At 63.7% G+C, this 57,671-nt stretch carries 48 protein-coding genes (1 of these 48 running past the window's edge); 18 read left to right on the plus strand and 30 right to left on the minus strand.

What is annotated here, in order from left to right:
• The first annotated feature begins 83 nt into the window (after window positions 1-83).
• Together NPX02_RS07800 and NPX02_RS07805 are read left to right on the plus strand one after the other, a co-directional pair.
• Window positions 84-1,061, plus strand: coding sequence for an ACP S-malonyltransferase (locus NPX02_RS07800; protein ID WP_260292936.1), 978 nt, complete (start codon window positions 84-86; stop codon window positions 1,059-1,061).
• Window positions 1,062-1,229: 168 nt separating this feature from the next.
• Window positions 1,230-1,412 (plus strand): type II toxin-antitoxin system VapB family antitoxin, encoded by a 183-nt coding sequence (locus NPX02_RS07805; RefSeq protein ID WP_260292937.1) that lies wholly within the window; start codon window positions 1,230-1,232, stop codon window positions 1,410-1,412.
• A gap of 6 nt (window positions 1,413-1,418) precedes the next feature.
• Here the strand turns inward: NPX02_RS07805 and NPX02_RS07810 are convergent, their stop codons facing one another.
• Window positions 1,419-2,330 carry a diguanylate cyclase gene (locus NPX02_RS07810; protein WP_260292938.1) on the minus strand — a complete coding sequence of 304 codons (912 nt, stop codon included), beginning with the start codon at window positions 2,328-2,330 and terminating at the stop codon, window positions 1,419-1,421.
• A 99-nt stretch (window positions 2,331-2,429) separates the two neighbouring features.
• On the opposite strand from NPX02_RS07810, the gene NPX02_RS07815 reads away from it, so the two are divergent.
• Entirely contained in the window at window positions 2,430-2,831 is a 402-nt protein-coding gene (locus tag NPX02_RS07815; RefSeq protein ID WP_260292939.1) for a helix-turn-helix domain-containing protein, read from the plus strand.
• Between the two features lie 286 nt (window positions 2,832-3,117).
• A complete protein-coding gene (locus NPX02_RS07820; RefSeq protein WP_260292940.1) occupies window positions 3,118-4,869 on the plus strand; it encodes a putative bifunctional diguanylate cyclase/phosphodiesterase in 1,752 nt (583 codons plus the stop codon).
• A gap of 378 nt (window positions 4,870-5,247) precedes the next feature.
• On the opposite strand, the gene NPX02_RS07825 is transcribed toward NPX02_RS07820, so the two are convergent.
• From NPX02_RS07825 to NPX02_RS07885, 13 genes are all read right to left on the minus strand, one after another.
• Window positions 5,248-6,405 (minus strand): HD domain-containing phosphohydrolase, encoded by a 1,158-nt coding sequence (locus NPX02_RS07825; protein ID WP_260292941.1) that lies wholly within the window; start codon window positions 6,403-6,405, stop codon window positions 5,248-5,250.
• Window positions 6,405-7,616, minus strand: coding sequence for a response regulator (locus NPX02_RS07830; protein ID WP_260292942.1), 1,212 nt, complete (start codon window positions 7,614-7,616; stop codon window positions 6,405-6,407). Before NPX02_RS07830 ends, NPX02_RS07825 begins: the two co-directional genes overlap by 1 nt.
• A gap of 10 nt (window positions 7,617-7,626) precedes the next feature.
• Window positions 7,627-7,767 carry a hypothetical protein gene (locus NPX02_RS07835; protein ID WP_260292943.1) on the minus strand — a complete coding sequence of 47 codons (141 nt, stop codon included), beginning with the start codon at window positions 7,765-7,767 and terminating at the stop codon, window positions 7,627-7,629.
• Between the two features lie 70 nt (window positions 7,768-7,837).
• A complete protein-coding gene (locus NPX02_RS07840) occupies window positions 7,838-9,997 on the minus strand; it encodes a PAS domain S-box protein (RefSeq protein WP_260292944.1) in 2,160 nt (719 codons plus the stop codon).
• 453 nt (window positions 9,998-10,450) lie between these two features.
• Window positions 10,451-10,897 (minus strand): thioesterase domain-containing protein, encoded by a 447-nt coding sequence (locus NPX02_RS07845; RefSeq protein ID WP_260292945.1) that lies wholly within the window; start codon window positions 10,895-10,897, stop codon window positions 10,451-10,453.
• Complete coding sequence (can, locus tag NPX02_RS07850) at window positions 10,894-11,535, minus strand: carbonate dehydratase (protein ID WP_260292946.1); 642 nt, start codon at window positions 11,533-11,535, stop codon at window positions 10,894-10,896. Before can ends, NPX02_RS07845 begins: the two co-directional genes overlap by 4 nt.
• Before the next feature lie 107 nt (window positions 11,536-11,642).
• On the minus strand, window positions 11,643-12,041 hold the full coding sequence (gene mce, locus NPX02_RS07855) for a methylmalonyl-CoA epimerase (protein WP_260292947.1): 399 nt from the start codon (window positions 12,039-12,041) through the stop codon (window positions 11,643-11,645).
• A 387-nt stretch (window positions 12,042-12,428) separates the two neighbouring features.
• Window positions 12,429-13,424 carry a methylmalonyl Co-A mutase-associated GTPase MeaB gene (gene meaB / locus NPX02_RS07860; RefSeq protein ID WP_260292948.1) on the minus strand — a complete coding sequence of 332 codons (996 nt, stop codon included), beginning with the start codon at window positions 13,422-13,424 and terminating at the stop codon, window positions 12,429-12,431.
• Window positions 13,425-13,430: 6 nt separating this feature from the next.
• Window positions 13,431-15,413 (minus strand): acetyl-CoA carboxylase biotin carboxylase subunit, encoded by a 1,983-nt coding sequence (locus tag NPX02_RS07865; RefSeq protein WP_260292949.1) that lies wholly within the window; start codon window positions 15,411-15,413, stop codon window positions 13,431-13,433.
• Window positions 15,414-15,469: 56 nt separating this feature from the next.
• The gene (locus NPX02_RS07870) at window positions 15,470-15,856 is read right to left on the minus strand and encodes a GxxExxY protein (RefSeq protein ID WP_260292950.1); all 387 of its coding nucleotides are present in this window, start codon (window positions 15,854-15,856) and stop codon (window positions 15,470-15,472) included.
• A gap of 35 nt (window positions 15,857-15,891) precedes the next feature.
• Window positions 15,892-17,424 carry an acyl-CoA carboxylase subunit beta gene (locus tag NPX02_RS07875; RefSeq protein WP_260292951.1) on the minus strand — a complete coding sequence of 511 codons (1,533 nt, stop codon included), beginning with the start codon at window positions 17,422-17,424 and terminating at the stop codon, window positions 15,892-15,894.
• A 268-nt stretch (window positions 17,425-17,692) separates the two neighbouring features.
• Window positions 17,693-19,849 (minus strand): methylmalonyl-CoA mutase, encoded by a 2,157-nt coding sequence (scpA, locus tag NPX02_RS07880; protein WP_260292952.1) that lies wholly within the window; start codon window positions 19,847-19,849, stop codon window positions 17,693-17,695.
• 97 nt (window positions 19,850-19,946) lie between these two features.
• Window positions 19,947-21,842, minus strand: coding sequence for a propionyl-CoA synthetase (locus tag NPX02_RS07885; RefSeq protein ID WP_260292954.1), 1,896 nt, complete (start codon window positions 21,840-21,842; stop codon window positions 19,947-19,949).
• Window positions 21,843-22,301: 459 nt separating this feature from the next.
• On the opposite strand from NPX02_RS07885, the gene NPX02_RS07890 reads away from it, so the two are divergent.
• On the plus strand, window positions 22,302-22,745 hold the full coding sequence (locus NPX02_RS07890) for an RcnB family protein (protein ID WP_260292957.1): 444 nt from the start codon (window positions 22,302-22,304) through the stop codon (window positions 22,743-22,745).
• A 28-nt stretch (window positions 22,746-22,773) separates the two neighbouring features.
• On the opposite strand, the gene NPX02_RS07895 is transcribed toward NPX02_RS07890, so the two are convergent.
• Entirely contained in the window at window positions 22,774-23,547 is a 774-nt protein-coding gene (locus NPX02_RS07895) for an OmpA/MotB family protein (RefSeq protein ID WP_260292958.1), read from the minus strand.
• The gene (locus tag NPX02_RS07900; protein ID WP_418067325.1) at window positions 23,547-24,395 is read right to left on the minus strand and encodes a motility protein A; all 849 of its coding nucleotides are present in this window, start codon (window positions 24,393-24,395) and stop codon (window positions 23,547-23,549) included. The genes NPX02_RS07895 and NPX02_RS07900 overlap by 1 nt, the downstream gene beginning before the upstream one ends.
• Before the next feature lie 447 nt (window positions 24,396-24,842).
• Between NPX02_RS07900 and NPX02_RS07905 the strand changes: the two genes are divergently transcribed.
• Together NPX02_RS07905 and NPX02_RS07910 are read left to right on the plus strand one after the other, a co-directional pair.
• The gene (locus tag NPX02_RS07905; RefSeq protein WP_260292960.1) at window positions 24,843-25,274 is read left to right on the plus strand and encodes a CBS domain-containing protein; all 432 of its coding nucleotides are present in this window, start codon (window positions 24,843-24,845) and stop codon (window positions 25,272-25,274) included.
• 70 nt (window positions 25,275-25,344) lie between these two features.
• Window positions 25,345-26,019 (plus strand): endonuclease I family protein, encoded by a 675-nt coding sequence (locus NPX02_RS07910; protein ID WP_260292963.1) that lies wholly within the window; start codon window positions 25,345-25,347, stop codon window positions 26,017-26,019.
• 289 nt (window positions 26,020-26,308) lie between these two features.
• Here NPX02_RS07910 and NPX02_RS07915 read toward each other — a convergent pair whose 3' ends face one another.
• From NPX02_RS07915 to NPX02_RS07945, 7 genes are all read right to left on the minus strand, one after another.
• The gene (locus tag NPX02_RS07915; RefSeq protein ID WP_260292964.1) at window positions 26,309-26,935 is read right to left on the minus strand and encodes a DsbA family protein; all 627 of its coding nucleotides are present in this window, start codon (window positions 26,933-26,935) and stop codon (window positions 26,309-26,311) included.
• A gap of 73 nt (window positions 26,936-27,008) precedes the next feature.
• Window positions 27,009-28,310: a hypothetical protein gene (locus tag NPX02_RS07920; RefSeq protein ID WP_260292965.1), complete on the minus strand. Its 1,302-nt coding sequence runs from the start codon at window positions 28,308-28,310 to the stop codon at window positions 27,009-27,011.
• A 157-nt stretch (window positions 28,311-28,467) separates the two neighbouring features.
• Window positions 28,468-29,571, minus strand: coding sequence for a bifunctional chorismate mutase/prephenate dehydrogenase (locus NPX02_RS07925; protein WP_260292966.1), 1,104 nt, complete (start codon window positions 29,569-29,571; stop codon window positions 28,468-28,470).
• A gap of 118 nt (window positions 29,572-29,689) precedes the next feature.
• Window positions 29,690-30,304 (minus strand): flavin reductase family protein, encoded by a 615-nt coding sequence (locus tag NPX02_RS07930; protein WP_260292967.1) that lies wholly within the window; start codon window positions 30,302-30,304, stop codon window positions 29,690-29,692.
• Entirely contained in the window at window positions 30,301-31,470 is a 1,170-nt protein-coding gene (locus tag NPX02_RS07935) for an alkaline phosphatase family protein (protein WP_260292968.1), read from the minus strand. The genes NPX02_RS07930 and NPX02_RS07935 overlap by 4 nt, the downstream gene beginning before the upstream one ends.
• A 3-nt stretch (window positions 31,471-31,473) precedes the next feature.
• Window positions 31,474-31,905, minus strand: coding sequence for an FKBP-type peptidyl-prolyl cis-trans isomerase (locus NPX02_RS07940; RefSeq protein WP_260292969.1), 432 nt, complete (start codon window positions 31,903-31,905; stop codon window positions 31,474-31,476).
• A gap of 460 nt (window positions 31,906-32,365) precedes the next feature.
• Window positions 32,366-33,985 (minus strand): PAS domain-containing protein, encoded by a 1,620-nt coding sequence (locus NPX02_RS07945; protein WP_260292970.1) that lies wholly within the window; start codon window positions 33,983-33,985, stop codon window positions 32,366-32,368.
• 221 nt (window positions 33,986-34,206) lie between these two features.
• Between NPX02_RS07945 and metH the strand changes: the two genes are divergently transcribed.
• The 11 genes from metH (at window position 34,207) to NPX02_RS08000 (ending at window position 46,993) form a co-directional block, all read left to right on the plus strand.
• Entirely contained in the window at window positions 34,207-37,914 is a 3,708-nt protein-coding gene (gene metH, locus NPX02_RS07950) for a methionine synthase (protein WP_260292971.1), read from the plus strand.
• A gap of 393 nt (window positions 37,915-38,307) precedes the next feature.
• Window positions 38,308-38,772 carry a peroxiredoxin gene (locus NPX02_RS07955; RefSeq protein ID WP_260292972.1) on the plus strand — a complete coding sequence of 155 codons (465 nt, stop codon included), beginning with the start codon at window positions 38,308-38,310 and terminating at the stop codon, window positions 38,770-38,772.
• A gap of 108 nt (window positions 38,773-38,880) precedes the next feature.
• Window positions 38,881-41,199 carry an ATP-binding response regulator gene (locus NPX02_RS07960; protein WP_260292973.1) on the plus strand — a complete coding sequence of 773 codons (2,319 nt, stop codon included), beginning with the start codon at window positions 38,881-38,883 and terminating at the stop codon, window positions 41,197-41,199.
• A gap of 226 nt (window positions 41,200-41,425) precedes the next feature.
• Window positions 41,426-42,307, plus strand: a complete 882-nt coding sequence (locus tag NPX02_RS07965; protein ID WP_260292975.1) for a response regulator — start codon at window positions 41,426-41,428, stop codon at window positions 42,305-42,307.
• Window positions 42,308-42,326: 19 nt separating this feature from the next.
• Window positions 42,327-42,680, plus strand: a complete 354-nt coding sequence (locus NPX02_RS07970) for an ArsR/SmtB family transcription factor (protein ID WP_260292976.1) — start codon at window positions 42,327-42,329, stop codon at window positions 42,678-42,680.
• 128 nt (window positions 42,681-42,808) lie between these two features.
• Entirely contained in the window at window positions 42,809-43,912 is a 1,104-nt protein-coding gene (zapE, locus tag NPX02_RS07975; RefSeq protein ID WP_260292977.1) for a cell division protein ZapE, read from the plus strand.
• The gene (locus tag NPX02_RS07980; RefSeq protein ID WP_260292978.1) at window positions 43,909-44,106 is read left to right on the plus strand and encodes a SlyX family protein; all 198 of its coding nucleotides are present in this window, start codon (window positions 43,909-43,911) and stop codon (window positions 44,104-44,106) included. Before zapE ends, NPX02_RS07980 begins: the two co-directional genes overlap by 4 nt.
• A 93-nt stretch (window positions 44,107-44,199) precedes the next feature.
• Window positions 44,200-44,418, plus strand: coding sequence for a hypothetical protein (locus NPX02_RS07985; protein WP_260292979.1), 219 nt, complete (start codon window positions 44,200-44,202; stop codon window positions 44,416-44,418).
• The gene (locus tag NPX02_RS07990) at window positions 44,406-45,596 is read left to right on the plus strand and encodes a DUF2325 domain-containing protein (protein ID WP_260292980.1); all 1,191 of its coding nucleotides are present in this window, start codon (window positions 44,406-44,408) and stop codon (window positions 45,594-45,596) included. Before NPX02_RS07985 ends, NPX02_RS07990 begins: the two co-directional genes overlap by 13 nt.
• Window positions 45,597-45,625: 29 nt before the next feature.
• Window positions 45,626-45,754 (plus strand): hypothetical protein, encoded by a 129-nt coding sequence (locus NPX02_RS07995; protein ID WP_260292981.1) that lies wholly within the window; start codon window positions 45,626-45,628, stop codon window positions 45,752-45,754.
• Between the two features lie 147 nt (window positions 45,755-45,901).
• Entirely contained in the window at window positions 45,902-46,993 is a 1,092-nt protein-coding gene (locus NPX02_RS08000; protein ID WP_260292983.1) for an Opr family porin, read from the plus strand.
• Window positions 46,994-47,131: 138 nt separating this feature from the next.
• Here NPX02_RS08000 and hemE read toward each other — a convergent pair whose 3' ends face one another.
• From hemE to gltB, 7 genes are all read right to left on the minus strand, one after another.
• Window positions 47,132-48,229, minus strand: coding sequence for a uroporphyrinogen decarboxylase (hemE, locus tag NPX02_RS08005; protein WP_260292984.1), 1,098 nt, complete (start codon window positions 48,227-48,229; stop codon window positions 47,132-47,134).
• Between the two features lie 336 nt (window positions 48,230-48,565).
• The gene (locus NPX02_RS08010; RefSeq protein ID WP_275098171.1) at window positions 48,566-49,090 is read right to left on the minus strand and encodes an iron transporter; all 525 of its coding nucleotides are present in this window, start codon (window positions 49,088-49,090) and stop codon (window positions 48,566-48,568) included.
• A gap of 87 nt (window positions 49,091-49,177) precedes the next feature.
• A complete protein-coding gene (locus tag NPX02_RS08015) occupies window positions 49,178-50,641 on the minus strand; it encodes a 4Fe-4S binding protein (protein ID WP_260292985.1) in 1,464 nt (487 codons plus the stop codon).
• Complete coding sequence (locus NPX02_RS08020; RefSeq protein ID WP_260292987.1) at window positions 50,638-51,834, minus strand: FTR1 family iron permease; 1,197 nt, start codon at window positions 51,832-51,834, stop codon at window positions 50,638-50,640. The genes NPX02_RS08015 and NPX02_RS08020 overlap by 4 nt, the downstream gene beginning before the upstream one ends.
• The gene (locus NPX02_RS08025) at window positions 51,831-52,238 is read right to left on the minus strand and encodes a hypothetical protein (RefSeq protein ID WP_260292988.1); all 408 of its coding nucleotides are present in this window, start codon (window positions 52,236-52,238) and stop codon (window positions 51,831-51,833) included. Before NPX02_RS08025 ends, NPX02_RS08020 begins: the two co-directional genes overlap by 4 nt.
• Window positions 52,239-52,547: 309 nt before the next feature.
• Window positions 52,548-53,999, minus strand: coding sequence for a glutamate synthase subunit beta (locus tag NPX02_RS08030; protein ID WP_260292989.1), 1,452 nt, complete (start codon window positions 53,997-53,999; stop codon window positions 52,548-52,550).
• A 2-nt stretch (window positions 54,000-54,001) separates the two neighbouring features.
• On the minus strand, window positions 54,002-57,671 hold the 3' portion of the coding sequence (gltB, locus tag NPX02_RS08035) for a glutamate synthase large subunit (RefSeq protein WP_260292990.1). 971 nt of this gene lie beyond the right edge of the window; the window shows 3,670 of its 4,641 coding nt (coding positions 972-4,641); its start codon lies off the right edge, out of view — the gene reads right to left on this strand; it ends in the stop codon at window positions 54,002-54,004.

Below are 57,671 nucleotides of genomic sequence, written 5' to 3' on the forward strand. Positions count from 1 at the left end.
GGGCGAACAAGGCCAATGCTTGTCCTGTTTTACAGAAATGTCTATCCTTGCCGCTCGCATTTCTTAGCCACACGAGAAGCACCATGTCCGATACCGCACCGCGCACCCTCTTCGTCTTCCCCGGCCAGGGCTCACAGTACGCCGGCATCGGCAGCGACCTGTGCGCCGAGTACGCCTCCGCCCGCCAGGTCTATGAGCAGGCCAGCGAGGTGTTGGGGTATGACATGGCCAAACTCTCGCTGGAAAACCCGGATGACCAGATCAACCTGACCCGCTACACCCAGCCGGTGCTGCTGACCCATCACATCGCCTGCCTGACGGTCTACCGCGAGCTGGCGGAAACCCCGCTGCAGCCGCTGGCCGCCGCCGGCCACAGCCTCGGCGAGTACAGCGCCCTGGTGGCGGCGGAGGCGCTGAGCTTCGAGGACGCCCTGAAACTGGTGGCCCGGCGCGGCCAACTGATGGGCGAGTTCGGCGAGGGCGAGATGGCGGCCCTGACGGTGGACCTGGAGACCGCCCGCCCCCTGGCCGACAAGCACTTCTGCGGCATTGCCGGACTCAACCTGCCGGATCAGACCGTGGTGGGCGGCGCCGCGGCCGACCTGGACGCCCTGGCGGCGGAGCTGATGGAGCAGCTGCCGAAAAAGCGGGCGGTACGACTGAAGACCGAAGGGGCGTTCCACACCTACTACATGGTGGAGGCGGCACGCCGCTTCCGCGAGGCACTGGCCGAGGCGACGTTTTCTCCCGCCAAACTGAAGGTGCTCTCCAACTACACCGGCGGCTTTCACGAGGCGGATGCCGACACCATCAAGTCCCGCCTGTTCTTCCAGCTGTTCCACCTGGTCAACTGGGTCGGCTGCCTGCAGAGCGCCCTGGACGACGGCATCAACCTGTTCGTCGAGTTTGGCGGCGGCATCGGCGACGGCGAGGGCCCGGCGGAGAAACGCCCCAACCTGGAGGGCATCATCAAGAAGTTCACCCGCCGCGCCTCACCGCGCCCGGACTACCTCCCGGCCATCAACCTGGCCACGATCAAATCGGCAGCGGGTGTCGCATAACACGGGAATTATGGGGTGAGCGCCACCAAGGCGCCACAACACCCCGGCACACCCATCCCTGAGTGGACGTGCTCCGCTGGACAGTTCACCCCCGGGGCTTGCCGACACGACAAATGTCATCATATGGCGTACTATTTGACGCACCATCAACCGCTGCGAGGCAGCGCTATGCGTACCACCCTGAATATTGATGACCAGTTACTGGCGGAGGCCCAGCATATCAGTGGCGTGACCGAAAAAGCGGCACTGGTGCGCGAAGGACTGCGGGCCCTGATTGAGCGTGAGAGTGCCCGCCGCCTGGCAAGATTGGGCGGCCGTGAACCGCAACTGGAGCTCATCCCCCGGCGCTAACGTGGCTCAGCCGCCCCAGATGCAATAACGGTCACGCCCCTCGGCCTTGGCGCACAACAGCGCGTGGTCGGCCTCCAGCAGGGTATCCTCCATCTCTTTCCCCTTCGCCAGCGTGGCGATACCAAAAGAGACGGTGATATGGGTGCTGCGTCCGTCGCCGATATCGAATGCCCTCCCTCTGATCGACTCCTGCAGGCGCCCCACCAGACCGGCGGCCTCGGTGGTTGTGGAGCCGGGGAGGCAAAGCAGGAACTCCTCACCCCCGTAGCGAAACACGGCATCGTAGGTACGCAATCGCTCGACACAATGCTGGATCAGCTGTTGCAGCACCCGGTCGCCGGCGTCATGCCCGAAGTCATCGTTAACCCGCTTGAAATAGTCTATATCCATCATCACCAGCGTACAGGAACCGCCCTTACGCCGGGTGCGTTCCGCCTCTTGCGCCAACCGGTGGTACATCTCATGGCGATTCCAGGCGCCGGTAAGCTGGTCGACCGTGCAGACCCGCTTGATGAAGTCATTCTGCAGCGCACGTACTTGGTCCTTGAAGCTGATGGCCAGGTCAATGAAACGGGCATACCCTTCACCGCACAGGGCGGCCTCATCGCGCTTCCCCCGCAACAGATCCCGCGCCGCGTCGTGCATCTCCTTGTGTACTCTTTCGATGCTCCCGGTGGCCTCGAATGCATCCAGTGCCGCTCGTCCCTCATGGTAGAACCACTTCCCGAACGCACAACACTCATGCGCATTCACCGCCACATCGCTCGTACCGTCCGGCGCCTTACCGCAGACCAGATTGAGGTGAAATACCTTCAGCCAGCCGATATGCAGGCTGAGCGCCAGATCGAGCTGCTCGATCAACAGCAACAGGTTCTGGTTGTTACCGATAAACGAGGGGGGATTGGGACCATTCTGCATATTGCTACCCTGGACTATTTCTGCCTTCCACGCCCATGATAACCATTATTTTCCAAACCGGTAACTGTTAGTTATTTTCCTGCTGGGTACTCTTCCTGGGTGATAACGACTAACGACAAAGAGCGGGCCAGGGGAGCCTTCGCCCGGCGCTTCCGCCTCGCGCTTCAGGATCTGGGGATAGGCCATACAGAGCAGAAGCGGTTACAGCGCCTGTTCGGCGTGTCCGGCCAGGCGGTTCGTAAGTGGACCGAAGGCACGGCCATGCCCACGCCGGCCCGCCTGCCGCAGGTGGCGGGGGTACTCGGCGTGCGCCGTGCCTGGCTGCAGGATGGCGAGGAACCGATGCGCCCGGTCTCGGGGGTCGCCGAGCAACCGGATCCGTGGGAGGCCGGCCTGCGCCTTAGTGCCGAAGAGGTCAGGCTACTTGTCCAATACCGGCTCATCGATGAGGAACAGCGCCGCGCCATCCAGACTATTGTCGCCGCATTGGCGGGTAAATGATCCCGAAACCCTGACAGATGTGGGTCACTGGAGGCCTCCGCCGCCACGCACCGACCATCGGACAATCGGCGCCGATCAGGCCATGGCCTGGGGCGCCGCAACGATTCCCACCTATAATTCCACACCATCGGCCAGACCAATGGCCAGACCATCGACAAGCGTCGATCCCGGGTGAACAAAGACTGTTTTCGCCCAATACCGGTAATCGGTTAAATCATTCCTCCGAGCTGCCGCTAGTACTCTCTGATGGCGCAACCAATGAGACCCACCCAGGGGACCGAACCAAGTGACTGAACGCATTCTGCTGGTAGATGACGAGCCCTTCATTCTCTCCGGTTACCGCCGCGGCCTGGGCCGGCAGTTCACGATCGACACCGCCACCAGCGGTGCCGAGGCCCTGGCGCTGTTCAAGGCGGCCGGCAACGAACCCTACGCGGTGGTGGTTTCGGACATGCGGATGCCGGAGATGGACGGGGTGACGCTGCTCAGGCGCCTGGCCATCTCCCACCCCGATGTCATCCGCATCATGCTGACCGGCGACTCCGACCAGCAGACGGCCATGGATGCCGTGAATCAGGGGCATGTGTTCAAATTTCTCACCAAACCCTGCGCCGTCGCGGATCTCAAGGCAGCGCTGGAAGAGGCGCAGATGCTGTATCGTGAGGAACGCCGGCGCGAGGCCATGGCACGCAAGGACGCAGTCGAGGTGCAGCACCTCAGTGCCAAGCTCTCGCACCAGGCACGCCATGACATCCTGACCGGACTGGCCAACCGCCGCGCCTTTGAACTGCGCTTGGCAAACTGTCTGGAATCGGCCCGGCAGGAGGGGCGCCAGCATCTCTTCTGCTTCATCGATGTCGACTATTTCCATCGCATCAACGACGCCTGCGGCCATACCGCCGGGGATGAGCTGCTGCGGCAACTGGGGGGGCTTCTGTCGCACAACCGGCGCAGCGGCGATCTGGCGGCACGCCTGGGCAGTGACCAGTTCGGCCTGATCCTGAGCGACTGCAGCCTGGATGACGGCCGGCAGATTATCCAGAAGCTGCACCAGCAGATGAAACAGTTCGTGTTCCGCTGGGAGGAGGGCAGTTATGAGCTGAGTGTCAGTATCGGCCTGGTGCCGGTCACCCGGGAGAGCGACAGCGTGGCGGCCCTGTTCAGCGCCGCCGAGACCGCCTGCAACGTGGCCAAGGACCAGGGCAGAAACCGTATCCACATAGGTGATGCCCAGGACGCCCAGCTGACCCAGCGCCTCACCGAGATCCAGTGGATCAGCCGCATCAACAAGGCCCTCGGCGAAAATCGTTTCCACCTCTACTACCAGACCATCGAACCGATCAACCCGGTGGAGAGCGAGGGGGAACACTATGAGATCCTGCTGCGCATGGAGGGGGATGACGGGCAGATCATCCCACCGGGCGAGTTCCTGCCGGCGGCGGAACATTACCACCTGTCACCGCAGATCGACCGCTGGGTGATCCTCAACACCATCGGCTGGCTCAATGACCATCCGGATCAGCTGCAGGCCCTGTCGCTCTGTTCCATCAACCTCTCCGGGCTCTCGATCGGCGATGACGAGATGCTGGGGTTCATCCAGGAGACCCTGGAAAATTCCGCGGTCCCGCCGGGCAAGATCTGTTTCGAGGTGACCGAGACGGCGGCCATTGCCCACCTGGATGCGGCGGTCAATTTCATGCAGACCCTGAAGGCGACCGGCATCCGTTTCTCCCTGGATGACTTCGGTACCGGCCTCTCCTCCTTCGCCTATCTGCGCAACCTGCCGGTGGATTTTCTCAAAATCGACGGCATGTTCGTGCGCCATATCGACCGCAATATCATCGACTGGACGCTGGTCAAGTCGATCAACGACATGGGCCAGATCATGGGCAAGCAGACCATCGCCGAGTTCGTGGAGAATGAGGACATCTATAACCAGTTGCATGAGATCGGCGCCAACTATGCCCAGGGCTATCTGCTGAGCAGGCCGAGCCCGCTGTGCGACAAGGGGATACTGGTGCTGGAGCAGGAGCCGTAAGGGCCGCGAAAAATCTGTAGGATGCGGTGAGTAAAACGAACCGCATCAAGATGGGTCCGCCGTTTTCAGTGAGGCTTGGTGCGGTTCGCAAGCTCACCGGCACCCTACATCCGATAAATCGCCCGATGTTGGGGTTGCGTTGACAGGAGCACAGCCCCGAAAAATTTGCAGGATGCGGTGAGTAAAACGAACCGCATCATCAAGGCGTAGGATGGGTGGAGCGCCCCCTCCGATGTGGTGTCTACCGGCACTTTCCAGGCGCGTAACCCATCATGTTCCCAGAGACCCGAAGATGGGTTACGGCGCCACCGGTCGCCGTGGATACCTCCAACAACGGCGCCGCGCGCCTCCACCCATCCTACTCACTATGGCGCGGAGTCAGGTCTCCGCCGGCATGGCGATCTTGATCGGTTCCTTGACCCGGTGCACGTCGTGATAGTTCACCAGCCGCTGGATCATGGTCTCGGTCAGCTTCTGCCCCGCGGTGATCAGGGTATGGCCCTCCGCCGTCTCCACCGGGTTGATCAGTACCGCGCCCGGTATGAGGGCGCCGACCGCCACGTGAATCGGCGGCAGCAGCTTCTCCTCCTCTTCCGCCGCCATGAAGAACCAGCCCACCGTCTGCAGCACCTTGGGATCATAGCGCCCGGGGTGGCTGCCCATCTGTTTCAGGGCGGAGCTGGTCGCAATGCCATTCTCCTCCTGCACCGACAGCTCATGCAGCACCTTGAGAATCCGGCTCTCCAGCGGGATCTCCTCACCGGCCAGGGTATCCTTGGGAAAGCCGCTGCCGTCAAAATTCTTGCGTTGGTAGAGAATGATCCGGGCCACCCGCTCCAGGCGCGGGATATTGGCCAGCAGGTTGCTGCTGGTCTCGGGCAGCCGCTCGATCACCAGCTGTTCCGCCGGCCCCAGGGGTTTAGAGGCGCGCACCTTGGCCAGGGTCTGGGGTGGCAGGGTGACGTAGGCGATCTTGGAGAGCATGGCCGCCATCTCGATGTCCCAGGTGGACATCAGGCGCATGGCGCGGGCAATCTCCCGCGCCGTCTCGCGCAACTCGGTCAGTTTGCCGAAGGTCTCCGGGGCCACCATGGAAAGGATGTCGGTGAGCAGCTTGATGGAGCCGTTGACCGTGCCCTCCAGCAGCTCCTGCTCGGCCTTGATCAGCCGATACTGTTCCAGGGCCGCCTCCACGCTCTCCACCAGCAGGGAGAGCGGGCAGGGCTTGTTCATGAAGCGGAATACCGCCCCCTGGTTCACCGCGTCGATGGCGGTCTGCTGGTCGGCGTTACCGGTGAGCATCAGCCGCACGCTGTGCGGGGTGAGCTCCCTGGCCTGGCGCAGAAACTCGATCCCATCCATCTCCGGCATGCGCATGTCGGAGACGATCACGGCAAACTCCTCGCTCCTTTTGATCAACTCCAGCGCCTCGGTGCCGCTCAGGGCGGTGGCGACCACATACTGTTTTCTGAGCTGGCGCTTGATGCCGCTGAGGATATTCTCCTCATCATCGACAAACAGGACCCGCGCCGCCATCAGCCGGCCTCCGTCATCAGTGAGTTATGCAGACCCCGCCACTCCTCCAGCCGGTCGGTCAGGCCGCAGGCTTCCAGATAGTCCAGATCCAGCACTGCACGGATCACCGCCGCATCGTCGGAGTGGACCGAGATCAGCGCATCCGCCACGTGCACCGCCAGCAGCGGCGAGAAGCCGAAGTGTTCGGACAACGCCGGTTCGTGGTGGTAGGCCACCGCCTCCACCAAGCTGTCCGGCAGGGCCCAGAGGCCGAGCAGGTAGGCGCCCACCCGGCCGTGGTCGACCCGGAACACGGCGCGTTCCGCATCCAGCAGCTCGGCCTTGCAGTCATTCACCTGGTCATAGAACTGCTGGTATTCCGCCGGCAAACTCTGCACCAGGATCAGCTTGCCGATATCGTGCAGCAAGCCTGCCAGCAGAGAGTCCTCCAGCGCCTGCTTGTCGGCCCCCATGGATTCGGCGATCGCCCGGGCCAGCCGCGATACCTGCAGGCTGTGGCGGTGCAGCGCCTCCAGGGTGAAGCCGCCGATATTCAGCGTCTTGGGGTCGAACTGCATGAAGATCCCCGCCGAGAGTACCAGCCCGCGCAGCGTCTCGGTGCCCAGCATGGTGGCCGCCTGCACCGGATTGGAGATGTGATGACCGATGCCGAAGAAGGCCGAATTGACCATCTGCAGGATCTTCGAGACCATGGCCGGATCCTGACCGATCACCTCGCCCACCTGTTGCACCGACACCCGGTCGGCGTTGAGCAGCCCGGTCAACTCCACATACAACGACGGCAGGGTCGGCAAGGTGCGGATCTGCGACACCAGCGCCTGCATGCGCTCATCCTTGACCAACGACTTGAGCTTCAGGGATCGGTCGATCACGCGCTTGATTACGTCGGCATCGCAGGGCTTGGAGAGGAACTGGTGGGCGTAGGGCACCGCCTTGAGAATCAGTCCCTCTTCAGAGTGGCCGGAGAGGACCAGGCGAATCATCTCCGGGTAGCTGTCCGAGAGCCGCTCCAGCAGCTCCGCCCCGTTCATCCCCGGCATGCGCATATCCGAGACCACCACATCAAAGCGCCGCTCGGCGGCAAGCTGGAGGGCCTCCTCACCGGAGGCGGCGAAGGCCATCTCCCAGACGTTGCGCTGGCTACGTAAGGATCTTTTCAGGCCGTCCAGCAGGTGCTGTTCATCGTCCACGAAGAGAATACGGCTTTTCATTTCACGGGTCCTAGTCCTGGTCCTTGTCCTGGCCACTCCACTTACCCACCTCATTGGTGGTGAACGAGGGGTCAAATATCTTGGTGCTAATTTCATCGGCTATGCTGTCACTTATAGCATGGGCGGCGTTGAGAATCATATTCAGGAACACCTGATTGACTCCCTGCGCATAACCCGGCGCGCCGTCTGTGCCACCCTGTCAGCCAATTTGCAGCACCTGCTCAAATGCCCGGCCGGTCGGTCTGCCGGGTCGACTCCAGCGGCAGGGTCACCACGAAAACCGCGCCCCCCTCGGGATTGTCCTCCACCCGCAGGGTGCCGCCGTGCTGCTCCACCACCGTGGTATAGGCGATACAAAGCCCCTGCCCGGTGCCCTTGCCCACCGCCTTGGTGGTGAAGAAGGGGTCGAAGATGCGCCCCTTGATCTCTTCCGGCACCCCGGTGCCGCTGTCGCTGACCCGGACCTCGACCTGGCCGTCCACCAGGCGTGTCGAGATGCCGATGGTCCCCATGCGCTCGGCGGATGCCTCCAGGTGGTCGGCAATGGCATGAGCGGCATTGACGATCAGATTGAGGAACACCTGGTTGATCTGATCCGGCACACAGAGGATCTTCGGCAGCTCCTCGGCCAGGTCGGGCTGGATCTCCGCCACGTATTTCCACTCGTTGCGGGAGACCTCCAGGGTGGTGCGGATCGCCCGGTTGATATCGGTCTCCACCTTGCCCACCATTCCGGGATGCGAGAACTCCTTCATCGCCCGCACAATCTTGCTGATCCGGCCCACCCCCTCGATCGCCTGATCGATGGCGCGGGGGATCTCCTCCTGAAGAAACTCCAGGTCGATCTCCGCCTCCCGCTCGCGGATCCGGCCTGTCAATTCCTCCGCGCCGCCCCGGGATTCCAGCGTCCGGGCCAGTTCACCATAGCTATCGATCAGCCCCTTCAGGTCGCTGAAGGCCTCTTTCAGAAACTGGGTGTTGTCGCCGACGAACTGGGTGGGGGTGTTGATCTCGTGGGAGATGCCGGCCGCCAGCTGGCCGATCGACTCCAGCTTCTGCGCCTGGCGCAGCTGCACCTCCATCAACTGGCGCTCCTGTTCGGCGTTTTTGCGCTCCGAGATGTTGCGGATGATGCCGATGACATGCCACTGCCCCTTCAGCAGCAGCGATGAGATGGAGAGCTCGATCGGGAACACCGAGCCGCCCTTCTTCAGCGCATTCAGTTCGATGGTTCGCCCGGTGGAGCGGCCCATGCCAGGCCGGGTGAGTTCGGTGACCAGCCGGGCGAATTCGTCACGGCTGGCGCCCGGCTCGATCCAGTCGTCCAGGCGCTGGCCGACGATATCCTCAACCTGGAAACCGAACATGGACTCGGAGGCCATGTTCCAGAAGATCACCTCCTCGTCCTGGTTCACCATCACGATGGCGTCCTGGGCTGAGTTGGCCATGGCCGAGAACTTCTCCTCGCTCTCCTTCAGGGCCGCCTGGGAACGCTTCTCTTCCGAGTTGTCCCAGTACATGCCGAACACCCCGATCACCCCGCCCCGGGCGTCGCGCAGCGGCGCCTTCAGGCGATGGTAGGAGGCCTCACGGCCCTGGTAGGTGCGCAGCACATCCTCCTCCAGGGTCTCGCCAGAGTGCATCACCCGGCGATCTTCATCAACAAACTGCTCGGCCATCTCCAGCGGATAGAAGTCACGGTCCATGCGCCCGCTGATATCCCCGGACTGAATCCCCATGTCGCCTGCGTACAGCCGGTTGCAGGCGACGTAACGGGAGTTGAGATCCTTGTAGAACAGGCGTTGCGGCAGGTTTTCGATCAGGCTCTGGTAGTGGCTCTCCTGATGCTCCTCGAAGCGTTTGCGCTCGATGATGCCGGCGATCACCAGGGCGGCGGTCTCCAGGAACCGCTCCTCCTCCTCGCTGCGCTCATGGCCGTGGGGGAGATAGAGTACCAGCACCCCCAGTACCGACTTGTCGGACATGATCGGCACGTTGTAGTGGCCATGGGGCGTCATCCCCTCAAACGCGATCTCGTGGCGCTCGTCGACACAGCTGGCGTGGATGATCCGGGCCTCCTGGGCGGCCCGTCCGCACAGGCAGCGGCCGAAGGGGATACGCTTGCAAAGGGTCTTCAGCGGCTCGGCCAGATGCCGCTCCACCAGCAGTTCGAGCTCGCGCTTCTCCTGATTGGCGAGAAAGATCGCTCCGGAGGGCTGCAGGGCGGAGAAGGGGGCGGTGAGGATGATGGCCAGGGCGTCCCGCAGGCAGTCGCGCAACGGCCGGTTGGCCAGCTGGATCTGTAGTAGCAGCACCAACACCAAGTGCAGACCGCTCTCCCGGGCCGCGCGTTCCCAATCGGTATATTGCCTGTCACTCATCGATCAACCCTTTGGCCCTCCCATAACCAGGCGGAGGTCCATCTCCGGGCAGCCCTGATGACGGCGTGCGACCAGCGATCCTGTCTCGCCACTACCGGGAGCCCATTAAGAAGTATAAAGACCAGAAGTCCTCAATTGTCATCGGCAGTGGGATGAATTTCTGTAACTATTCAGTGGGAAATTAAGCCGTTTGATCGGCTGGCCGTTCCGGCCAGTAACAGGGTGAGGGGTCGTGGCGCAAATTTGCAGGTCGCGTTGGCCGAAGGGGTCGGAGTCAAGTTGTGCACCGGCGGCGAGAAATTCCTCCTGGTCCGAGCGACTTGACTCCGACCCCTGTGTGGTGCGAGTTCGCCGCTAATCCAACCTCATCTTCTTCGGGTCAAGTCCAGCATGAGAAACCCCGGCGAAGCAGCATTCTTGCTACGTGGACACCCTGACTCCGACCTACGTGGCTCAGGTGCTGGCGGAATAGCTGCCGACAAAGCGCACGGCGACACCGCGCTCCACCAGAATCTCGGCGGTCAACTCGATGCGACTGCGCTTTCCGGCCTTCAGATTCTCGATGAAGGTCTCGTAGCTGCCGTCGCCCGGCAGGCGGCAACGGGCCTTGATCTCTCCACGCACCGGCAGGCGGTAGCTGATTCGGGCATCCCCCAGAACACTGTGGGCGGGCAGCCCCTCGTCCTCGTACTTCAGGTGCAGCAAACCCCAGCAGACCACCGCGCAGATGCTGTAGAGGCTGCCGCCGAAGGCGGTACCGTGGATGTTGATATTGGGCGCGAAGTCGGCCAGGAACACCAGCTCCCGGCCGTCATGCTCCTCCACCCGTACCCCCATGGTGCGGGTCAGGGGCACCTCGCGGTGCAGGGTCTCCTGCAGCAGAGCCAGTCGCTGTTTCATGTTTTTACCGGAATATGTCGATAGACGGCGGGGAGCTGCCCGGCGGCATCAAAGCTGACGTCCAGATCGCGCAGGATGCCGTCACGGATACTGTAGATCCAGCCGTGGACCGAGAGCGGCTGGCCGCGGCTCCATGCATCCTGGACGATGGTGGTACGGGTCAGGTTGGCCACCTGCTCGATCACATTCAGCTCGCACAGGATATCCACCCGCTCCTCCTGATCTATACAGGCCTCGAAGCGTGACTGATGGCGGAAATAGACATCCTTGATATTGCGGATCCAGTTGTCGATCAGCCCCAGGGGGCGGTTGTGCAGCGCCGCCGCGACGCCGCCGCAGCCGTAGTGGCCGCAGACGATGATGTGCTTCACCTGCAGCACCTCCACCGCGTACTGCACCACCGAGAGGCAGTTGAGATCGGTGTGGATCACCATGTTGGCGACATTGCGGTGGACAAAGATCTCCCCGGGCAGCAGGCCGGTGATCTGATTGGCCGGCACCCGGCTGTCGGAGCAGCCGATCCAGAGATACTCCGGCGACTGCTGTTTGGACAGCTTGTCGAAAAAGGCCGGATCCTCCGCCTTGATGCGGGCCGCCCAGTCGGCGTTGTATTCAAAGAGCTGTTCGATGGTGGCCATGGTCAACCTTGTGTTCAGAAACCGCGTTGAGGTGAACTTGTGAACCCCAACGGACTACACCGCGCGGCAAGTATCGGCAAATTCACTGCCGCGGGCAAGGGGGTTGTCTAGGCCTGCTCCAGCTCCACCAGGGTGCCGCAGAAATCCTTTGGATGCAGGAACAGCACCGGCTTGTTGTGGGCGCCGATCTTGATCTCGCCCAGCACCCGTGCTCCGGCCGCCCGCATCTTTTCCGCCGCTGCCTGGATGTCCGCCACCTCGTAGCAGAGGTGGTGCACCCCGCCGGCAGGATTCTTCTCCAGGTATTTGGCGATGGGCGAGTCCTCACCCAAAGGATAGAGCAACTCGATCTTGGTATTGGGCAGCTCCACGAACACGGTAACCACCCCATGCTCGGGCAGCTCCAGGGGCTCGGAGACCCGGGCGCCCAGGGTGTCCCGGTAGACGGCCGTACCGGCCGCCAGGTCGGGCACGACAATGGCCACGTGATTCAGTTTTCCGATCATGGGTATCACCTCTGAAGAATGATGGTCTCGTGTGTCAAATATGCATTCCCACGCGGTGAGACTGTGAAAGTATTCAGGCTGATCAACGCGGCAAAAAAATTGACCGCCTGAGAAGCCCGTAGAGAGGCGATCGCCATCTCGGGAAGGGTTTGGGTACCCCCCTTTTCGCGTCATTTGGCAATTCTTTCACAGTCTCGGTGCGTGGGAACAAGTACGCTCCGTGCGGGAACGAGGAGGAGCCCGGCAGGCGAATGTGAGGTGTCGGAGTCAAGCCGCGAGCCGAAGGTGGTCGATTGTACCCCGTCGGTCGGCTTGACTCCGACACCTTACGAATTATCCACTGCCGACGGCTTGACTCCGACCCCTTACGATCATTCGGCCAAGCCCTCATTCGGGCAGCCGCTCATCGCCCAGAAAGGTCCTCAGCAGCTGGGCGGCCGCCAGGGTCGGGGGCAGGGTGCCGGCGATCACCGCCTGCTCCAGTTGCGGGATCAGCCGCGCCACCCGGGCATCCGCGCGCAGGGCGCCGAGCAGATTCTCCGCCGTTTCGCTCCACATCCAGGACTTGGCCTGCTGGGCGCGCCGCCGGGCCAGTTCACCGCTGGCGGTGAGCAGTTCGTGAAAGCGGCACACCGTCTGCCACGCCTCGGCGATGCCGCGCCGCTCCAGGGCGGAACAGGTCTTCACCGGCACCCGCCAGTCGCGGGTCCGCGGATGCAGCAGTTTCAGGGCGTGGATATAGTCGCTGGCCGAGTGGTTGGCGGTGGCGACCAGGTCGCCGTCCGCCTTGTTCACCAGCACCAGGTCGGCCAACTCCATGATGCCGCGCTTGATCCCTTGCAGGTCATCGCCGCCGCCGGGCAGCAACAGCAGCAGGAACATGTCGGTCATGTCGGCCACCGCGGTCTCCGACTGGCCGACCCCCACCGTCTCCACTATCACCACGTCGAAACCGGCCGCCTCGCACAGCAGCAGGGTCTCCCGGGTGCGCCGGGTAACGCCCCCCAGGGTGCGCCCCGCCGGCGAGGGGCGGATGAAGGCGTCGCGCGCCCGCGACAGCTCCTCCATGCGCGTCTTGTCGCCGAGGATCGAGCCGCCGCTGAGGGCGGAGGAGGGGTCCACGGCCAGTACCGCCAGCTTATGACCCTGCTCCAGGATGTGCAGCCCGGCGGCCTCGATGAAGGTGGACTTGCCGGCCCCCGGCACGCCGCTGATGCCGATGCGGATCGAGTTGCCGGCATGCGGTGTCAGCCGCTCCAGCAGGACATTGGCCTGGACCCGATGCTCGGGCCGGGTCGATTCCACCAGGGTGATGGCGCGTGCGAGGGCGCGTCGCTGACCCGCTAGAATATCGCGGGCCAGGGTTTCGGGATCAGGTAACATCCGCGCTCACTCGAACTCGATAATGACCTGATCCACGCTCAGGCTGTCACCGACCTCGGCCTGGATGCTGCCGACCACGCCATCCTGCACGGCACGCAGCACGTTCTCCATCTTCATCGCCTCGATCACCGCCAGCTCTTCCCCGGCCTTGACCTCCTGCCCCTCCGCCACCGACACCTTGACCAGCAGACCGGGCATGGGCGAGAGCAGGAACCGGGAGAGATCCGGCGCCTCCTTCTCCGGCATCAGGGCATGCAGCTCCGCCGCCCGGGCGGCCATCACCAGGGCGTCGGTCTGGTTGCCGCGATGGGTCAACCGCAGCCACAGCCCCTTGCGTTCCACCTGGAAGCAGGCCGACTCGCCATTGATGGTACTGTGCAGCAGCAGCTGGCCCAGCGCCCACTCGGTGGTCACCGCATAGCGCTCGCCGTTGTACTCCACCTGATAACCGCCATCGGCCGGTACCGTCAACACATGGTGCTGTACCCCGTCGACCACCACCACCCACGCGTCGTGGACCCGGCGCTCATGGCCGCGCAGCTGGCCGCTGAGCCGGGCGGCCCGGTCCATGTACTGGCGATGGATCATGGCCGCGACGACAATTGCCTTGGCCGGGTCGTCCTGGGGCACGCAGGAGGCGTCGAAGCCATCCGGGTACTCCTCGGCAATGAAGTTGGTGGTGAGCCGGCCCTCGATAAAGCGCGGATGCACCATCAGCGCATTGAGGAAGCTGATGTTGTGCCGCACGCCGCGAATGCAGTAGGCGTCCAGCGCATCTTGCATACGGCGGATCGCCTCATTGCGGTCCGCCCCGTAGGTGATCAGCTTGGCGATCATCGGGTCGTAGTACATGGAGACCTCGCCGCCCTCGTAGACACCGGTGTCGACCCGCACATGCTCACCCACCGGCGGCTCGTAATTGACCAGGCGGCCGATGGAGGGGAGGAAGTTGCGGAACGGGTCCTCGGCGTAGACCCTTGACTCCATGGCCCAGCCGGTCAGTTTCACATCCTCCTGCCGGAGCGGCAGCTCCTCGCCGTCGGCGACGCGGATCATCAGCTCCACCAGGTCCTGGCCGGTGACCAGTTCGGTGACCGGGTGCTCCACCTGCAGGCGGGTGTTCATCTCCAGGAAATAGAAGTTGCGCTTGGCATCGACGATGAACTCCACGGTACCGGCGGAGCGGTACTCCACCGCCTTGGCCAGGCGTACCGCCTGTTCGCCCATCTGTTTGCGGGTCGCCTCGTCGATGAACGGCGAGGGGGCCTCCTCGATCACCTTCTGGTGGCGCCGCTGGATCGAGCACTCGCGCTCCCCCAGGTAGATCACGTTGCCGTGGGTGTCGGCCATCACCTGGATCTCGATGTGGCGCGGCTCTTCGATGAACTTCTCGATGAACACCCGATCGTCACCGAAACTGGAGCGTGCCTCGTTGGTGGCACGCTCAAAGCCGTCACGGCACTCGGCCTCGTTCCAGGCCACCCGCATGCCCTTGCCGCCGCCCCCCGCGGAGGCCTTGAGCATCACCGGATAGCCGATGCCGTTGGAGATCTCCACCGCCTGTTCGGCGTCCCGCACCACGTCGGTATAGCCGGGGATCACGTTGACCCCGGCCTGCGCCGCCAGGTTCTTGGAGGTGATCTTGTCGCCCATGCTGTTGATGGCCAGGGTGGCCGGGCCGATAAAGGCGATGCCCTCCTTCTCCAGCGCCTCACAGAACACCGAGTTCTCGGACAGAAAACCGTAGCCCGGGTGCACCGCCTGGGCGCCGGTATCGCGGCACGCCTGGATGATGCGCTCCATCACCAGGTAACTCTCGGAAGAGGCGGCCGGACCGATGTGCACCGCCTCGTCCGCCAGCTTCACGTGCAGCGCCTCGCGGTCGGCATCCGAGAAGACCGCCACGGTCTTGATGCCCATCTTGCGGGCACTCTTGATCACCCGGCAGGCGATCTCACCACGGTTAGCTATCAGTATTTTTTCAAACATTGTTTAATTCTCTGTGTTATTAGCCGCGAATGAACGCAAATAAACGCAAATAAGTTTTAAAGGTTATTTACCAGCTTCTTCCATTGAATCCTGGGGTGCTGAAAATTGACCAGCAGGCAGACTTTAAGACCACTTGCTTTCAGATAGTTGATGCATTGTGCCGTATGAACATTGATCAGGGCATCAACACATTTCAGTTCCACCAATATCTGCTGTTCCACCATCAGATCCGCAACAAAGTCACCCACCTGTTTGCCTTTGTAATAAACCGGCAAGCCTATCTGTTGTACTACAACCATTCCTCTGCGATTCAGTTCAACCAGCAGGGCTCTCTCATACACCTTCTCAAGAAAACCGCAGCCAAGCTGATTGGAAACCTCAAATGCCGCCCCCACAATCAGACGGATTTTTTCATCAATCCATTCGCGTTCATTTGCGTTCATTCGCGGCTCTCCTTAGCCTTTGTTTAACCGATCCCCTACAGCGGGATGTTGCCGTGCTTGCGCCAGGGGTTCTCCAGCTTCTTGTCCTTGAGCATGGCCAGCGAGCGGCAGATACGCTTGCGGGTGCTGTGCGGCATGATCACGTCGTCGATGAAGCCGCGGCTGCCGGCGACGAAGGGGTTGGCGAATTTTTCCCGGTACTCCTCGGTGCGGGCGGCGATCTTCTCCTGGTTGCCGAGGTCCTGGCGGAAGATGATCTCCACCGCCCCCTTCGGCCCCATGACCGCGATCTCGGCGGTCGGCCAGGCCAGGTTGACGTCGCCGCGCAGGTGCTTGGAGGCCATCACATCATAGGCGCCGCCGTAGGCCTTGCGGGTGATCACGGTGATCTTGGGCACGGTGGCCTCGGCGTAGGCGTAGAGCAGCTTGGCTCCGTGCTTGATAATGCCGGCGTACTCCTGGCTGGTACCCGGCAGGAAGCCCGGCACATCCACCAGGGTGACCACCGGGATGTTGAAGGCATCGCAGAAACGCACGAAACGGGCCGCCTTGCGCGACGAGTCGATGTCCAGGCAGCCGGCCAGCACCATCGGCTGGTTGGCGACGATGCCGACGCTGGAACCCTGCAGGCGGCCGAAGCCGGTGATGATGTTGGCGGCGTAGTCTGGCTGGATCTCGAAGAAGTCGTTGTCGTCGACCATCTTGGTGATCAGCTCCATCATGTCGTAGGGCTTGTTGGGGTCGGCCGGCACCAGGGTGTCCAGGGAGGGGATCTTGCGGTCGGCGGGGTCGTCGGTCGGCCACACCGGCGGCAGCTGCTTGTTGTTGGCCGGCAGGAAGTTGACGAAGCGGCGCAACATCAGCAGCGCCTCCACGTCGTTTTCGAACGCCAGGTCGGCCACCCCGGACTTGCTGGTGTGGGTCAGCGCCCCGCCCAGCTGCTCCGCCGTCACGCTCTCGTGGGTCACGGTCTTGACCACCTCCGGACCGGTGACGAACATGTAGGAGGTGTCCTTGACCATGAAGATGAAGTCGGTCATGGCGGGGGAGTAGACCGCGCCGCCGGCACAGGGCCCCATGATCATGGAGATCTGCGGCACCACGCCGGAGGCCAGCACATTGCGCTGGAACACGTCGGCATAACCGGCCAGCGACTCCACCCCCTCCTGGATGCGCGCGCCGCCCGAGTCGTTGAGGCCGATCACCGGCGCGCCCACCTTCATGGCGTGATCCATGATCTTGCAGATCTTCTGCGCATGGGCGGCGGAGAGGGAGCCGCCGAACACGGTGAAGTCCTGGCTGAAGACGAACACCAGGCGGCCGCTGACGGTGCCGTAGCCGGTCACCACCCCGTCACCCGGGATCCGCTGTTTCTCCATGCCAAATTCGCTGCAGCCGTGCTCGACGAACATGTCCCACTCCTCGAACGAGCCGGGATCCAGGAACAGCTCGATTCGCTCGCGCGCCGTCAGTTTGCCCTTGGCATGCTGGCTTTCGATGCGTCTCTCGCCGCCGCCATTCACCGCGGCCGCACGCTTCTCATCGAGTCGGCTAATCATATCTTGCATGAATCTCTCCTAAGGTCAGATAGCGTTTTATTAAAGCCGCGAATGAACGCGAATAAACGCAAATAGCGAATATGATGAGCAAAACTTATCGCTCCCTGCTCACGCCCCGCCCCCGCATCCCTGCTGGCGAAGCTTGCGTACCCATCCATGGCCTCGGCTCTTAAAACTACAACCCGTAGGATGCGGTGAGTAAAACGAACCGCATCGGTCCGACGACCAGCCAATGATGCGGTTCGCAAGCTCACCGGCATCCTACCCCGAAAACCGGTCATAGGGCGTCCCGTGGGCGGCGCCGGATCAGGGCCAGCAGCTCCGCCGCCGAGGCCGGGATGTGGGTACCGGGGCCGTAGACCGCGGCCACCCCCATCTCCAGTAGCAGCGGATAATCCTTGGGCGGGATCACGCCGCCGCACACCACCAGGATATCCTCGGCACCCTCATCTTTCAGTGCCTGGATCAGGGCCGGCACCAGGGTCTTGTGACCGGCCGCCAGGGACGAGACGCCGACCACGTGCACGTCATTCTCCGCCGCCTGGCGGGCCGCCTCCTCGGGGGTCTGGAACATCGCGCCGATGTCCACGTCGAAGCCGAGATCGGCATAGGCGGTGGCGATCACCTTGGCGCCGCGGTCATGCCCGTCCTGGCCCATCTTCACCACCAGCATGCGCGGGCGGCGCCCCTGTTCCTCGGCAAAGGCGGCGATCTCCCGCTTGATCGTCTCGAACCCCTCGTCGCCCGCGTAGCCGGACCCGTAGACCCCGGAGACCGAGCGGGTGATCGCCTTGTGCCTGTTGTAGACCGACTCCAGGGCATCGGAGATCTCGCCCACCGTGGCGCGGGCGCGGGCGGCGTCCACCGCTAGCGCCAGCAGGTTGCCGCTGCCATCTTTGGCCGCCGCCACCAGCGCATCCAGGGCCGCCTGATGGGCCGCCGCATCGCGGCTGGCACGGATCCGCTGCAGCCGCGCCACCTGGGACTCGCGCACCGCGGTGTTGTCGATATCCAGCACATCGATCTCCGGCTCCTGGGCCAGCTGGTACTTGTTGACGCCGACGATCACCTCTTCGCCGCGGTCGATGCGCGCCTGGCGCAGGGCCGCCGCCTCCTCGATGCGCAGCTTGGGCATGCCGGACTCCACCGCCCTGGTCATGCCGCCCAGCGCCTCGACCTCGTCGATCAGGGCGCGCGCCTCCTCCACCATGGCGTTGGTCAGGCTCTCCACGTAATAGGAGCCGGCCAGCGGATCAACCACCTTGGTGATGCCGGTCTCCTCCTGGATCACCAGCTGGGTGTTGCGGGCGATGCGCGCGGAGTTGTCGGTGGGCAGGGCCAGCGCCTCGTCGAAGGCGTTGGTGTGCAGCGACTGGGTGCCGCCCAGCACCGCCGCCAGCGCCTCGATGGTGGTGCGCATGACGTTGTTGTAGGGGTCCTTGGCGGTCAGGCTGACGCCGGAGGTCTGGCAGTGGGTGCGCAGCATCCTGGAGCGCTCATCCTTGGGCTGGAAGTGCTTCTCCATCAGCTCCGACCAGAGCAGGCGGGCGGCGCGCAGCTTGGCCGCCTCCATGAAGAAGTTCATACCGATGGCAAAGAAAAACGACAGCCGCGGGGCAAACTGGTCCACGTCCAGCCCCTTGGCCAGGGCGGCACGCACGTACTCCAGGCCATCGGCGATGGTGAACGCCAGCTCCTGCACCAGGGTGGAGCCCGCCTCCTGCATGTGGTAGCCGGAGATGGAGATGGAGTTGAACTTGGGCATGTGCACGGCGGTGTAGCCGATGATGTCGGCGACGATGCGCATCGACGGCTCGGGCGGATAGATATAGGTGTTGCGCACCATGAACTCCTTGAGGATGTCGTTCTGCAGGGTGCCGGCCAGCTTCTCCGGCGGCACCCCCTGCTCCTCGGCGGCAACGATATAGCTGGCCATCACCGGCAATACGGCGCCGTTCATGGTCATGGAGACCGACACCTGGTCCAGCGGGATGCTGTCGAACAGGATCTTCATGTCCTCCACCGAGTCGATGGCCACGCCGGCCTTGCCCACATCACCCACCACCCGCGGATGATCGGAGTCGTAGCCGCGGTGGGTGGCCAGGTCGAAGGCCACCGACAGCCCCTGCTGGCCGGCCGCCAGGTTGCGCCGGTAGAAGGCGTTGGACTCCTCGGCGGTGGAGAAGCCGGCATACTGGCGCACGGTCCACGGGCGCCCCGCGTACATGGTGGCGCGCGGCCCGCGCAGGTAGGGGGCGAAACCCGGCAGGCTGTCGATGTGCTCCAGCCCCTGCAGGTCGGCGGCGGTATACAGCGGCTTGATGACGATCCCTTCCGGGGTCCGCCAGTTCAGTGCCTCCAGGGGGCGTCCGCGCAGCTCCTTCTCCGCCTGTTGCTTCCAGTCATCCAGGGTGGGTTTTGGCGATTTAGCCATGGCGAATAACTCCCGCGCAGGGACGCCGGGCGCCCCTGCTTCATTAATATCCGGCGGCTGACGCCGCCGGTCTTTTGTCACACGATATGACTGAATTTCAGTGCTTCTGGGCGTAGCCGATGCGGATCAGCGCCTCGGTGATCTCATCCAGGATGGCGGGATCATCGATGGTGGCCGGCATCTTGTACGCCTCGCCGTCGGCGATCTTCTTCATGGTGCCGCGCAGGATCTTGCCGGAACGGGTCTTTGGCAGGCGCTCCACCACCACCACCTTCTTGAAGGCGGCGACCGGGCCGATCTTCTGCCGCACCAGGGCCACCAGCTCGGCGACCACCTGCTCCTCGACCCGGTTGGCACCCGCCTTGAGTACCACCAGCCCCACCGGCAGTTCGCCCTTCAGCTGGTCGGCGGCGCCGATCACCCCGCACTCGGCCACGTCGGGATGGGAGGCCAGCACCTCCTCCATGCCGCCGGTAGAGAGGCGGTGGCCGGCCACGTTGATGATGTCGTCGATGCGGCTCATGATCCACAGGTAACCGTCGGCGTCCTTGTAGCCGGCGTCGCCGGTCAGGTAGTAGCCGTCGTTGGCGCTCAGATAAGAGTCGACGAAGCGCTGGTCGTTTTGCCACAGGGTCGGCAGGCAGCCGGGAGGCATTGGCAGCTTGATCATGATGCGGCCGATCTCGCCGGCTGCCTCTTCGTTGCCGTTCTCATCCAGGATGCGCACGTCATAACCCGGCACGCAGACCGTGGGGGAGCCCGGCTTCACCGGCAGCTCCTCGATACCGAGGCAGTTGGCGGCGATGCCCCAGCCGGTCTCGGTCTGCCACCAGTGGTCGATCACCGGCACCGCCAGCTGCTGCTGCGCCCACCCCAGGGTGTCGGGGTCGCAACGCTCGCCGGCCAGGAACAGGGCCTCGAAACAGGAGAGGTCGTACTTCTTCAAATACTCCGCCTCCGGGTCCTCGCGACGGATGGCGCGGAACGCGGTGGGGGCGGTGAACAGGGTCTTAACCTTGTGCTCGGAGATGACGCGCCAGAAGGCGCCGGGATCGGGGGTGCCGATCGGCTTGCCCTCGTAGAGGATGGTGGTGGCGCCGTGCAGCAGCGGTGCGTAGACGATATAGGAGTGGCCCACCACCCAGCCCACGTCCGAGGCGGCCCAGAACACGTCGCCCGGATCGACGTTGTAGATGTTTTTCATGCTCCACTGCATGGCCACGGCGTGACCGCCGTTGTCCCGCACCACGCCCTTGGGCATGCCGGTGGTGCCGGAGGTGTAGAGGATGTAGAGCGGATCGGTGGCGGCCACCGGCACGCAGTCGGCCGGGGTCGCGGCGGCAGCGGCCGAGGCCCAGTCCACGTCCCGCCCCTCGCGCATGGCGGCGCTGGCCTGGGGACGCTGGTAGATGATGCTATGGTCAGGTTTATGGGCGGCGATCTCGATCGCCTCGTCCAGCAGCGGCTTGTACTCGATCACCCGGCTGCCCTCGATTCCGCAGGAGGCGGAGACCATCACCTTCGGTTTGGCGTCGTCGATGCGGGTAGCCAGCTCCCTGGCGGCGAAACCGCCGAACACCACCGAGTGGATGGCGCCGAGACGGGCGCAGGCCAGCATGGCGATAGCGGCCTCGGGGATCATCGGCATGTAGACGATGACCCGGTCGCCCTTCTCCACACCCTGGTCGCGCAGCACGCCGGCGAATTGCGCCACGGCATCGCGCAGCTCACGGTAGCTGTAGCGCTGCTGGGTCCCGGTCACCGGGCTGTCGTAGATCAATGCGGCCTGATCGGCACGGCCCTTTTCAACGTGACGATCCAGGGCGTTGTAGCAGGTATTCAGCTCAGCACCGGCAAACCAGCGGTAGAACGGCTTGCGACTCGTGTCGAGTACCTTGTCCCACGGCTTGTACCAATCGATGGCGGCCGCCTGCTCTCCCCAAAAACCCTCCGGATCCTCCATTGAACGCGCATAGATCTCTTCGTAGCTCATAAGTCTCTTCCACAGTTGAGGTGGTAAATACTCGGCCCGGGGCAGTCCCAGACCATGCCGTTATGTTAATTGCTTCGCATAGATTACGTTTGCGTAAAGGAAAAATAAACAGCTAAATGCTTATTTAGCGGCATTTTTTTCAAATAACCAGTCCTTTTTATGGTAATCCCTTATAACTGCTAATAAGTTCGCAGTTGGCGTTTTTCACTGTAAACCGAGAGAAGGGAAAATCGGCACCGGCTTCCTTGCCGGGGTGCCCTGCCAACGTGTTTTGCCGGCGGCGCGGCATGCCGCTGCTACACCACTTGTTCTGGGGAAATATAGCAAAGATAAGCGGCGGCTGAACCATTTTCACCCGACCTCCGCCGCGGTCGTCAGACGGGCCAAACCGCCAGGCAGACGCCCGCATCCACTGGCGATGCTATGCTATGCAAAGCAACAAAACGAATTGGAGCCCTTATGTCCCTGCAACGATGCACCGCCCTGCTGGCCGGCCTGCTGCTGATCCTCATCGCCCTGCCGTTCACCACCCAGGCCCGCGACAGCGACGCCCTGCTGGGTGCCGTGTTCAGCGAGATCGAGCGGCGCACCATCGAAGAGTACTACCGCGGCCGCTTCGGCCGGCCGGTCTACGAACAGCAACGGGACAAGGCGGCGAAAAAGCAGAAGGGCCTGCCGCCCGGCCTGGCCAGGCGCGACCGGTTACCCCCGGGCCTGGAACAGCAACTGGAACGCAACGGCCACCTCCCACCCGGGCTGGAGAAACGGGAGCTGCCGGAGGGGCTGGAGCGGCTGCTGCCGCCCCGGCGGCCGGAATACCGTCGGGTGGTGGTGGACAACGATGTGCTGCTGATCGAGGTTGCCACGGGGCTGATCCTGGATATCCTGCGGGACGTCTTCTGAGTACGGACGCGTGGCCCGTGCCTGAAGCCTACTCCTCCTCCCGCTGCAGGATCAGCACCACCCGGCGGTTGCGCGCCCGCCCCTCGGGGCTACTGTTGTCCGCCAGCGGCCGGGTATCCGCATGGCCGACGGCGCGCATGCGTTCGGCGGCGATACCCTGGCTCAGCAGGAAGCGCAACACCCCGGTGGCACGCTGGGCGGACAGCTCCCAGTTGGAGGGGAAGCGGGGGGTGGCGATCGGGGTCGGATCGGTGTGCCCCTCGATCGACAGGGCATGGTCGCCGGCCGCCGCCAGCAGCGGTACCAGCTTTACCAGCACATCACGCCCTTCGCCGGTCAGCTCGGCCCGACCCGACCCGAACAGGATCCGCTCGCTGATCTGCAGATTGACCCGATTGGCCACCACGGTCACCTCGACCGATTCCTGCAGCCCCTGACCGCGCAAGGCGCCCTGGAACTCCTGGCGCAACCGTTGCGCCTCCCTCTCGGCCAGGGACTGACGACTCTCCGCGCTATCCCGCCGCAACGGTGCCGGCTCCGCCACCGGCCCGGACTCCCGCATTGGCTTTGGCTCCGATTCTGGCAGCGGCGCCGTCACCGGGGCAGAACTGGACAGCTCCCGGGCCAACGCCTCGTACTCCTCAACCGAGTAACTGGAGTAGGCGAGCAACACCACAAACAGGCAGAGCATCAGGGTCATCACATCCAGGTAGATGATCAGCCAGCCGTCATCGCTGTCGTCCGGCAGCGGCTCGTCCTCCCAGCGCGGTGGCGGCGGCAGGTGCGGACGCCGGCGCTCCATCAGCGCCCCCCTCTCCCCTCATCCGGCGTTGCGCCGTGGGTCTCAGCCTCGACCCGCAGTTCGATCTCCTCCAGGGAGGGGGAGTGGATCTCGTCCTCGTACTGGGCGACGAAGGAGTTGAGGGTCTCGCGGATAAAGCTGGGGTTGCGCTTCTGTCCCAGCATGCTGATCCCCTCCAGCACCATGTACATCAGCATCACCCGCTGCTCGGTGCGCCGCTCCAGCTTGATCGCCACCGGCTTGAGCAGCAGGTTGGCCAGGATGATGCCGTAGAGGGTGGTGGTCAGGGCGATACCCAGATTCAGCCCGACCACGCGAAAATCGGCGTTGTCCATCGCCTGCAGCATATTCACCAGACCGAGCAGGGTTCCGGCCATGCCAAAGGCGGGGGCAAAACCCGCCATCGAGCGGAATACCTGGGCCTCACCCCACTCCTGGCGACGCAACTTGAAGATACGCCACCTCAGCAGCGCGTCGATGTCGCTGGGTGGGGTGCGGTCGATCACCAGCTGGATGCCGGTGCGCAGGAACGAGTTGTGGATGCGGGTCAGCGCCTCTTCGATGGCAGAGAGCCTGCCGTGCCCGAGCAGGATCGAGACCCGCACAATCTCCTCGATTTCGCGATCCACCGGCAGCTCCTGGTGCCGCCAGATCAGACGGAAGCTGCGGTAGACCTGGCGCAGCTCCTTCATGGGATAGCTGATAAAGGTGGCGGCAATGGTGCCACCGATGACGATCAGCAGACCCGGCAGATTGAGGAACACCCCCGGCTCCTCGGCCGACAGCAGTACCGACAGCACGATCAGCAGCATGCCGGTGACGATACCCACCAGGGTGGAGATATTCAGATCCTTGTGTGGCGGCAGCAGCGCCATATACCCCCTCCTCAATAACCCCGGCATCGGGCCGACACCGCGGGCGGTTTCGGGCTACCAATCCGGGACGGCCATCTGCCCGGTGTGCCAGCATACCCATAATACAGCGACGGGATCACTATAGTGCCTCTTGTCGGCGGATACCACGGGCGACAAACATCGCGCAGTCGGGAATTATCTGTTTTACTTAAGGGAGTTCCGAATAAAACCATGAACCGCCTTATCAGGGCAGAAAACAAAAATTCGATTTTTGGCTTTCTACATTATTCACGGATTGTAGCCATCGAGAACGGCAGTGCCGCAGGCGGCTGCGGAACCGCTGAACAGACAGGGGGTTCCTCGGGTTAACCGTCCCGTAGCGGCGGTCACCCCGACCAGCCATGGGGCCACAGTACATACAGGCCAACGGAGGATGCGATAATGACATTACATGATGTATTACAGAACAAACCTGGCGGCGTGATCACTATTCCCGCCGACATGGACCTGCTGGAGGCGATCAACACCATGTGTGAACGCAAGGTGGGCGCATTGCTGGTGACGGCCGCGGACGGCTCGCTGCACGGCATCGCCACCGAACGCGACATCCTCCGCTACTGCTCCTCCAGCAAGGGCAACCTCCAGGGTGCGGTGGTCGAGGACGCCATGACCCGCCAGCTGATCGTGGCGAGCCCCGACACCAGCGTCGACGAGGCCATGACCCTGATGACCGAGCACCGCTTCAGACACCTGCCGGTACTTGAGAACGGCATCCCGACCGGCATGATCTCCATCGGCGACCTGGTCAAGGCCCAGTTGACCGACATCACGGTCGAGGCCACCTATCTGCGGGAGTACATCAGCTACTCCTGAGGCACCATCCCCCGCCGCGAGCGCGGCGCGTTCCCGCTCGCGGCAGCAGCCCACGCACCCTATTAAGCCTATGCGATATCTCAACGCCCGGATCGGCCTCGCCCTGCTCTGCCTGCTCGCGCCGTTCACCGTCAGCCCGGCCCAGGCGGCCGGACAGCAGCTCTTCAACGCCTACCTGGATGCCCTGCCGGTGTTCTGGGATCGCATCTATCCCGCCGGCGGCCGCACCCTCTATTGTGATGAAAAGTTCGGCGCCTATCACGGTCGTCGCTTCAATATCGAACACGTCTTCCCGATGGCCTGGGTGGTACGCAATGAGGGCTGCCGCAGCCGCAAGCTGTGCCGGGAGACGAGTCAACGCTTCAACCGGATCGAGGCGGACATGCACAACCTCTATCCGGTGCGGGCCGATATCAACAAGGCGCGCAGCAGCCTGCCGTTTGCCGAGATCGCCGGTGAAAAGCGCGAGTTCGGCCGTTGCGACTTTGAGTTCCATCCGCGCCAGCGGGTGGTGGAGCCGCGCCCGGCCAGCCGGGGCAACATCGCCCGCGCCCTGTTCCACATGCACGACACCTACGGGCTGACCCTCTACCGGCGCCAGGGCGAGCTGATGAAGCAGTGGAACCGGGAGGACCCACCGGACGCCGAGGAGCGGCGGCGCAACGAGCTGATTGGCAAATACCAGGGGACGCGCAACCGCTTCATCGACAATCTCCAGGCGGCCGAGGCGCTGAGTTTCAAATAGCGGGTCGCGACGATTCGTTTCACTCCACCATCCATGATACCTACCTCTCCGACCGCGATGGAGGGCGCATAAGTGCCCACCGATAGGTAGCCTGGATGGAGCCCGCTCCGGGAATTTGAAAAATGCGCCAGCCTACGTGGGCGGAATCCGGGTGCATGGTAGGTCGTGGCCTGCGTTCCCGGATTCCGCCGCGTGGGATATGTGGTTTTTTCTGTTGGGGCGGGAGCGCCTGCATCCAGGCTACGGGACTACGCTGCCGCTGCCGGACGTCAAACATCTGCCTTGAACTTCAATCCTCCGCCAGCCAGCCGGCCAGTTGCGTCAGCAGCGGCGCGGCATCCTGGTAATCGTGATTCAGCCGGTGGTAGCGCCCGCGCTGCTCCAGGATCAGCGACGGAAACCCCTCGGCGCCGATCGACCGGGCAAATTCGATCTCCTGGGTCAATTGCCGGTGGGTGGCCGGATCGTTCAGCTCCCGGGCGAAGCGCGCCTGGTCCAGCCCGAGCTCGTCCGCCAGGGCGATCAGGGTGGCGTCATCCGAGGGGTTCCTGGCGCGCAGGTAGTAGGCCTGCTGGATCGCCAGGATCATCGCCGGCTCGCATTCCGCCCCCTGCTGGCGCGCGGCGATCACCGCGCGGCAGGCCGGGTAGGTGGAGCGGCGCGGGCGGCAGCGGCTCCAGAAATCAAAATTGAACGACGTGCCCGGCACCCGCCGCTGGATGGTGTACCAGGTGGTCTGCAAGTACTCCTGTAGCGGCCGGGGCATCGGCTGGTCACTGTCCGGCGCCAGGCCGCCCAGCAACCTGACCAGCGGCACGTCGGCCGGCAGGGCGCCGACGATGCGGGCCAGCACCGGCCGGAAGGCCCAGCACCAGGAGCACATGGGGTCATGGACATAGTAGAGCCTGCTGCTCATCTGCTGCTCCTCCGCGCACACGCACGGCCAATGCTTCAGTCTGTGGACGACCGCCCGACCACGCCCAATCCGGTCACTCCCGGCGCAACACCTCGGCCCGGCGAATTTTTCCCAGCGGGATATACAGTGTCATCTTGCCGCCGTGCATTCGCTGCTCCAGCTCGAGTTGCTGGTCACGCAGCGCCATCATAATGCCCTGTTGGGGCTCGACCCGATCGGCACCGAAGATCCGCGCCTCGCGCCCGAGATAACGCGGCAGCTGCGCCAGCGGGGTGGCGATGTAGCGCGCCCGGGGCTTTTTCGGCGCCGCGGCGGATGGGGCCGCTCCCTCGCCCGGCACGACGGCGGTCTGCGGAGCGTTATCGCCGAACAGGGGGCTCAGAGCGGCATCGCCCTGCGCCAGGCGGAAGCTCAGATCGGTCACCGGCTGATCGTTGACACTGAGGTTGATCCCCAGCAGCCTGACCAGCTCCGCGGCCGTGTACTGCTGTAGCCGGGCGGGGTTGAAGCGGCTGTCGGGTACCGCGGTGATCAGCAGCTCACCGGGCCGGCTGATCAGCCGGTGCAGGGCCGCCTGCAGATCCGCGCCCGGGATGAAGCCCAGATTACTGGCGAAATAGTCCGCGCCGCGGGAAAACAGCCCGTCGACAAAGGCCGCCGGTTGCAGACCCGCCTGTCCGGCGCAGTAGTCGACCGCGCGGCGCATGTAGTCCGGGTCCATGTGATAGTGCAGCGAAAAGCGGCGCAGCGTCGGCGGCGACTCCACCCCGGGGCCGAGCAGGTTGCCGGGCAGGTTGCCGAGCACCATCTCCAGACTCAGCCCCGCCAGGCCATCCAGGGTGAACTCCAATCCCAGGGTGAGTTCTCCGGCGCGCCGGTCATGGTCGTAGCGCAGCTGGGCGTCGGCCAGCCGCTGGCGGAAACCCAGGCGCTCGATTTCAGTCTGGCCCAGCAGGCCGCCGAGGCTGCAGAGATCAGGGGTGGTAGCCGCCCCGGGGCTCCAGCCCTGCAGGTAATCGCTCCCCAGCGGTATCCCCATGCGGCTGATGGCGAGCCGCAGCCGTGGCGGCGGCCGTTGCGGATCGAAGCCGCCGAGCAGGTCCAGCAGGAAGCCCGGCCCGTCACCCCGCAGGTCGACCCGCTCGATCCGGATCCCCGCCGGCGCCCCGGCCGGCGTCAGGGTGACACCGTTTACCGCCACACCGCCCCTGAGGCTCGACGCGATGCCGTCGTAGGTGAGCCTGGCGACTGGCGCCACCTGGGAGGCCAGCCGGTCCAGTTCACTCTTAACCTGGTAATAGAGCACCCCCTTGACGGCCGCGTAGGCCAACAGGCCGATACCTACGGGGATCAATATCAGCGTTTTCAATCTCACCCGGCAGCTCCTGTTATTACCATTTCGGCCCGCTTGGGGCTCGCGCAAGAATAATCCCGTAGTACCGAGTGCGTCGCCGGGCCATTGCCAAAAAGCGTAACACCGCCGGCGGGGTCCAGGGGCGACCGAATAGAGGAACTTATTTTTGCGCGAGTCCTCAGGGCCGGTCCTCCGGCCGCCGGGCGAGAAACGCCTTGCCGTGAGCCATCAGCTCGACAAAGCCCTGCTCGTCGCCGTCCAGCACCCGCCCCGCCACCTGGGTGACGGCGTTGAGCAGGGTCACCAGGGCGCGCGGACTGTGGGCGTTGAGGGACTGAATCTCGAAATAGAGGTAGGGATTCTCCTCCGCCACCCGGCTGGCCACGTCCATCTGGGCGTCGAAGGTGCTGCTGGAGAGGGTCGCCAGCGCCTCCGCCTGCTCGCCGCTCTGGGACAGGGCGTTGAAAAAGGCGATATTGACGGCATGGGAGAGACCCAGCACATAGGCCATGGCCCGATCGTGGCCATCCAGGGACATGCTCACCTGCTCCACCATGGTGGAGGCGAACAGTGCCTGCACCGTGGCGGTGGCGGCGGCATCACCCAGATCCACGAACACCACATTGCGCCCGGAGAGCAGCTCGGTATCGGGACCGAACATGGGGTGGATGGAGGTGACATGACAACCGGCGGCACGCAGTTTCTGCAAGGCGTCGGCCAGCGGCCCCTTGAGGGAGCTGATATCGAATATGACCCCGCCCGGCCGGCGCTCGGCCAGTTGCTCCAGCAGCAGAGCCGTCTGCTGGATCGGCGCGGCGATGACGATCAGGTCGTGGCTGAGATCGCTCTCCTCCAGGGTGAGGTGACGGCGATGGCCGGAGCGGGCCGGCAGCGGATCGCAGATCTCCACCGCGTAGCCCTGGGCATCGAGGAAGCGGACAAACCACTGCCCCATCTGACCGGCGCCGCCGATCACCAGCGCCCGCTGGCCGCTGCCGAAACCGTGGGAGGCGACCTTGTCCAGCTCCTGGGCCGCCAGCGAGGCACGGATCAGCAGCCGGAACAGCTCCTCACCGATCTCCTCATCCAGCCCGACCCGCCGGGCGGTGCGCCGCGCCAGGTCCAGCACATCCTTCTCCCGGGCATAGTCCCGGGTACCGCGCCCGGCGGAGGACTTGACCCGGCCGATCTCGGCCACGATCTCCTGGCGCCGCGCCACCATCTCCAGCAGTTCTACATCGAGCCGGGAGAGTCGCTCCCGCAGCACCTGCAGATCTTTCATCTTGCCCTCACCTGTCTGGGCCGACCGGAGGCCGAACCGCTGAGGCCGTTATCACAACCGGCGCAAATTTGTCACGAATCTCTCGCAATGGGCTCACCCAAAGGTTATTCGCGTCCGCTCAAGCCGGCCTGGCCAGGGTGATCACCTCGCCACCGGCGAAGTACTCCCGGGCGCCCAGGCGGCCCAAGGGGTTCAGGCGCTCGGCATGGATCTTGAGACGGCCCTTGGGGTCCCACTCCGCCACCCCGTCGTCGATATAGAGATGGGTCAGGCGACCGAATATCAGCGCCTGGGGCACCGGACCCAGCTCCATCACCTCGTACAGTTCGCAGGCCATGGCCAGGCGGCTGCCGGCCAGTCGGGGCAGCCGGGAGCCGGGGAAGTCGGCCAGCTCCAGCCCCAGATGGGTGATCTCCGACTCCCCGGCCGGCAGGGTTGCCGAACTGGCGTTCAGCTGATTGATCTGGTCGACCCCGGCGATATGCACCACAAAGGCGCGCCGCGCCTCGATATTGACCCGGGTGTCCTTGGGCGTGCCGTCCGGTTTCTTGCCCAGGGAGATCATGATCAGTGGCGGATCACTGCAGACGGCATTGAAGTAGGAGAAGGGGGCCAGGTTGTAGTCGCCCGCGTCGTTCTCGGACAACACCCAGGCGATGGGCCGGGGGATGATCGCCTGGGTCATGGCGAAATAGGTGTCGGCGCTACTCAGGTGATCAAGATCGATATTCATGCATTACAGTCCAGGCTGATCAGGGGAACATACATCTCGTGGGACGAGAGGCCGCCATGTACGCCGATATGGCTCAACGGCCGCTCTCCGGGCAGTTCGCTGGTGATTATATAGTTCTCTTTCATTAGCAGGGCATAGTGACCGATGCGGTCGTGCAGCCGCGGATGCGCGGCGCCCAGGCCGAAGCGCCCCGCGTTCAACAGCTGCGCGCTGCGGCACAGGGTCGCCGCCTCGCCCAGCCGGTCGGTGACATAACGCTCAAACTGCCCGGTCCGGTCCGGATGCACATAACAGAACGCCAGCCGGGGTTCGCCGCACAGCGGCATCATCAGGGTCTCGGCCAGTTCCGGGTGGGCCGACAGCCGCAGGGTCCGCTCCGGGGTGGTATCGACAAATCCGTGATCCGCCGTCACCAGCAGTTGGGTGTCGGTCCCGCGCAGACGCTCCACCAGTCCGGCAAAGGCCTGATCCAGTGCAGCCAGGTGTACCGCCACCTCCGCGCTCCCCACCCCATGCTGATGGGAGAGGCTGTCGAATTCCGGCCAGTAGGCGTAGATGAAATTGCGCCCCTTGCCCGCATCCACCGCACCGGCGATGCCCTGGATCATCCCCGGCAGCCCTCCCCGGTAGGGTCGCAGCCGGCCCGCTCCGGTGAATGCCCGGTTGAAGGTGGTGCCGGCGATCCAGTCCGGTATCACCAGATGGCTCTGCGCCGCCAGCCGGTCATAGATCGGCGGCACCCCGCTCAGCCGGCGCGGATTCAACTCCCGGTCATCGATCGGCATGCGCCCCAACCGCGTGGTGTAGGGGAGTACGGTGAGGATGGCGCCCACTTCGACGAAATAGGTGAACCAGCCGGTCAGTCCGTGCTGCTGCGGCGGCAGGCCGGTGAGGAAGGTGGGTATCGCGGTGGCCGTGGTGGACGGACAGACCGAGGTCAGGGAGTCCACACAGTGGTGGAACAGTACGCTGTGCGGGGCCTGCTCCTTGAGATGCAGATAGCCCAGTCCGTCCACCACCAGCAGCACCAGGTTGCGTACCCGGCCCAGCCGTTCGCGGTCCAGCCGGGCGAGCGGCTGATAACCGGTCTCCCAGCCCCCCATCGCCAGGGCGATGGAGGACATGAGATTGGCAATGCTGCCGCCATGATAGTCGGGAAAGATCATGAATCAGGCGGCGATCTCCACCAGCTCCAGCTCGAAGGTGAGGGCCTTGCCGGCCAGCGGATGGTTACCGTCCAGGGTGACGCTGCTCTCCGCCAGCTCGGTCACCACCAGGCGAAAAACCTGGCCTTCCGGTCCCTGGGCCTGCAGCTGCACGCCGACGGCCAACTCGATTTCAGCCGGGATCTGCGCCCGATCCACCTGCTGCACAAGTTCCGGCTGATGCTCGCCATAGGCCTGATCGGCGGGGATATGCACGGTGCGGGATTCACCTTCTTTCATCTCCGCGAGCGCCTGTTCGAAGCCGGGGATCACCTGCCCCTCCCCCAGGGTGAACTCCAGCGGCTCGCGGCCGGCGGATGAGTCAAACTGGGTGCCATCATCGAGGATGCCGGTGTAATGGACTTTGACCGTCTGGCCAGGTTGTGGTGTGGACATGGTTGGTCTCCTGGTATCTGCGTCGATTGAACTGACGGGCAGGGCACGGGCACCCGGACCGCCCTGAGGGATTGCCACCACACACTGGTGCTAACAAACCTAGGGAGTCTGTCGGACTCCTTATTCCCTGAGAATAGGGGAACATAGCCATTTTATCATGGCATGATTTCAGCCCCGTTGCCCAGCCCAAGCCGATATGCCGTGCCGTCCCCAGGGTGAGGTGCGGGTTTGTGCCTTGGGGCTCGCGCAAAAATAAGTTCCGGTATTCGGTCGCCACTGGACCCAGCCGCCGGCGTTACGCTTTTTGGCAAGGGAACAGGTATGTCCATGGATGGACTTATGCGCGGAGGCCATGGATGGCCGGAAGCGGTCATTGCCTGCAAAGCGTGCCTTGCCGGCATGGCGCCCAGAGTAATCCGGTGACGCCCTCGGTACTACGAATTTATTCTTGCGCGGGCCCTTAGCCGGCGCGGGCCGGCCGGAAGATCACCACCGCGCCAGGCAGCTCGCCGTTGGCGATCGGATAGGCCGAGTACTCTACCGCGAACGGGGCGCCTTCCGCATGCCAGAACACCCCGGCCAGCAGGTGTGCCCGCTGACCCTGACGGTAGGCGCCGTACACGGGCGACTCCTCCTCGGGGAAGGCGGTCTCGTCGGCCCGGGTGTGCTGTACCAGGTCGTGAAACTTGCTGCCGGTCAGCTCATCGCGGCTGTAGCCGAGCAGCTCCAGGGCGGCCGGATTGGCAAAGGTGCAACGCCCGGTGCCGTTGAGGCCGCAGATGCCGTCGCCGGCGGACTCCAGCAGCAGCGCCAGCTGGTGGTGCAGATGGCTCAGCTCCCGGGCCGTCTCCTGCTGGGCGGTCACATCGAGTCCGATACCACCCACCATCTCCGTCTCACCGGAGAGGCCGGTAATGGGAAAGCGGACCATCTGCCACTGGCTCGGACGATCGCCCCAGGGATGGATTTCGGTACTCTCCACCACCTCGCCCGCCTCCAGCACCTTGCGCTCCTCCTGCAACCGCGTCGCCAGATCCCGCTCCGGCCAGATATCCGCGGCGCTACGCCCAAGCACCGCCGCCTCGCTCAGGTGATTGGTTCTTTCCCAGGCCGGATTGACGAACAGATATTGCCCGGAGGCCGACTTCATGTAGGCAATACCCGGCAGATGCTGCATGAAGGCGGTAAACCGCTGGTTCATCTCGCGGATCGCTCCGGTCTGCACCCTTACCTGACTGCGCAACAGCATCACGCCAACGGCCAGCAGCAGCATCAACAGCATCAGGAACAACAGCACCCAGATCAGCCATTCCGGGATCTCCAGCGTCGCCGTATCGCCGAACCAGCGTTCCTGCAACTGGTAGAAAGGGGATTCCCGATCGCCCTTCAGGCGGGTCAGGTGATAATCCAGCCGCTGGATGCGCTTGGCATTGGGGATCTGGCCATTGAACGGGGAGAGGGCGACCCGGATTTCGGCCGGATTGAAAATCACCGACGACTTGATCAGCGGGTACTGGCGGAAGCCGGCCAGATCGAAGGAGCGCGGCACCAGCCCGGCATCCACCGGCCCCTGGTCGACCCAGGCGAGCACCGACTCGTAGTCACTCACCTCGAGGAACCGCACATTGATGTCGAAACGGGCCGCCAGCTCCTTGAGATCGGCGAAGTGGGGATCGCTGGAGAGCGCCACTACGGTCTTGTTCGCCAGGTCCAACGGCGACTTGATCACATCCTTGCCCGCCATTACGATCTGCCCCCAGTTCACGTAGAGGCTCTCGCGGTTGTAGTCGAGGCGGCGCTGCTTGGCCTCGTTGGAGGAGATCGGCGTCAGCATGGCGATATCACCCAGCGCCAGGCGATGGTTGCACTCATCCCAGTCGCAGGGAACGTACTCCAGCTCCCAGCCCTCGGCCGCGGCGATCAGGTCCAGGAGATCGATGACAAAACCCCGCGCCACCCCCTGACTGTCGATCAGCGAGAGGGGGGGATTGACGTGGATACCGACCCGGATGGTTTCCGCTGCCGCCGGACCAGCGACGATAAGCAACAACAGTAATGGCAACAACCGTCTGAAAAGCATGGTGATTTTATTTTGTTGGGCCAGCCAGATCATAGTCGAAAGTGTATCCCTTTCCCGGGAAAAAATGGATCGTTTTCTTGTACTGCGCCAATAGCGTGGCTCTATGACGGTACTTTTTCCAGCAACAACAACGACTAACCGGGTCCCGCCCGCGGCGTTTCCCCTTCACCCCCAGGGCACCCTATAATAGGCCGTTCTGTCCCTAGCACTCGAGTTGATCCATGAACCGCCCCGAAGATCGTACCGCAGAACTCCTCGCCCTGTTGCAGCAGCGCATCCTGCTCCTGGATGGTGCCATGGGCACCATGATTCAGCGTCACAGTCTGGTGGAAGCGGACTACCGGGGTGAACGCTTCGCCGACTGGCCCAGCGATCTGAAAGGCAACAATGACCTGCTCTCCATCACCCAGCCGAAACTGATCGGCGACATCCACCAGGCGTATCTGGAGGCCGGGGCGGATATCCTGGAGACCAACACCTTCGGCGCCAACCGCATCTCCATGGCGGACTACCGGATGGAGTCGCTGAGCCACGAGATGAACCTCGCCTCGGCACGCCTGGCCCGCCAGGTGGCGGACGCGGCCAGCACCCCGCAGCGGCCGCGCTTTGTCGCCGGCGTGTTGGGCCCGACCAACCGCACCTGCTCGCTGTCGCCCGACGTGAACGACCCCGGTTTCCGCAATATCACCTTCGACGACCTGGTCACCGCCTACGCCGAGGCGACCCGGGGACTGATCGAGGGCGGCAGCGACCTCATCCTGATCGAGACCATATTCGATACCCTGAACGCCAAGGCGGCCATCTTCGCCGTGGAGCAGGTGTACGAGGAGGAGGGCCTGCGCCTGCCGGTGATGATCTCCGGCACCATCACCGACGCCTCGGGCCGCACCCTGTCGGGCCAGACCACCGAGGCGTTCTACAACGCCCTGCGCCACGCCCGGCCGATCTCCATCGGCCTCAACTGCGCCTTGGGGCCGGACCAGTTGCGCCAGTACGTGGAGGAGCTGTCACGCATCTCCGAGACCCACGTCTCGGCCCACCCCAACGCCGGCCTGCCCAACGAGTTCGGCCAGTATGACCTGGATCCGGCGGCCATGGCGAAACAGATCGGCGAGTGGGCGGCCAGCGGCTTCCTCAATATCGTCGGCGGTTGCTGCGGCACCACCCCGGCGCATATCCGCGCCATCGCCGAGGCCATCGCCGGCCTGCCGCCACGGGGACTGCCGACGATCGCGCGCGCCTGCCGCCTCTCCGGCCTGGAGCCCCAGACCATCGACCGCGACAGCCTGTTCGTCAATGTGGGCGAGCGTGCCAACGTCACCGGCTCGATCAAGTTCAAGCGCCTGATCATGGAGGAGCAGTACGACACGGCGCTGGAGATCTGCCGCCAGCAGGTGGAGAACGGTGCCCAGATAATCGACATCAACATGGACGAGGCGATGCTCGACTCCAAGGCGGCGATGGTCCGCTTCCTCAACCTGATCGCCACCGAACCCGACATCGCCAAGGTCCCGGTAATGGTGGACTCCTCCAAGTGGGAGGTGCTGGAGGCGGGCCTCAAGTGCATCCAGGGCAAGGGGGTGGTCAACTCCATCTCCATGAAGGAGGGCGAAGCCAACTTCCTCCGCCAGGCGACCCTGATCCGCCGCTACGGCGCGGCCGCCGTGGTGATGGCCTTCGACGAGGAGGGACAGGCCGACACCCTGGAGCGCAAGGTGGCGATTTGCAGCCGCGCCTACAAGCTACTCACCGAGCAGGTGGGCTTTCCGCCGGAGGATATCATTTTCGACCCCAACGTGTTCGCCGTCGCCACCGGGATCGACGAGCACAACAACTACGGCGTCGACTTCATCGAGGCGACCCGGCGGATCACCGCCACCCTGCCCCACGCCCTGGTCTCCGGCGGCATCTCCAATGTCTCGTTCTCGTTCCGCGGCAACAACCCGGTGCGCGAGGCGATCCATGCGGTGTTCCTCTATCACGCCATCCAGGCCGGCCTCACCATGGGCATCGTCAACGCCGGCCAGCTGGCGATCTACGACGACCTGCCGGCGGAACTGCGCGAGCGGGTGGAGGACGTGATCCTCAACCGCCGCGCCGACGGCACCGAGCGACTGCTGGAGATCGCCGAGAAATACCGCGGTGACGGCGCCGCGATGGAACAGAAGGAGGACCTGGCGTGGCGCGCCTGGCCGGTGGGGCAGCGGCTGGAACACGCCCTGGTAAAGGGCATCACCGAATATATCGAGGCGGACACCGAGGCCGCGCGCCAGGGGGTGAAGCGCTCCCTGGAAGTGATCGAGGGGCCGCTGATGGACGGCATGAACCGGGTCGGCGACCTGTTCGGCGCCGGCAAGATGTTCCTGCCCCAGGTGGTGAAATCGGCGCGGGTGATGAAGCGGGCGGTGGCCTATCTGGAGCCCTTCATCCAGGAGGAGAAGAGCGTCGGCAGCAGCCAGCCCAACGGCAAGATCCTGCTGGCCACGGTTAAGGGCGACGTGCACGACATCGGCAAGAACATCGTCGGCGTGGTGCTGCAGTGCAACAGCTACGAGGTAATCGACCTGGGGGTGATGGTGCCGGCCGAGACCATCCTGCAGAAGGCGGCCGAGCACAAGGTGGATATCATCGGCCTGTCCGGCCTGATCACCCCCTCGCTGGAGGAGATGGTGCACATCGCCCGAGAGATGGAGCGACTGGGGATGCGCATCCCGCTGCTGATCGGCGGCGCCACCACCTCACTGATCCACACCGCGGTGAAGATCCACCCCGGCTACAGCGGCCCGGCGGTCTATGTGCCGGACGCCTCCCGCGCTGTGGGCGTGGCCAGCAGTCTGCTCTCCGCCGATCGCCGCGATGAGTACATCAGCCGGATCAAGGCCGAGTACGCCGATGCCCAGGCACGCCGCGCCAGCCAGCAGGAGAACCGCAACCTGATCCCGCTGACCGAGGCCCGGGCCAACCCGGCACCCATCGACTGGGACAGCTACCGGCCACCGCTACCACGGCGGCCGGGCGTCCACCTGCTGGAGGATGTCGATCTGGCGGAGTTGGTGCCGCTGATCGACTGGACCTTCTTCTTTCATGCCTGGGAGCTGCGCGGCAGCTATCCAAAGATCCTGCAGGATGCGGAGAAGGGCGAGGAGGCGCGCAAGCTGTTTGCCGACGCCCAGACGATGCTGGCACAGCTCATCGAACAGAAGTGGCTGCGCGCCAACGCCGTGATCGGCATCCTGCCGGCCAGCAGCAGTGGCGATGATGTGACGGTGTATCGCGATGAGGCGAGGACGGATATCGCCACCCGCTTCCATTTCCTGCGCAAGCAGGGCAAGCAGCCGAGCGGCCGTTATAACGACTGCCTGGCCGATTTCATCGCCCCGGAAGGGAGCGGCGTGAAGGATTATATCGGCGGCTTCGCCTGCACGGCCGGCATCGGCATCGATGAGAAGGTGGCGGAATTCGAGGCCCAACATGACGACTACAGCGCCATCATGCTCAAGGCGCTGGCCGACCGCCTGGCCGAGGCCCTGGCGGAGCAGCTGCACCTGCAGGTACGCCGCGAGTTCTGGGGCTACGCCGCCGACGAGGCGCTGGATACCCGCGCCCTGCTCAAGGAGCAGTACCAGGGCATCCGCCCGGCCATCGGCTACCCGGCCACACCGGACCACACCGAGAAGCGCATCCTCTGGGAACTGCTGGAGGTGGAGGCCCAGACCGGCATCTGGCTGACCGATGCCATGGCCATGGTGCCGACTGCCGCTGTCAGCGGCCTCTACTTCAGCCACCCCGAGGCGCGCTACTTTGCCGTGGGCAAGCTGGCCCGCGACCAGGTGGCCGACTATGCCGAGCGCAAGCAGATGCGCCTGGCGGAGGCGGAGCGCTGGCTGGCGCCCAACCTGGGCTATGATCCCGAAGCGTCCGCGGGTTAGGGCTGCACTTTAGCCACAAAGGCCGATGAACACGCGTGCGGATGGGTGGAGGCGCGGCGCCATTGGTGACGGTTATTCACCACGATCGGGCGCGCCGTAACCCATCTTCGGATGCGGATACAGGTGTTCAACGTCCCCGTCGGGGCAACTCGCCGTGGTTGCCCGATTCTCCCAGTTGCACCTACCAGGGCAGGCACGGGGGCCTGCCCCTACGAACGGCTTCGCCCGCCCTGTAAGCCAGCCAATTATCATGCAAAACGGAACGCCGCAGGCCGCGCCGGCGGAGAATTCTGTGCCACTATTACAGTAACAAACCAGAGGTTGACGCGCCCTGGCAAGGACAATAGATTCAACACTCATAAGAAAGAGCGTCAAGACACCTGAGGAGGAGTCATGCTGAAAGTCGGTGATCAAGCGCCGGATTTTGCCCTGCCCAATGCGGACCTGGAAAAATCCGAGCTCGGAGACTATCTGGGCAAGCGCAATCTGGTGCTCTATTTCTATCCCAAGGACAATACCCCGGGCTGTACCATCGAGGCCCTGGAGTTCTCCGACCTGATGGAGGAGTTCCAGGCCGCGGAGACGGAGATTCTTGGCGTCAGCATGGATAACTGCATCAGCCATGGCGATTTCCGCGACCAGAACGGCCTCACCATCGGACTGCTGGCCGATATCGACGGCACCCTGTGCCAGGACTATTACGTGTGGAAGGAGAAGGAGGCGCACGGCGAAAAACGCATGGGCATCCAGCGCTCCACCTTCATCATCGACAAGCGGGGCATCATCCGCCACGCCCTCTATGACGTGAAGCCGAAAGGCCACGCCCAGGCGGTACTGGAACTGGTCAAGACCCTCTGACCCCGGCCCGGAGAGACCCCCAGGGCACTCGAAAAGACCCGCCAGGCTTTACGGATATTCACCGCCTGGGTTAATGTGCCTGCACCGGCAGCCGTTTAGCGACATGATGTGAAACTGCGCACCCAGATACTGCTGTTCTTCTTCGCCTTCGCCTTCACCCCGCTGCTGATCGCAGTGGCGATCAATCTGCCGTTGGTGCTGGAGCGCATGGACCTGTTCTACCAGAAGGCGCACCTGCAGAACCTGCGCGCCGACTTCCGCGACCTGGACCAGCATCTGGCCAGCCGCCACGAGATGGTGCGGCTGTTGGCCAAGTTGCCGGAACCGGGCAGCCTGCTGGGCAACGCGGAAGCGGAGAGCGACGACTCGATCGACCTGGCGCGCACCCGTTATATCCAGTGGATCAACCAGATCCTGCACGAACAACTGGACATCGTACAGATCGTGTTCCTCGACGCCCGCGGCGACGAGCGTTTCTGGCTCGACCGCGACCCCGAGAACCAATCCTGGCAACCCACGGTGCGGCGACCCGGGCAAGCTCCGGAGGCCCTGATCGGCGCGGCGCTGCAGGCGGAACCGGGGCGGGTGCTGGTAAGTGCGCTCAGCCTTAATCCGGATGCCGGAGCACGGGACCCGCGCCGCTTCATGACCCTGCGTCTGATCACCCCGATCCACAGCCAGGAGAGCGGTGCACCCCTCGGCGCGGTGATGCTCAACATCGATGTGGGGGGCATCGCCCGCGTCTACCGCGAGACCCTGTGGGTCAATAGTGACGGCGGATTCCTGGAGATACCGGCCCCCGACACCCCGACCGGCAACGCCTTCGCGCGCTACCCCGGGCTGAAGATGCTGTTCACCCAGGAGAAACCGGCGCTTTGGAAAGGCCGCGATGAGCAGATCATGTGGGTACCCATGTTCCGCACCGAGCAGTCCCGCTCGCTGTGGGTCGGCCGGCGTGTGGACCCCTCGCCCATAGCCCAGTTCCGCAACGCCCTGACCCTGCGGGTGCTGAGCATCATCTTTCTGCTGATGCTGGCCACCTGGCTTGCCTCGCACTGGCTGGCGAGACGCGCGGAACGCCTGAGCCGTGAGCTGATCGACGGTGTCCAGCAGATCCTGGAGAACGAGGCCCCCGTCACCTTCGACTGGAAGGGCCCCCAGGAGCTGAAGCGCCTGGGCCAGAATCTCTCACGCCTGGCCGAGGAGCATGGCCGCACCTCGCGCAATCTGCGCGCCCACGCCCGCGAACTGGAGGCATCCAACCGTTACAAGTCACAATTCCTGGCCAATATCAGCCATGAGCTGAAGACGCCGCTCAACTCCATCCTGCTGCTGTCGAAGCTGCTGGCCGGATCAAAACAGGGACTCAGCGATGACCAGCTCAAACAGGCACGGGTCATCCATGAAGCGGGGCGTGATCTGCAGGCCCTGATCGACAACATTCTCGACCTGTCACTTATCGAGGCGCGCCGCACGCCGTTGCATCCGCAGGACGTCACCCTGGAGCCCCTGTTGCACAGCCTGCTGGAACTGGTCCAGCCCCAGTTCGACGCCAAGGGACTGACGCTGCGACTGGTGCTGGACCCGACGGCACCGGCGCGAATCATCACCGACCCGGGCAAGTTGCGCCAGATTCTAAAAAACTTCCTCTCCAATGCAGTCAAATTCACCGAACAGGGTGATGTGGAGATTCAGGTGTCTGGCACCGAACCATCCGATCCGTCTGGCCATGCCCTGCAGATCAGTGTCACCGACAGCGGCATCGGCATTCCCCCGGAGAAGCATGACGAGATCTTCGAAGCCTTCAAACAGGCCGATGGCGCCACCAACCGCCGCTATGGAGGTACCGGGCTGGGACTCACCATCAGCCGGCAGCTGGCCCGGCTGCTGGGCGGAGACATCCGTCTGCACAGCAGCCCGGGACAGGGCAGCCGCTTCACCCTGTTGCTGCCCGCTGAACTGGACACGCAACAGGCCCTGCCGGAGAAGACCGACCGACCACCCATACCGGAAGCTACCCCGGTGGTGGAAACCGACAGCACGCCCCCCTGGCTGGGCCGACACTCACTGCTGGTGGTGGACGCCAACCTGCACAACCTGCTGCAACTGACCCCGCTGCTGGAGCGGGCCGGCCTCAAGGTCACGGCGGCTGAGAACAACCAGGAAGCCATGGAGTTGATGGCCGACGAGCCCTTTGCCCTGGTGTTGATTGACATCATTCCACCCGGGGAGGGCGGCTGTGATACGATCAAACGTATAAAGCAGACCCAACCGCTGCCGGTGATCGCCCTCGTCGACGGAGCGGCAGCAGAAGAGGCCTGCCTGGCAGCCGGCGCCAATGCCCTGATCCGCCGCCCCCTTGACGCGGGAGCGCTGTATCGGCTGCTGGCGCAGTATCTTCCAGCACAAGCAGTGGATGCCCAATAATGCAAAATTGGCATGAGAGACAATTTTCACGGCCGCAGGCCGCCCGTCAGGGTGCGGCACAGGAATGTGCCTGCCGCATGACAAAACGGCAGGAGAGCCGTTTTGCACAGCGAAGCTGCCCGACGGGTGCGGCACAGGGATGTGCCGGCCGCATGAAAAATTGGCAGGAGAGCCAATTTTCACGGCCGCAGGCCGCCCGTCAGGGTGCGGCACAGGGATGTGCCGCATGAATCGCTATAGCGGATTTACCCTGCTGGCCGTGGATGACCACGAGCATAACCTGTTTACCCTGCACACCCTGTTGCAGCAGCACATGGACGTGACCATCCTGGAGGCCACTTCCGGACAACAGGCACTGGATATCGCCCTCGGCGGCAGTCACATCGACCTGATCATTCTCGACGTGCAGATGCCGGAGATGGACGGCTTCCAGACCGCCTCGATGCTGAAGATCCGCAAGAAGACCCGCGACACTCCGATCATCTTTCTGACTGCCGCCTTCAAGACCCGGGAGTTCCAGCAGAAGGGTTACGAAGTGGGCGCGGTGGACTACCTGCTGAAGCCGATCGACGACAACCAGCTGATCAACAAGATAAGCACCTATTTCCGCTTGATCGAGAAGGAGCGCCAGCTCAACCGGGAGCTCGAACGACAGGTGGCGGAGCGCACCGCCGAACTGGCCCAGGCCAAGCAGCACCTGGAAAACATCATCCAGTACATGGGCGAGGCGCTGCTGGTGCTGAGTCCGGACGGCAAGATCCGCGAGGTCAATCCGGCCCTGCGGCGCATGCTGGGCTACAGCGACGCCGAACTGCTGGGCATGGGCATCGGTGATATCTTTGAAGAGGAGGGCGACGAGCAGGCCGGCGCCTTCATGGGCACCTGGCTGGAGGCGCTGATCCGGGTGGGTGCCCTGAGCCAGATCGAGGCCCGTTTCATCAGCCGCGACGGACGACGCATACCGATTCTGATCTCGCGCACCGCAGTAAGGGATGGGGACGGGGAGATTTCCGATATTCTATGTATCGCCAAGGACATGAGCGGCTACGTCCGACAGGATGCGACGGCGGAACCGGCACTTCCCTCCAAAGCCGGTCTGCCTTCCTGAGTTGTAACAGGAGATCAACATGAGCGAGCAAGTGAACGAGCAAGGCCATCCACCATCGGAACAGGAAGACACCACGTTAACGGCCAACGCCCTCAAGGCGATGGCCCACCCGTTGCGCTGGAAGATACTCTGCTCCCTGGGCGACGACGAGCTGTCGGTGGGGGAGATCGTGGAGCGCACCGGCACCTCCCAGAGCAATATCTCGCAACACCTGGAGCAGCTACGCAACAAGCATATCGTGGTCTCCAGAAAAGAGGCCAACCGCATCTATTACCGGATTCGCAACGGCCAGTTGCTGACCCTGATCGGCACCATGCGCAGCGTGCTCTGTCCGGCCAATCTGGACGAGCGCTATTCCGGGGACGAGGAGTGACAGACCAGGAGCCTGTCGGATTTAACGCTGTTTGGCTGCAAATCCGTTCCTGCGGATTAGTCGCTTCAAACGGATAAACCCGACAGGCTCCTAGGCAATCTCCCGCCTGTTCCGGTATTCTTGCGCGGATGACACCCGAGCAATATTACCGGCAGCAGTTGCAACAGGACCTTGTGGTGGCGGACCCGGATCAGGCCGCCGTGGTCGCGGAACTCCAGACGCTCTACCAGCGGCTGATCCGGCCGGCGCCGCCGGCGGCGGAAGCGGATCTCTTCAGCCGCCTGCTGAAACACAGGCAGCGTCAGGAAATCACCCCCGAAAAGGGCATCTACCTGTGGGGGGGTGTCGGCCGGGGCAAGACCTGGCTGGTGGATATCTTCTTCAACCAGCTCCCGTTCGATGCCAAGCTGCGCATCCATTTCCATCACTTCATGCGCGACACCCATGAATCGCTGAACCGTCTCAAGGGGGTGAGGAATCCACTGGAGCAGGTCGCCGAGGGGCTGGCCGCGCGGACCCGCATCCTCTGCCTGGACGAATTCATCGTCACCGATATCGGCGATGCCATGATCCTGGCGCAGCTGCTGAAATACCTGTTCAGACGCGGTGTCACCTTGGTGACCACCTCCAACACCGCACCGGACAACCTGTACCGCAACGGCCTGCAGCGGGCCAGTTTCGTCCCCGCCATCGAGATGATCAAACAGCATACCCGGGTGATCCATCTGGATAGCGCCACCGATTACCGGCTGCGCTATCTGGAACAGGCCACGGTCTACCACACCCCCCTGGCGGCGGCCGTCAGTGAACGCCTCGATGAGGAGTTCGATCAGCTGGCGCCGGAACCGGGACGGCGCGGCGGCAGCATCACCCTGTATGGGCGGGAGATCGCGGTCGAACGGTTGGCCGACGATCTGGTCTGGTTCGACTTTTTTGCCATCTGCGGCCCGCCGCGCAGTCAGGCCGACTACCTCGAACTGGCGCGCTGTTATCATACCGTGATCATATCGGATATCCCGCTACTGACCGGCGAACTGGATGATGCCGCCCGGCGCTTTGTCTTCCTGGTGGACGAGTTTTACGACCGCGGGGTGAAACTGATCATCAGCGCGGCGACGGGCCCGCTGGAGCTGTATCAGGGGGAGCGGCTGCAGGCCGAGTTTGAGCGCGCCGTGAGCCGGCTGCAAGAGATGCAGTCGATCGAATACCTGTCCCGGGAGCACAAGGCATGAACAATGAAATCATCGACCTGCAGAGCCGCGTCGCCTTCCAGGAAGACGCCATTAATCAGCTCAATCTGACCGTCAGCCAGCTGCAGAACCAGCTCGATACCCTGCAGCTGGCGATCCGGGAGCTGCACCAGCAGATGCGCAACCTGTCACCCGCCGAGGATGGCGACAGCAACGAGATCCCGCCACATTATTAATGTTTGTCCCGTCGGCAAGAAAGAATCAATCGCATCTTGACATACGAATGATAATGATTATCATTGATCTCCAAGTCACAAGGAGACGATCAGATGCGCTGTGTCATAGATGCCTGGCTGGAACGTAGCGATCCCTGCCTGCGCCTGCTGGATGCCGAGACAGGTCAGGAGATTTTGCGCTGTGGCGCCGGCTGGATCATCCCCCTGCTGGAGAGTGGCGAACTGAGCCTGGAGGATATCCAGGACGAGGGACTCAGCTATGCCGAGCGTCTGGGATTCACCGCGGGAGAACCGGCACCGTGTGCGATCTGAGCAAAAAACGCTTTGACCCCCCCCGGACACCCGCATCCAGACGGCTGCGGCTCTGGGAGGTTGACCGGCGTTTTCACTGCGCCATCCTCGGCACCTGCCTAACCCTCCAGGAACTGCATAAGGTGATCCGCCAGGCCGGCCTCATCCTGGAGCCGAAGCACAGCGACTATGACGCCCATAACGCCCTGGTCGCCAGTGCCGGCCAGGAGTGCCATGCCGCCCGGCTGCTGACCCGCCTGCTGGACAGAAAATACCGCACCCCCATCAGCCAACTGGCCAAGGGTGACGATAAGGCGCTGCGCAGCTATTGGGCACAGGCCCTGCAGACGGGTGATATCGCCGGTCCCTTCTGGGGCCTGGTGACACTCCCGCACACCAGTCCAGAGCTGATACAACGGGTCTATGGCGACGTGCATATGCTGTCGCACCTGGCCGGGGCCTCCAATCGTGCGGACCTGAGGCGCCTCGCCACACTGGAAGCCAGCGCGGCCGAATTGAGGGAGTCGGCGCAGCACACGGCCCGGCAACAGCGGCACCAGCTGGCGCAAAAAGACACGGTGATCGCGGAGCTGGAGGCACAACTGCTGCGCCGGCTTGCCCGGGACAAGCAGGCGTCAGCACCCGGCGAGGCCGAGCTGAGCGAGCAGCTCTCCGCAAGCCGACGCGAGTTGACTCAGTCACTGCGGCAGCTGGAACGGACCCGACGCCGGCTCACCAGTCTGAGCCGGCGCAACGACCATCTGCAGCAGCAGCTGGAGTCTGCACGGGCGGCACTCGACGAGGCCGAAGCGGAACAGCAGGCCACCGAACTGGCACTCCATCAGCTGTTGATCACCGATCCGGCATCCGCCGCACCGGCAACCGACCTCTGTGGGCGACAGATCGTCTACGTGGGCGGCCGGACCTCGCTGTCCCCCCACTTCCGCACCCTGGTGGAAAAATGCCATGGCCGCTTCGAGCACCATGACGGTGGCGTGGAGGAGAGCCGGGCCAACCTGCACTGCCTGCTGAGCAAGGCGGACATGGTGTTCTGCCCGATCGACTGCATCAGCCATGACGCCTGCCTGAAGGTCAAGCGCTTCTGCAAACAGAACGCCAAGGCGTTCATACCGCTGCGCAGCTCCGGCCTATCGGCCTTTGCCAAGGAGCTATCGCAACTGAACCGGACCGATACTTAAGTCCAATTTGACCGCCAATCACCATGCTATTGAATACCACCCAAACACCCGCCCGGCCCCGCCGCCGCTGGGCCCTGAGCGGAGTCTCGGCGGGACTGCTCGGGGCAACCGCCCTGGCGGCCCTGTTGCTGGCCAGCCTGAGCGGCTTCACCCCCTGAGTGGGTCAGCAGGGGGTAGTGCAACCGGGCGACCGGACGAGACCGACCTTAAACAATAACACCCCGGCGACCCTGTCCGACCCCGGATGGGGTTGCCGTGTGACATACAGATCCTTAACAACCTATCAGTAGATACAAGGGGACAACGTGAAAAATCGATATCTTGGCGTGGCGATGCTGTCGCTACTGGGCATTCACAACGTGCAGGCCGACACCCTGGCCGACGCATTCAAAAACGGCACCGTCAGCGGTGACCTCAATCTCTTCTATAAAGGGATCGACAACCAAAGCGCCGCCGACAGCGCCTACGGCACCGGCTTTCTCGGCCTGAAATACGAGACGGCGCCGCTGAACGGCCTGCAGTTGGGGCTCGCCTTGCGCCATGGCAGCGAGGTTTACGAGAAGAATCCGGGCGATTCGGACGAGGGCGTCGGCACCCTGGTGACCGAGGCGTATATCAGCTACCAGGGTGACGGGTTCGGTGCCGTGCTGGGGCGCCAGGAGATCGATCTGGAGTGGGTAGCCGATTTTCATGAGGCCTTCACCCTGACCAGCGATGCCCTGCCCGACACCGAACTCACCGCCGGTTACAGCCGCAGCCTGGCGGTGGCGGACGAGGACGACCTGCAGGACAGCTTCACCGACATCGGCGACGACGGCGCCTGGTTCCTGGATGCCAAGATCGCACCGGCCGAGGGGCTGCTGCTCAATCCCTACTATATCCATGAGGACGAGGTATTCGACGGCCTGGGCCTGAAAGCCGATTTCGAACACGGCTCCGGACTGGGCCTGACCGCCCACTACGCCACCTCGGATGTGGATGTGGCGGGTGAGGCGGACGGGGCCATCCTGCACCTGGAGCTGCGCGGCGCCCTGGGTGAACTGGCGCTGGCGGCCGGTTATATCCAAACCGACAAGCAGGGCGGTGTGGGCCATCTGGATGACCTGGGTGAAAATATCAATCCCTTCGAGGAGGGAAACCAGGTTTATCAGGCCGATGCCCAAACCTGGTACCTGGGCGCCGAGTACAGCCTCGGCCGCGCCACCCTGGGACTGCTGGTCGGCAACAGCGACTATGCCGGCAATTCCGAGGAGCGCGAGATCAATCTGACCCTGGACTATGACCTGGGGGAGATCGCCGAGAACCTCAGCGTGGGCCTGGTCTATGCCGACATCGACTCCGACGCCGGCAGCGACGACTATGAGAAGCTGACCCTGATGTTGAGCTACGCGTTCTGATCCACGCACCGGGGCAGGCGTAGGAGCCTGCCCCTACGCCGATTGGTGTTTAAGCCAAATCGGCTACTGCGTAATAAAAAACCCCGACCGGTCTCCCGGTCGGGGTTTTTTGATGCGCCCGTTGAAACGGCCGGTGAATCAGTCGCTGCCCCAGCTTTGCCCCTTCACCCTGGGGCTGTGATAGGCCCGGCTCAGTTCATGCACCGCCTCCACCAGCACCCCGGCATGCTCCGGATTCACATCCGGATGGATACCGTGGCCGAGATTGAACACGTGCCCGGGGCCGTGACCGTAGCTGGCCAGCACCCGGCCCACCTCTTCGCGGATGCGCTCGGGCGCGGCATAGAGGATGCTCGGATCGACGTTGCCCTGCAGCGCCACCCGGTCCTTGACCAGGATACGGGCATCCGCCAGGTCGGTGGTCCAGTCCACCCCCAGGGCATCACAACCGGTGCGGGACATGGCATCCAGCCACTGGCCGCCGCCCTTGGTGAACAGGATCACCGGCACCTGGCGACCCTCATTCTCGCGAACCAGGCCCTTGACGATCCGCTCCATGTAGGCGAGCGAGAAGAGCTGGTAATCACGCGGACTGAGTACCCCGCCCCAGGTATCGAACACCATCACCGCCTGGGCACCGGCGGCGATCTGCGCATTCAGATAACCGATCACCGACTCCGCCACCTTGCCCAGCAGGCTGTGCATCAGGTCGGGCCGGTCGAACATCATCTCCTTCACCTTGGCGAAATTCTTGGTACTACTCCCCTCCACCATGTAGGTGGCCAGGGTCCAGGGACTGCCGGAGAAGCCGATCAACGGCACCCGCCCATCCAGTTCGCGGCGGATGGTGCGTACCGCGTCCATGACATAGCCCAGATCATCCTCCGGATCGGGCACACCGAGGGCGGCGACGGCCGCCTCGTCCTGCACCGGGTATTTGAACTTCGGCCCCTCGCCCTCGGTGAAATAGAGCCCCAGGCCCATGGCGTCGGGAATGGTGAGGATATCGGAAAACAGGATGGCGGCATCCAGGGGAAAACGCTCCAGCGGCTGTAGGGTCACCTCGCAGGCCAGTTCCGGGTTCATGCAGAGATCCATGAAGCTGCCCGCCCGGGTCCGGGTGGCCCGGTATTCCGGCAAATAACGACCCGCCTGGCGCATCATCCAGACCGGGGTCATGTCTACGGGTTCACGGAGCAGGGCACGGAGAAATCGATCGTTTTTCAAGCTGGACACAGCGGGTTTCCTTTGTTGACACCAAGAGGCAACCGGCCCGTAATGCCGGTAAGAGGGCGAGTTTACACCGAAACCGCCAACGACACACGGCGCCAGTGGCAATCCATCAGGTCGACGTCATCTAACGCCGAGCGGGGCGAGTATCTGCCTACTTGCTTGCCGGGACGCCGCAAACCCATCCCTTGGGGCTTGCCGCGGCCATCCATGGCCGCGGACACCCGGCAATCAAGCAGTCAGATCCACTCTCACAAGCAGTTGCATGTTTAGATGACGTGGCCCTGGGCAATCCACCGCGCCGTGCATATCTGACCGGCCGGTCAGGCCGTAACGGTGCGATCAATAGTCGCCTTTCTTCCCCACCCCGACAAAGGCAAAATCCCACTCCAGGTCAAACGGTGCCCACCAGGCGCCGACGCCGGTCTCCTTGTCGGTATGCCGATAGAAACCATTATAGGCCGGTGGCTTGATGTGGTATTTCAGGTGGTACTTGCCGGGGCCATTCAGCTTGATGTTGTCGGCGTAGTGGGGACCATCGGAGGCCACCATGGGCATGAAGCTGCCGGTGGTCGACCAGCCGTCGCCCTGCTTGGTGATGGTGTAGCTGATATCCAGATAGGGCATCCATTCACCCTCGCCGAAACCGTTCTGGTTGCCCTTGATGGCGTGGATGTCCGCCTCCAGGTGGATGTCGGTATTGCCCATGCCGGGCAGCATCGGCTCCATCTTGGTCGGCTGCAGATAGACCGCGGCGATCTCCATGCCGTTCAGCTCCACCGGATCACCGATCGGCTGTTCGCCGGCGCTGACGACGGCACTTCCCAACAGACCCGCCAGGGCCAGACTCAATGCACCTCTTTTCATATAACTCTCCAGTATTATAATACGACTCATTCGCGTTACTGAGCCAAAAAAAAACCCCGCCTGGAGACTCCCCCCGACGGGGCGCGACTAAATTCCGAAAACGGCCGGCCACCAGGCCAGCCCGACCAGCATGCTTCCGGCAACACCCGGCAGCAGGGGCACCCACAATCCATGGCCCCGCAGCCCTTGATTAATCAATATCTGCCGTCCCAGGTAGAGACTCCAGAGCAGCCCGAGGGAAAACAGCCCCCCTTTCACCAGGCCGACCGTGGCATCCGACAGGCCCAGCCGGGTCAGCGGGGCGAACAGCTCACCCCCCAGTCCCAACACCAGCGACACCATGGCCACCGGCGCGTACTGATAGCCCAACTCGACAAACCGATCCGCCAAACCGCGATCCGCGCCCAGCCGCCCGGCCAGCCAGGCGGACAACCCGGTGGTTAATGACAGCAGCAGGCTTAGGAGCAGCATGACAGCCAGCATGAAACCGACAATCAGGGTGAAATCGAGCCAGTTGAACACCTCGCGCCGCTCCGGATGCACGCTCATCAGCCACCAGGGGCCGGACTCGCCGATCCAGTACCAGCCGCGCTCGATGAACCAGCCACCGACCGTCTGGCGCAGCTGTTGATACTGGGGCAGTACCAGCCAGAGAAAGCCGCCCAGGGCCACCCCGGTCCCCAGGAACAGAAAGCCCACCTCGTAGGGATTGGGGTGGTGCCGGTGGATCTGCGCGATCTCCTCACCGGGCGGCCGCAAGCGCAGATAGAGTCCCCCCGGGGATTCGGGATTGACGCAACGGAAACATTCGATGCAGTGGCGCGACTCCTCCTTGCGCGGGATGTCGATCATGGTGGGACAGACCCCTTTTTCGGTGAAGCGGTCGCCACCGGTCTTCTTCCGCTTGGGCGCGAACTGTACCGCGCCGATGCGGGAGAAGACCCCCAGCAGCAGGCCGATCGGACACATGTGACGGCACCAGGCCCGTTTATTCCGGCCATAGACGAATCCCAGAAGAATCGCCAGGAGCAGGGTACCGCCAAACACCTCGGCGATCGCTTCCGGGTGATCCCGCACACCGACCGTCTGGCCCAGTATCGTGATCAGCAGAAAACTGATGAGTGGCGTTCCCTCCCAGCGCACCCAGGCCGGAATCGGTCGTTGCAGGCCTTTTTTATTGGCCCACTCCGAGGCGGCCCCCATGGGGCAGAGCAGGCCACACCAGCTGCGCCCAGTGAAAATTACCGAGATAAACACCAGCGGAAACCAGAGGCCCCACATGGCGTAATTGGCGAAACGGGTAAAGTTGTTCAGCGGGGTGGCGTTTTCCGGCGCCTCGGGGAGGAACAGCGGCAGCAGGATGACGGCCAGGAAAAACAGGAACATGGCCGCATGCAGCCACACCAGCCGCTCACGGTGGTGGACGAAAAAGGCCTCCAGCGGGCCGGCGATGCGGGCATTCACGGTTCCCGCCACACGCACCGGGATGGCGGCCAGCCGGTCGCCGGCCCGGCCCGTGGCGAGTCGATTCACCGACAGAGGCACGCTCATGTCCCAGCACCGGCGGCGACGCGGCGGCGCTGTTTCCACCACCAAGCGATGGCCAGCGGCAGCGGCAGAATCAGCAGCAGCTGGGCCGACAGGCTCTCCAGGGTGGGATAGAGGCCCAGCCAGCTGATACGGGCAACCCCGTCAACCGGGGTAATCCCTACCCAGCCGGCTTCCTGCAGTTCCAGTATCCCGTTGCCGGCGAAGGTGACGGCCAGGTAGTAGAGCAGCACGGCGGTGAGGGTAAAAAAGAGTCCGATCGGCAGTCGGAACGAGGCCGCCTGCATCAGCCGGTAGAGCAGCAGCAGGGCCGCCAGGGCCAGGGCGAAACCGCCCAGCAGCGGCCACCACTGGCCATTCGTCTGACCACTCAGAGCCTGATAGAAGAGTACGGTCTCGGCACCTTCGCGATAGACCGCCAGAAAGGCCGCCAGGCCCAGGGCGAAGCGGCTGCCCCGGGAGAGGGCGCTGCTGATCTGGTTATGGATAAAGGCCTGCCAGCGGGCCGCCTCGCTCTTCGAGATCAGCCAGTAGCTGACATAGAACAGCACCGCTGCGGCCAGCAGCATGGTGACGCCCTCCAGCGCCTCCCGCCCGGCGCCGGAAATCTGCAGCACCACGCTGAACAGCCAGGCGGTCAGCAGGCTCGCCAGCAGCGCCCAGGCGGTGCCGTGATAGACCACCCGCACCTGCTCCGCCGCGCCCTGGCGACGCAGGTAGGCCACCAGCGCCGTGATCACCAGCATCGCCTCGAAACCCTCACGCAGCAGGATCAGGAACGCCTGCACGAACAGCCCCCAAAAATCGCTCTCCGCCGGCTGCTGGGCGTCGGCCACCTGTTCCAGTTGGGTGCGCAGTTCTTGCCAGGCGGTCGCTACCTCGTCAGCGGCACGTTCACGCGAGGCGAGTCCGATGATCTTGCTGAAGCGCGACTCCAGTTCGCTTTTCAGCGCCGGGTCGCGCATGCCGATGGCCACCTCCATCCCGCTGCCTTCGAAGATATCGAAATAGAGCCCGGAGACGGCATCCGCCGTATCAATTCCCTCCTCCGGCCGATAGTCGGCCACGATCCGGTCACCCTGACGGGTCAGTTCGGCCACCACGGCGCCGAAATCGGGTGACGCATTGGGTGTCTCGGTGGCCCCGAAACCGGTCACCGGGAGCAACAGGATGAGCAGCAGCCAACGCAGGCTCACTGGTTCACCTTGAACACTTCCAGCGGAATACCGGCCTGGTCCAACTTTTCGGCATCCCGGCGCATCGCCACCCGGATCGTCTCGGCAATGGCGCTCACCTCGGCCCCGTCCAGCCCGTTCTGGATCGCCTTGCGCAGGTCGCCGAACCGCCGCTCGACCTGATAGGTGTGCTTGGCCCCCAGCTCCATGCGCATCGCCGCCTCCATCTTGCGGTCCTCGAAGACACCGAAGTAAGCACTCACCACCGAGCGTTTGGCCTGTTTCGCATCCCCGGCCAAGTAGGAGTGCTCGGCCGCGTCGATATGCTCCACCACGGCCTCAGCCACCGCCAGCCAGCCTGCGGGTTCGCCGGCCCAACCGATAGCGGGCAGCAGCAACCAGAGAGAAATAAAAGCGTATTTCATGGCGAATCCGTACTCCACAGGCCCGGCCCTCCACCCCGGAGGCGGCTACGGGTCCCGTTCAGAAACCAGGAGAGCCAATAATAACGATTCGCAATTGTAATATCAACACCGCTTGCCCAGCCATGCTAAATTTGGCGAGGTTTAGCCTCAGCATCTCTTGGCAAGGATTTACCGCAGGGGGTTGCCCCTACGCCCGTCCCGGCATTGCCTCGTTGGGGTGCTTTACGATCCTGCGATCCCTGGATAAAAAAAGGGCGGTGGCCCTCCCGGCCACCACCCTTTTTGCCAACCGCCTCCGGCGATAAATCGTCAGCGCGGCAACTCGGAGCTCCCCATCAGGTACTCATCCACGGCGCGGGCGCACTGGCGGCCCTCACGAATCGCCCAGACCACCAGCGATTGCCCGCGGCGCATGTCGCCGGCCGCGAACACCCCACCGATGGAGGTGCGGTACGCCTCGTTCCCTTCGGTATCCCCCTTGACGTTGCCACGGCTATCCAGGCCCACGCCCAGCTCATTGATCATGCCGTCATGCACCGGATGCACAAAGCCCATCGCCAGGGTCACCAGGTCGGCCTGGAGTTCGAACTCGGAGCCGGCCACCTCGCTCATTTTCCACTCGCCCGAGTCGCTCTGCTGCCACTCCACCTTGATGCAGCGGACCGCCCTGACATTGCCCTTCCCATCATCCAGGAATGCCTTGGTGGCGACACTCCAGATCCGTTCGCAGCCCTCTTCCTGGGAGGAGGAGGTGCGCAGCTTGTTCGGCCAGTAAGGCCAGATGGTCAGATGGTCCTCTTTTTCCGGCGGCCGCGGCATGATCTCGATCTGGGTCACCGACTCCGCGCCCTGGCGGTTGGAGGTGCCGATGCAATCCGATCCGGTATCGCCACCACCAATCACCACCACGTGCTTGCCCGCGGCGGAGATGAACCCGTCCCCGACCTCGTCACCCTGCACCCGGTGACTGTTCATGCGCAGGAAATCCATGGCAAAGTGGATGCCGTTCAGCTCGCGTCCCGGTACCGGCAGGTCCCGCGGCTGCTCGGAGCCGCCGGTCAGTACCACCGCGTCAAACTTGTCCACCAAGACCTTGGCCGGAATATCGAGGCCGATGTGGGTATTGGCGTGGAACTTGACCCCTTCCGCCTGCATCTGCCCCATGCGGCGGTCGATCACCTTCTTGTCCAGCTTGAAATCGGGAATCCCGTAACGCAGCAACCCGCCGATACGGTTCTCTTTTTCGAACACCGAGATCGAGTGACCCACCCGCGCCAACTGCTGGGCGCAGGCCAGTCCGGCCGGTCCGGAACCGACGATGGCGACCCGTTTGCCGCTCTTGTGGCGGGCGATCTGGGGCTGGATCCAGCCCGCTTCCCACGCCTTCTCGACAATCGCCAGCTCGATGCTCTTGATGGTCACCGGCTCATCGGTGAGGTTGAGCGTGCACGCTTCCTGACAGGGCGCCGGGCAGATGCGCCCGGTAAACTCGGGAAAGTTATTGGTGGAGTGGAGTACCTCGATGGCCGATTTCCAGTCATTGTGGTAAACTAGGTCATTCCAGTCGGGGATGATATTGTCCACCGGGCACCCCTTGTGACAAAAGGGGATGCCACAGTCCATGCACCGCGCGCCCTGAATACTCAGCTCGTCGCTGCTCAGTTCGATGGTGAACTCGTTGAAATGAGTCAGCCGGTCGGCGACCGGCGCGTAGCTGCGGTCCTGACGCGGATACTCCTTGAAACCTGTTGGCTTACCCATGATTAGCGACCCCCCTTGACAACTTCACTACCTCGCGCCTGCGCCACCTGCATCTCCATCAGGGCGCGACGATAATCCACCGGCATCACCTTCACGAACTTCGGTAGATACTCACCCCAGTTGTCGAGGATCTTCTGAGCAACGGTACTGTTGGTGTAATGCAGGTGGTTCTCAATCAACTGCCGGAGACGGATGGAGTCGAAACGGGTCATGTCGTGACTGACATCGACCCGCCCCTTGGTCTCCAGGTCGCCGCCCTGATGATCCAGCGTCTCCAACGCATCGTCTTCGTCCCGGATCGGCTCCAGGTCGACCATGGAGAGATTGCAGCGCTGTTCGAAGCTGCCGTCCTCATCCAGTACGTAGGCGATGCCGCCGGACATGCCGGCGGCAAAGTTGCGCCCGGTCGAGCCCAGACAGACCACCACGCCCCCGGTCATGTATTCACAACCGTGGTCGCCGACCCCCTCGATCACCGCCGTGGCGCCCGAGTTGCGCACGGCGAAGCGCTCGCCGCCGACCCCGCGGAAATAGCACTCGCCGGCGATGGCGCCATAGAGCACGGTGTTGCCGACAATGATGTTCTCTTCGGCCTTGTCGATGCCCGACTCCGCCGGCGGATAGACCACGATGCGCCCGCCCGAGAGCCCCTTGCCGACGTAGTCATTGCCTTCACCCGCCAGTTCGATGGTCACACCCCGGGTCAGCCAGGCGCCCAGAGACTGGCCCGCCGTGCCCCTGGCCTTGACGTAGATGGTGTCCTCAGGCAGACCGGCGTGGCCGTATTTCTCGGCCACCCGTCCGGAGAGCATGGCGCCGAAGGTGCGGTTGTAGTTGTGGATATCGATCTCGATCCTGACCGCCTCGCCGCGCTCCAGCGCGGGCTGGGCCAACTCGATCAGGCGATGATCCATCGCCTTGTCCAGCCCGTGGTCCTGGACCTCGGTGTTATGGATCGCCACGCCCTCACCGGCCACCGGTTTCGCCAGGATGCGCGAGAAATCGAGCCCCTTGGCCTTCCAGTGGGTCACCGCCTTGCGGGTATCCAGACGGTCGCTTTGGCCGATCATCTCGTTGAAGTTGCGGAAGCCCAGCTTGGCCATCAGCTGGCGCACCTCCTCGGCGACAAAGAAGAAGTAGTTGATCACATGCTCCGGCTTGCCGGTAAACCGCTTGCGCAGTTCCGGATCCTGGGTGGCCACGCCCACCGGGCAGGTATTCAGATGGCATTTGCGCATCATGATACAGCCCTCGACGATCAGCGGCGCGGTGGCGAAACCGAACTCGTCGGCCCCCAACAGCGCGCCGACCACCACGTCGCGTCCGGTACGCAGGCCGCCGTCGACCTGGACGGCAATACGCCCGCGCAGCCGGTTCAGCACCAGCGTCTGATGGGTCTCCGCCAGACCGATCTCCCAGGAGGAGCCGGCATGCTTGATGGAGGTGAGGGGCGATGCCCCGGTACCGCCGTCGAAACCGGAGATGGTGACATGGTCGGCATGCGCCTTGGAGACACCGGCGGCCACGGTACCGACACCCACCTCGGAGACCAGCTTGACCGAGATGCGCGATTTCGGCTGCACGTTCTTCAGGTCGTGGATCAGCTGGGCCAGATCCTCGATCGAGTAGATGTCGTGATGCGGCGGCGGCGAGATCAGGCCTACACCCGGGGTGGAGTGACGCACCCGGGCGATCTGCGCATTGACCTTGTGGCCCGGCAGCTGACCGCCTTCGCCCGGCTTCGCGCCCTGCGCCATCTTGATCTGGATATCGTCCGAATTGACCAGGTATTCGGTGGTCACGCCAAAGCGGCCGGAGGCCACCTGCTTGATGGCGGAACGCTGCGGATTGGGCGAGCCGTCCGGCAGTGGGTTGAAACGGCTCGGCTCCTCACCCCCTTCACCGGTATTGGACTTGCCGCCGATGGCATTCATCGCCATCGCCAGGGTGGAGTGGGCCTCATGGGAGATCGAGCCGAAGGACATGGCCCCGGTGGCGAAACGCTTGACGATCTCCTTCGCCGGCTCCACCTCGTCCAGAGGCACCGGTTCACTCGCCCAGTTGAAATCGAACAGCCCGCGGAAGGCGAGCAGGCGCTCATCCTGTTCGTTGATCAGGTGTGAAAACTCGGCATAGCTCCTGGCATCGTTGGCCCGCGAGGCGTGCTGCACCTTGGCGATGGTATCCGGGGTCCAGGCGTGCACTTCGCCGCGCTGCCGGTAGGCATAATCGCCCCCCACATCCAGGTGTCTGCGGTAGATCGGATTGTTGCCGTAGGCATTGGCGTGCAGACGCACCGCCTCCTGGGCGATCTCGTCCAGTCCGGCGCCCTCGATCAGGCTGGAGGTGCCGGTGAAATACTGGTCGACGAAGCTGCCGGTGAGGCCCACGGCATCGAAGATCTGCGCCCCGCAGTAGGACTGGTAGGTCGAGATCCCCATCTTCGACATCACCTTCTTCAGGCCTTTGCCGATCGCCTTGATATAGCGTTTCTGCGCATCCTTGAAGCCGAGTTGTTCCGGCAGGGCCGACAGCAGGGACTGGATGGTATCGAACGCCACATAGGGGTTGATCGCCTCCGCACCGTAGCCCGCCAGGGTGGCGAAGTGGTGTACCTCGAGTGCTGCGCCGGTCTCGACCACCAACCCCGACTCGGTACGCAGCCCCTTGCGGATCAGGTGGTGATGCACCGCCGAGACCGCCAGCAGGGCCGGGATGGCGATATTATCCGCATCCACACGGCGATCCGAGAGGATCAGGATATTGAACCCCTCCAGCACCGCCTTCTCGGCGGCGTGACCCAGGGCATCCAGGGCCAGCTTCAGACCGGTCGCACCCTTGGCCGCCTTGAAGCAGATACTCAGGGTACGGGTGCGGAAGGCGCCGCCGGTGTTGTCTTCAATATTGCGGATCCGCTCCAGGTCGCTGTTCGTCAGGATCGGCTGATGCACCTCCAGGCGCATGGCCGGCTTGCTCTGGCCGATACCCAGCAGGTTGGGGCGGGGGCCGATCAGCGACACCAGCGACATCACGATCTCTTCGCGGATCGGGTCGATGGGCGGATTGGTGACCTGGGCAAAATTCTGTTTGAAGTAGGTCGACAGGTGCCGCGGCCGGTTGGAGAGCACCGACGGCGGATTGTCCGCGCCCATCGAACCGGTCGCCTCCTGGCCGGTCAGCACCATCGGTGTCAGCAGGAACTTGATATCCTCCTGGGTGTAGCCAAAGGCCTGCTGGCTGTCCAGCAGGGTCGCGGGATCCGGCGACATGGCACCCACCACTTTCGGCAGATGATCCAGGTGGATCTGGGTCTGATCCAGCCAATCCTGGTAGGGGTGCTCGGTGGAGAGCTGCGCCTTGATCTCCGCATCGTCAATGATACGTCCCTCTTCCAGGTCGATCAGGAACATCTTGCCCGGCTGCAGGCGCCACTTCTTGATAATGCGTGCCTCCGGGATATCCAGCACCCCCATCTCCGAGGCCATCATCACCATGTCGTCGTCGGTGATCAGATAACGCGCCGGGCGCAGGCCGTTGCGGTCCAGGGTGGCGCCGATCTGCCGGCCGTCGGTGAAGGCGACCGCGGCCGGTCCGTCCCACGGCTCCATCAGGGCGGCGTGGTACTCGTAGAAGGCGCGGCGGCTTTCATCCATCAACGGATTGCCCGACCAG

Source organism: Sedimenticola hydrogenitrophicus, assembly GCF_025175675.1.
Classification (GTDB): Bacteria; Pseudomonadota; Gammaproteobacteria; order Chromatiales; family Chromatiaceae; genus Sedimenticola; species Sedimenticola hydrogenitrophicus.

Excerpts from the sequence above, each read along its gene's own strand:
- NPX02_RS08010 (WP_275098171.1), bottom strand. The coding sequence starts at position 49,090 with ATGAAAAGAGGTGCATTGAGTCTGGCCCTGGCGGGTCTGTTGGGAAGT.
- NPX02_RS07965 (WP_260292975.1), top strand. The coding sequence starts at position 41,426 with ATGAATCGCTATAGCGGATTTACCCTGCTGGCCGTGGATGACCACGAG.
- NPX02_RS08025 (WP_260292988.1), bottom strand. The coding sequence starts at position 52,238 with ATGAAATACGCTTTTATTTCTCTCTGGTTGCTGCTGCCCGCTATCGGT.
- NPX02_RS07865 (WP_260292949.1), bottom strand. The coding sequence starts at position 15,413 with ATGTTTGAAAAAATACTGATAGCTAACCGTGGTGAGATCGCCTGCCGG.
- NPX02_RS07875 (WP_260292951.1), bottom strand. The coding sequence starts at position 17,424 with ATGCAAGATATGATTAGCCGACTCGATGAGAAGCGTGCGGCCGCGGTG.
- NPX02_RS07905 (WP_260292960.1), top strand. The coding sequence starts at position 24,843 with ATGACATTACATGATGTATTACAGAACAAACCTGGCGGCGTGATCACT.
- scpA (WP_260292952.1), bottom strand. The coding sequence starts at position 19,849 with ATGGCTAAATCGCCAAAACCCACCCTGGATGACTGGAAGCAACAGGCG.
- NPX02_RS07930 (WP_260292967.1), bottom strand. The coding sequence starts at position 30,304 with ATGAATATCGATCTTGATCACCTGAGTAGCGCCGACACCTATTTCGCC.
- NPX02_RS07805 (WP_260292937.1), top strand. The coding sequence starts at position 1,230 with ATGCGTACCACCCTGAATATTGATGACCAGTTACTGGCGGAGGCCCAG.
- NPX02_RS07985 (WP_260292979.1), top strand. The coding sequence starts at position 44,200 with ATGCGCTGTGTCATAGATGCCTGGCTGGAACGTAGCGATCCCTGCCTG.
- NPX02_RS08030 (WP_260292989.1), bottom strand. The coding sequence starts at position 53,999 with ATGGGTAAGCCAACAGGTTTCAAGGAGTATCCGCGTCAGGACCGCAGC.
- NPX02_RS07840 (WP_260292944.1), bottom strand. The coding sequence starts at position 9,997 with ATGAGTGACAGGCAATATACCGATTGGGAACGCGCGGCCCGGGAGAGC.
- NPX02_RS07910 (WP_260292963.1), top strand. The coding sequence starts at position 25,345 with ATGCGATATCTCAACGCCCGGATCGGCCTCGCCCTGCTCTGCCTGCTC.
- NPX02_RS07845 (WP_260292945.1), bottom strand. The coding sequence starts at position 10,897 with ATGAAACAGCGACTGGCTCTGCTGCAGGAGACCCTGCACCGCGAGGTG.
- NPX02_RS07885 (WP_260292954.1), bottom strand. The coding sequence starts at position 21,842 with ATGAGCTACGAAGAGATCTATGCGCGTTCAATGGAGGATCCGGAGGGT.
- NPX02_RS07955 (WP_260292972.1), top strand. The coding sequence starts at position 38,308 with ATGCTGAAAGTCGGTGATCAAGCGCCGGATTTTGCCCTGCCCAATGCG.
- can (WP_260292946.1), bottom strand. The coding sequence starts at position 11,535 with ATGGCCACCATCGAACAGCTCTTTGAATACAACGCCGACTGGGCGGCC.
- NPX02_RS07940 (WP_260292969.1), bottom strand. The coding sequence starts at position 31,905 with ATGTCCACACCACAACCTGGCCAGACGGTCAAAGTCCATTACACCGGC.
- NPX02_RS07830 (WP_260292942.1), bottom strand. The coding sequence starts at position 7,616 with ATGAAAAGCCGTATTCTCTTCGTGGACGATGAACAGCACCTGCTGGAC.
- NPX02_RS07870 (WP_260292950.1), bottom strand. The coding sequence starts at position 15,856 with ATGAACGCAAATGAACGCGAATGGATTGATGAAAAAATCCGTCTGATT.
- NPX02_RS07970 (WP_260292976.1), top strand. The coding sequence starts at position 42,327 with ATGAGCGAGCAAGTGAACGAGCAAGGCCATCCACCATCGGAACAGGAA.
- NPX02_RS07915 (WP_260292964.1), bottom strand. The coding sequence starts at position 26,935 with ATGAGCAGCAGGCTCTACTATGTCCATGACCCCATGTGCTCCTGGTGC.
- NPX02_RS07935 (WP_260292968.1), bottom strand. The coding sequence starts at position 31,470 with ATGATCTTTCCCGACTATCATGGCGGCAGCATTGCCAATCTCATGTCC.
- meaB (WP_260292948.1), bottom strand. The coding sequence starts at position 13,424 with ATGTTACCTGATCCCGAAACCCTGGCCCGCGATATTCTAGCGGGTCAG.
- metH (WP_260292971.1), top strand. The coding sequence starts at position 34,207 with ATGAACCGCCCCGAAGATCGTACCGCAGAACTCCTCGCCCTGTTGCAG.
- NPX02_RS07945 (WP_260292970.1), bottom strand. The coding sequence starts at position 33,985 with ATGCTTTTCAGACGGTTGTTGCCATTACTGTTGTTGCTTATCGTCGCT.
- NPX02_RS07925 (WP_260292966.1), bottom strand. The coding sequence starts at position 29,571 with ATGAAAGATCTGCAGGTGCTGCGGGAGCGACTCTCCCGGCTCGATGTA.
- NPX02_RS07800 (WP_260292936.1), top strand. The coding sequence starts at position 84 with ATGTCCGATACCGCACCGCGCACCCTCTTCGTCTTCCCCGGCCAGGGC.
- NPX02_RS07810 (WP_260292938.1), bottom strand. The coding sequence starts at position 2,330 with ATGCAGAATGGTCCCAATCCCCCCTCGTTTATCGGTAACAACCAGAAC.
- NPX02_RS08015 (WP_260292985.1), bottom strand. The coding sequence starts at position 50,641 with ATGAGCGTGCCTCTGTCGGTGAATCGACTCGCCACGGGCCGGGCCGGC.
- NPX02_RS07825 (WP_260292941.1), bottom strand. The coding sequence starts at position 6,405 with ATGGCGGCGCGGGTCCTGTTTGTCGATGATGAGGAGAATATCCTCAGC.
- zapE (WP_260292977.1), top strand. The coding sequence starts at position 42,809 with ATGACACCCGAGCAATATTACCGGCAGCAGTTGCAACAGGACCTTGTG.
- NPX02_RS07895 (WP_260292958.1), bottom strand. The coding sequence starts at position 23,547 with ATGGAGCGCCGGCGTCCGCACCTGCCGCCGCCACCGCGCTGGGAGGAC.
- NPX02_RS07890 (WP_260292957.1), top strand. The coding sequence starts at position 22,302 with ATGTCCCTGCAACGATGCACCGCCCTGCTGGCCGGCCTGCTGCTGATC.
- NPX02_RS07980 (WP_260292978.1), top strand. The coding sequence starts at position 43,909 with ATGAACAATGAAATCATCGACCTGCAGAGCCGCGTCGCCTTCCAGGAA.
- mce (WP_260292947.1), bottom strand. The coding sequence starts at position 12,041 with ATGATCGGAAAACTGAATCACGTGGCCATTGTCGTGCCCGACCTGGCG.